Below are 57671 nucleotides of genomic sequence, written 5' to 3' on the forward strand. Positions count from 1 at the left end.
CCGCCTGCGTACGCTTTACGCCCAGTAATTCCGATTAACGCTCGCACCCTCCGTATTACCGCGGCTGCTGGCACGGAGTTAGCCGGTGCTTCTTCTGTCAGTAACGTCACAGCTAGCAGGTATTAACTACTAACCTTTCCTCCTGACTGAAAGTGCTTTACAACCCGAAGGCCTTCTTCACACACGCGGCATGGCTGCATCAGGCTTGCGCCCATTGTGCAATATTCCCCACTGCTGCCTCCCGTAGGAGTCTGGGCCGTGTCTCAGTCCCAGTGTGGCTGATCATCCTCTCAAACCAGCTAGGGATCGTCGCCTTGGTGAGCCATTACCTCACCAACTAGCTAATCCCACTTGGGCCAATCTAAAGGCGAGAGCCGAAGCCCCCTTTGGTCCGTAGACATTATGCGGTATTAGCAGTCGTTTCCAACTGTTGTCCCCCACCTCAAGGCATGTTCCCAAGCATTACTCACCCGTCCGCCGCTCGTCAGCAAAGTAGCAAGCTACTCTCTGTTACCGCTCGACTTGCATGTGTTAGGCCTGCCGCCAGCGTTCAATCTGAGCCATGATCAAACTCTTCAATTAAAAAGTTTTATGTCTTTCGACAGCTCAATGAATTCTGAATTTTTTAATATCTTTCGATATTGAATTGACTGTGCCGAATAATTACCGAAATAACTATTCTGTTGGTCACTCAGTTTTCAATTGAGACTCTAATTTGTTTGCCTCACTAGTTACTCATAAAGAGTAAGTAGTTTGGCTGTTAGAACTCAATCTGTACGAGTGCCCACACAGATGATTGCTTTATATTTTTAAAGAACGTTGCGATTATAAAGTTGAACTTTACCTCGCTAGGGCTGCGCATATTACGCTTTCCTATTTTTTTGTCAACACTTAAATTTAAACTTTCTAAGAAGATTCAATCTAAGTTTCACTTAACACCCTGAGTTGTTTGTGCCTCGCTATGCGTTGCTGTTTCCCGTCTCAGTGGGGTCGCATTATAGGGAGCGGCGGATTTTACGCAAGCGTTATTTGCATAAAATAGTAATTAAAATTAAGCCCCAAGCAAGCGCACACGATAAACACAAGTTACCCACAAAACCCTGTTGATAACTCTGTTTTTGAACTTTAAAACTAAACACTTTTATCCTGATGTGATAAGTTGCGGTCACTTTTTTTAACTCATGTATTTAGGCAGTATCCATGACAGACATAATAAATAGTATAAGTGCCCTTCTATGGGGGCAAGTTCTCGTCTACTTATTAATAGCAGCGGGCCTCTTCTTTACTTTTCGACTAGGCTTTATTCAATTTGTGCAATTCCCACATATGTTCAAAGTTATGTTTGGTTCTCGTAAATGTGCCGATAACGAAATTTCATCCTTTCAGGCTTTTTGTACTTCATTAGCAGCTCGTGTCGGTACTGGTAATATGGCAGGTGTTGCTGTTGCCTTATACCTAGGTGGCCCAGGTGCTATTTTCTGGATGTGGCTTATTGCATTAATAGGTATGGCTACAAGTTTTGCCGAGAGTACTTTAGCTCAGGCTTATAAAACAAAAGATGCAGATGGTAATTTTAGAGGTGGCCCTGCTTATTATATGCAAAACGGTTTAGGCAAACGTTGGATGGGAACTTTATTCTCGTTATGTTTAATTTTAGCCTTTGGTTTAGTATTTAACGCAGTACAGTCAAACTCTATTGCTGCAGCATTTGAAGTAGCGTTTGATGTACCTAAGTATATAGTAGGCATTTGCTTGGTTATTGGCTCTGGCATCATTATTTTTGGTGGCCTAAAAACAATTTCTCGCTTTGCTGAAATGGTTGTGCCATTTATGGCATTAGCTTACCTGCTGGTTGCACTTTATGTATGCGCCATTAACTTTACTGCACTACCTGATGTGCTAGTGCTTATTATAAAAAGTGCTTTTGGTATTGAACAAGCTGGTGCTGGTGCTATTGGATACGGTGTCACACAAGCGATGATCCAAGGCATAAAGCGTGGTTTATTCTCAAACGAAGCCGGTATGGGTAGTGCAGCTAACGCCGCAGCTACTGCAACGCCTTACCCTCCTCACCCAGCATCACAAGGTTATGTGCAAATGTTAGGCGTATTTATTGATACTATTGTTATTTGTACAGCGACTGCTTCTCTTATTTTACTATCGCAGCAATTAGTACCTGAATCTGGTGTTATGGGGATTGAACTTACACAAGCAGCATTACAAGAACATGTCGGTGACTGGGGTACTTACTTTATTGCCATTGCTATATTGTTTTTTGCTTTTACTTCTATTGTGGCTAATTACTCTTACGCTGAAACAAATTTAATGTTTTTAGAACACAACTCTAATAAAGGGATGTTTATCTTTAGACTTGTTGTTTTAGGCATGGTGATGTTTGGTGCTGTTGGTGAGCTTGGTTTAATTTGGACGCTGGCAGATATATCAATGGGTCTAATGGCCATTGTAAACGTTATAGCGCTATTTATGCTTTCAGGTGTTGTTGTATGGCTCTCTAAAGATTACAACGAACAACGCAAAAAGGGCTTAATACCCACCTTTGACAAAAGTAAGCATCCTAAACTTGCTAAAGAGGTTGACCCAGCGGCCTGGGAATAGAAAATAATCAGCGAGCTACGGCTCGCTTTTTTAGTTCTAAAAATAACAAATACTACGCTTAATCATCTCATTGCTTATAAATAAAAAGTTATATTAATTTTAAAACTATTTTATATTTAATTACGTAGGACATATGAATTAAGTTATCTATAAAAAGGAGAGCCGATGGATGACATGACAAAAAAATACAGTATAGACACTACTGATTACCAAGTTGGGCAAGATAATGTACAAAAGTGGGGATTTGATATCCATAATCCAGTATTTGGTATAAGCGCCTTCTTAGTTGTTTTATTTGTAATACTTACCCTAGTTTTTGACCCTACCGTTACCCGTGATGCACTAACCTCGACTAAAGACGCAATAATTAATCAATTTGATAGTTACTTTATGTTACTAGCCAATGCCTTTGTGATATTTTGCGTTATTTTAGCATTTTCTCCTTTAGGTAAAATTCGGTTGGGTGGCGTAAAAGCTCGTCCAGAACATGGTTACATGTCATGGCTTTCAATGCTCTTTGCAGCTGGAATGGGGATTGGCTTACTGTTTTGGGGAGTTGCTGAGCCAACTGCATATTATACTGGTTGGTATCATGTGCCTATGGGCGTTGAGCCAAATTCACCGCAAGCACACTCATTAGCTTTGGGTGCAACCATGTACCACTGGGGTTTACATGGATGGGCGATCTACGCAGTTGTTGGGTTAAGCTTGGCTTTTTTTGCATTTAATAAAGGCCTTCCTTTATCTATACGTTCGGTTTTTTATCCATTATTTGGTGATCGCGCCTGGGGATGGCTTGGTCATATCATAGATATACTCGCTGTACTGTCTACTTTATTTGGTTTAGCTACATCGCTAGGCCTTGGCGCTCAACAAGCTACCAGCGGGATAAATTATCTGTTAGGCACTGATTACGGGACTGCTTTTCAAATATCTGTTATAGGTTTAGTAACGTGTATTGCAATTTTCTCAGTTATTAGAGGTATTGAGGGCGGTGTTAAAGTACTGAGCAATGTTAATTTAATTTGTGCATTTATTTTATTATTAGCTGTTATTGCCCTTACTTTCTCAGATGCAATTACTGCTGTTTGGTTTACCCTTGGGGCGTACGTAGAGCACTTTGTACCTTTGAGCAATCCATTCAATAGACCCGATGAAGATTGGATGCACTCTTGGACTGTGTTTTATTGGGCATGGTGGATATCATGGTCGCCGTTTGTTGGGATGTTTATTGCTCGAGTTTCAAAGGGACGAACTGTACGCGAGTTTTTACTCGTCGTCATTGGCCTACCAACGCTTCTTAGTTTGGTTTGGATGGGCGTGTTCGGAAATATGGCAATTACACAAGTTATAGATAAAGTTGGCCCACTTGGACAAAATGGTTTAACTGATATCTCAGTGACTTTATTTCAAGTATACGAGCAGTTACCTCTTTCTAGTTTTATTTCTATTATTTCTATAGCACTCGTTTTGGTGTTTTTTATAACGTCGTCTGATTCAGGATCGCTAGTAATAGATGGTATAACTGCGGGCGGTAAAATAGATGCACCAGTGCCACAACGTATATTTTGGGCTACAGTCGAAGGCGTGATTGCAGCAGTATTACTCTGGGTTGGTGGCTCGCAAGCATTGCAAGCGCTTCAGTCGGGCGTAGTTACTACAGCTTTACCGTTTTCAATAGTACTTATTTTAATGTGTGTTGCGCTTATCCAAGGCTTGTTGAGCGAGTATCCAATTTACAAAGCTCAGAGTAAACTGCAATAACAATTTATCCTTTATAAGCGATCCTCAAGGGTCGCTTATAAAATCTTCGCAATTGGTATAACTAAGTGCTTAACGCATTCCCTATACTCCCACCTTAAATTTATTTTAGACACCGCACTTCTATTACATTCATTAATGCCACCCCTCGTTAAAACTTAGGTACAGGAGTAATTGCCAAGAAAATGAAATAACCAGCGTTCTGATTTTTTGCTTTGTTATAAACAGGTGCTCTTATACCAATTCGCTTAATTAAGTGATCTATTTTGAGGATGGTGAAACTCTAAGATATTAAAAAGAAATAGATTTTAAAGGTAAGTAGGTATTAAAAATAAGATTAGAGTATTTAAGTAAGAATAATTTTTGAATGTTTTAAAATTAGAAGCAATTTAGAATTTAAGTTAATTTTATCTGAGGATTTTAGTAAAGATGGTGCCCGAGGCCGGACTTGAACCGGCACGACTTGTTAGTCGAGGGATTTTAAATCCCTTGTGTCTACCAATTCCACCACTCGGGCATCGAGTTTGCTAATTAAAGCGTGTGGAGTAAATTATATGGAGGCGGAACCCGGAGTCGAACCGGGGTAAACGGATTTGCAATCCGGTGCATGGCCACTCTGCCATTCCGCCTAAATATTTCCAAATAATTTGGAGCGGTACACGAGGCTCGAACTCGTGACCTCGACCTTGGCAAGGTCGCGCTCTACCAACTGAGCTAGTACCGCAAAATACTATTTTATCAACTTTAAATTATCTTGGTTAAATAATTTAAAGTGGTGCCCGAGGCCGGACTTGAACCGGCACGACTTGTTAGTCGAGGGATTTTAAATCCCTTGTGTCTACCAATTCCACCACTCGGGCATCGAGTTTGCTATTTAAAGCAAGTGGATAAAACTAATATGGAGCGGTACACGAGGCTCGAACTCGTGACCTCGACCTTGGCAAGGTCGCGCTCTACCAACTGAGCTAGTACCGCATCATATTAATTCTAAATTAACCATTTTATAAATTACACTTGGTAATGCAATTAAACCACAAAGTGGTGCCCGAGGCCGGACTTGAACCGGCACGACTTGTTAGTCGAGGGATTTTAAATCCCTTGTGTCTACCAATTCCACCACTCGGGCATCGAGTTTGCTAATTAAAGCGTGTGGAGTGTTGAAATGGAGGCGGAACCCGGAGTCGAACCGAGGTAGACGGATTTGCAATCCGGTGCATGGCCACTCTGCCATTCCGCCCCAGTACGGGGTATTAACCTTAAGATAAACTTGGAGCGGTACACGAGGCTCGAACTCGTGACCTCGACCTTGGCAAGGTCGCGCTCTACCAACTGAGCTAGTACCGCATTTTATTTATCAGTTATTTGAATTAGCACATGATGATTTATGTGAACATTCAGGTAACTGATTAATTACCGTTTCGTTTATCTCGGGGGCTATGCCCTCTCAACACGGACGCATTCTACAGAGATTATTAAACGCGTCAATACAAAAAATGCTAGTTTTGAACTGTTTGCTTGTTTTTTATCTAAAACGGTGCGTTATTATACATTTAGAGTTAATTTTTAGTCAATTCACCCCATGCTGCACGTAAATATTGCATCATAGAACTCAAGGTTAAAAAGGTCGCAATGTACAGTAGTCCAAAACTTAAATAGTTCATCCATGTATCATATTGCCAAATCAAACCGATAATGGCTAACATTTGTGCAGCCGTCTTAATTTTACCCATGTTTGATACAGCGACATTACCACGCTTACCCTGCTCTGCCATCCATTCACGAAGTGCAGATATTATAATTTCACGGCTTATTATAATAAGAGCAGGTATAGTCATGTACATTGACTGGTACTGATCAGATAACGCTACAAGTGCCGCACATACCATTACTTTATCAGCAACAGGATCTAAAAAAGCACCAAAAGGGGTTGATTGCTCAAGCTTTCTTGCTAAATAACCGTCTAGTATATCGGTGATTGATGCAAGCCAAAAAATAAAGGCGGCAGCAAAAAAAGCCCAGCTATAAGGCAAATAAAATATCACCAAAAAAACGGGGATAAGAAAAAGTCTAAATGTTGTGAGTGTGTTTGGAATATTCCACATAACTACTTGGATATGTCTTTTTTGCTATATTCGCATGTAGGGCTAGCCCTTGTCATGCAAATGGTTAAATATCTTCTCAGCCATGTCAGGGCTGATCCCAGGAACTTTCTTTAACTGTTCTATATTAGCAGCTTTTACTCCCTGCATGCCCCCTAAATATTTTAATAATGTTTGCCGACGCTTAGAACCGACTCCATTTATTTCTTCTAGTAGTGATTGCGTACGTTGTTTTTGGCGTTTATTACGATGCCCTGCAATTGCAAAACGATGAGATTCATCACGTATATGCTGTATTAAATGTAGCGCTGGTGCATCTGAATCCATAGGAATGGTTTTTCGACCACCGTCAATTAATAGTGTTTCAAGGCCAGGCTTACGGCTAGTACCTTTAGCGACACCTACTAATAAAGGCATTTTTGTATGTGGCCAGTTAGAAAAGTACTGCTCCGCGCGCCCAAGTTGTCCCTTACCACCATCAATAAAGATAACGTCTGGAATTTTGTCTTCATCTACTAATTTGTTGTAACGCTTATTAAGTGCAAACTCCATTGCAGCATAATCATCACCACCGGTTATACCCGTTACATTATAGCGCCTATACTCTTTTGTATTTGGGCCTTGTGAGTCAAATACAACACAACTTGCAACAGTGTTCTCACCCATGGTGTGGCTTATATCAAAACACTCCATTCGGGTAATATCATCAAGTCGCAGTGTTGCTTTTAATTGTGCATAACGTTTATTAATAGAGTCTTGGGTACTTTGCTTAACTGCAATACTGTTTAATGCATTTTTATTGGCCAGTTGTAAGTATTGAGCACGCTCACCACGGGTAACTACTTTGAGTGTTACTTTGCGCTCACTTATTTGTGTGAGTGCTTCACCGAGTGCCCCGCTCTCTTCTATTTCAAAAGGTAATATGATTTCTTTTGCAATACGCCCTGTTGCTCCTGGCGCTAAATAGTACTGTCCTAAAAATGAGGTCAATATTTCTTGCTCACTCGAATCTTTAGGTACTTTTGGAAAATACGTTTTACTACCCAATACTTTGTGATCGCGGATCATTAATAAATGAATACCATTTAAACCATTTAAATGGGCAAAACCAACTACGTCCATTTCAGCAAAATTACCTGATATAGACTGTTGCTCCTGCATTTTACGAAGTAGCATTATTTGGTCGCGAACTTTTGCGGCCAGTTCAAAATTTAATTGTAGGCTGGCTGCTTCCATTTTTTTTATTAAATCAGCAATAACTTCGTGAGATTTACCCGTTAAAAACTTACGGACATAGTCAACTTGCTCGCTGTAATCATCATCCGTAACTTTATTCACACACGGAGCTGAGCAACGCTTAAGCTGATATTGCAGACACGGGCGACTTCTTGCGCGGTAATAAGCATCTTCACATTGACGAACAGGAAATATTTTTTGCATTAATCGCAAGCTTTCTGAGACAGCTCCAGCACTTGGAAATGGCCCAAAGTACTCACCTTTAATTTTACGGCTGCCACGATGAAACGCTAAACGAGGGTGTTTATGGCTAGTTAATAAAATATAGGGATACGACTTATCGTCGCGTAATAATATGTTGTAGCGAGGCTGGTATTTTTTTATTAGATTATTTTCAAGCAGCAGCGCTTCTGTTTCAGTATTAGTGAGTGTGACTTCGATGTCACAAATATTACTCACTAAAACGCGTGTTTTGCTATCGGTAATGTTACTTCTAAAGTAACTGCTCACACGCTTTTTTAAATGCTTAGCTTTACCAACATAAATAACTTGGTTGTCACTATCAAGCATGCGGTATACACCCGGCTCACTTGATAGCGTTTTGAGAAAATGTACGTGATCAAATTCAGACATAAATTATAGTTAGTACGAAACGTCTATATCAATCATTTTATGACGGATTGCTAAATGGGTAAGCTCAACATCACCACCTACATTTAGCTTTTCAAACATACGGTAGCGATAGCTATTTACTGTTTTTGAACTTAGGTTTAAACGCTCAGCTATATTTTGTGCTTTTTCACCTTTAGTGATCATAAGCATAATTTGCAGTTCGCGTTCAGATAAGCTCTGAAAAGGATTTTCGTCTGTACGACCTGTCACTTGCGCAAGTGCTATTTGCTGTGCAATTTCAGGGGCAATATAACGCTGACCGGCATGAACACAACGAATGGCACGCACCATTTCGTCAGAACCTGCACCTTTAGTTAAAAAGCCATGTGCACCAATTTGCATTACTTTACTCGGAAACGGGTCTTCACAGTTAACGGTAAGCACAATAATTTTTACATCAGGGCAGTAACGACAAATCTTTTTAGTCGCTTCTAATCCGCCCATGCCTGGCATATTCATATCCATTAATACTATGTTTGGCGCATGCTGACGACAAAACTGTACAGCCTCTTCGCCAGTTTTAGCTTCACCAATTACTTTAAACCCTCGTACATCATCAAGAATACGCTTTATTCCTGTTCGTACAAGTTCATGGTCATCAACTAAAAGTACATTAATCAATGGAACATCCTCACTTACCTAACAACATGCAATTTAATTAAATTAATTTGCCACAGTAACATACATAAAGCGAAACAATAACTAATATTATTGCCTCGCCCTAATAGTTTAAGATGACGATTTTTCGCTAAATCTGTCAACCCATAACGCAATGATACCATCACCCGTTACATTACACGCAGTACCAAAGCTATCTTGTGCCAAATAAAGTGCAATCATTAATGCAACCGCGCCTTCATTAAACCCAAGCATGCTTGTTAATAGACCAAGCGCCGACATAACTGCGCCACCTGGAGCACCTGGTGCTGCAATCATTACTACACCTAACATCATAATAAACGGTAGCATACCCATTAATGAAGGGACTTCCATGCTTGGCGATAAAAACATAACAGCCATTGCACAGGTTACTATAGTGATAGTTGAGCCAGATAAATGGATGGTTGCACACAGTGGTACGGTAAAGTTTGCTACATCTTCTTTAACGTTATTTGCTTTACTTGATTGAAGCGATACTGGAATCGTTGCTGCACTTGACATAGTACCTAACGCTGTAAAGTAAGCTGGTAGCATATTTTTAACTAATTCGATTGGATTACGTTTTAATAGTACACCTGTCGCTATATATAAAACGCTTAACCATAACCAGTGCATAACAAGCGCTGCAATTAGTACTACGCCAAATGTTTGCAGTGTATCTACCACAGTACCTGCTACCGTCATTTCGGCAAATACACCTGCAATGTAAAATGGTAAAGCAGGGATAATTACTTTTGATAATAATCCGTCAATCACATCACGGCCCTGATCAGACACCTTTTTAAGCGTATCCAGCTCTAATTGGCTCATGCCTATACCAAATACAAAAGCAGTTACTAATGCGGTCATTACCCCCATCAGAGGTGGAATTTCTAAATCAATAAAGCTGCCAATTTCTGTAGCAACTTCTGCCTCGAATGTAATACCACCGCTTAAAAAAGGGATAACAGCACTTACTAATAAAAATGCAAGCGTACCTGCAATAATTGTAGAGCTATAAGCAAACCCAACTGTTTTACCAAGTAAGTGACCAGACCCTTTTGGTAGGCCTGCAATACCTGATGCAATAAAAAATAATATAATAAGTGGAATGGTAAAGGAGATAATTTGACCAATCAGCTCTTTTACTGTGAATAAAAGTTCAACACCAGTTATAGGTACATATAGTCCAACTAGGATACCGGCCACAATACCGGCAATTAATTTTAAGATTAATTTCATTGTGATTGCTTAATTGAATTTAGATACGTGTTTTTATCATGTTTTAGACGCATTGTGTGATAAAACTATTCAAGTTACATTCATATGCACAAATATTGAACAAACACAGCTTAATTCAATACTCTTTTGAACATTTTTTGACTAAACGAAGTTTTACTCTTTAAATTTTAAATTAAGCCCGCACCTATAATAACTAAAGCACCGCTAATAATTGATTTTTATTTCGACTGGTTATAAGCCCAATAGATATATGTTATAGCCAAACTTTACTTTAGTTTTTTTAAACTCACAGTAAAGTGTGTTTATATAGTTAATAGCAAAGGCTATTAACACGTTGATCAGATTGCATCCAAAGGAACATTATGTCTACTATTTTTGAAGATAACTCACTAAGCATCGGTAATACACCGCTGGTAAAACTTAACCGTGTTACAGGTGGGAATGTATACGCTAAAGTTGAATCTCGTAATCCAAGCTTTAGTATCAAATGCCGCATTGGTGCATCGATGATTTGGGAAGCTGAAAAGTCAGGTCAGCTTGTTGAAGGTAAAGAACTTATTGAACCAACATCTGGGAACACCGGTATTGCACTTGCATTTGTTGCAGCAGCACGTGGTTACAAGTTAACGCTTACTATGCCAAACACCATGAGCCTAGAACGTCGCAAGCTATTAAAAGCATTAGGTGCAAATCTAGTACTTACCGACGGTGCAAAAGGTATGAATGGCGCAATTGAAAAAGCAAAAGAAATTCAAGCAACAGCACCTGATAAGTATATTTTATTACAACAATTCGAAAACCCTGCAAACCCAAAAATTCACTTTGAAACAACAGGCCCTGAAATTTACGATGCGCTTGATGGCAAAGTAGACTTTTTTGTAGCCGGTGTAGGTACTGGTGGTACTATTACAGGTGTTAGCCGTTACCTTAAAACAGAAAAAGGTCTAAACGTTAAGTCTATTGCTGTTGAGCCAACTAACTCTCCAGTTATTAGCCAAACGCTTGCCGGTGAAGAAATTAAACCAGGTCCTCATAAAATCCAAGGTATTGGTGCTGGCTTCATTCCTGGCAACTTAGATATGGACTTAATTGATGGCGCAGAGCTTGTATCTAACGAAGACGCAATTGCAATGGCGCATCAGTTAATGAAAAAAGAAGGTATTTTAGTAGGTATTTCGTCAGGTGCAGCGGTTGTTGCAGCTAAGCGAATTGCTGAAAAACCTGAAAACGCAGATAAAAATATTGTTGTTATTCTACCTAGTGCAACTGAGCGTTACTTATCAAGCCCAATGTTTGATGAAGAGTTTAGTGAACAAGAACTAGTACAATAAGTAATTTTAAGATTTTTAGAAGGATGCTCTAGGCATCCTTTTTTATTATTTATTATCCAATTTTCTATTTATTGCCTGCCATACCTTTACATCTGCATAGATAAACCACACACTTTAAAAAAACTAATTAATAATAATTAATATGAAAAAAATCACGAGTTTATTAAGTTTGGTCATCTGTTTATTTTTATCAGCCTGTGGTGACGATACCAAAACACTTGGCGACACTCCTGGCGATACAGCAACCGCTTATTTTGATGCGCTTTATAACCAGCAAGACCTTCAAAAAGCCAGCACCATGGCAACCCCCAACCTTACACGTATAATGAAATCCTACGGCACCGCTAAACAGTTTTCCCGTAACTTAGTAAATATGCAATACGATGAAGTCACCATTGAAGTTGATATGACCAATATGAGTGTCCGTGAACAATACGGCGATAACGCTAAAATAAACCTTATTTTTACCGGCTATTTAAATGGTGATAAAATTGACGAAATGCGCAGTGTAAAAATGCTTCGTAAAAAGGGAAAATGGTACATAGATAAAATTGTTGCCGACCCTTACGCTCGTTAAAAATAAATGAATTAAACATAAAAAGGCCTTACATTCGTAAGGCCTTTTTAGCTTTAGCTAGGGCGTGTTGATCTTTGTGGATTGAAGTTTGTTCAATCTAGGGGCGATTTAATCGCGGCGCGAGGTTTGTAACCTAGTGGGCTAAGTAAAAACCGAGCAACAAAGAGTTAATCGTCCCTAGAAAGAACCCAAAGGGCAGCGCATGTTTGGCATTTATGCTGCGTTATCGCCTATTTATGGGGAATAACCACACTACATAGGCTCTGCCTTGCCTAAAAACCAAACAGCCTGCTGCAAATCCAACCACGAAGGGTCATCACGCCCTAGTATTTAAAGTACTGCGCTACAGCTCACCAGGTTGAAAGTTATCAACTGCAATGGCTTTCTTACGTAGCTTATTAGCATGATGCATTGCATCAGCATCCGTTTGCTCTAACAACTTATTTTCAAGCGCATAATTTATAGCACCTTCAATATCAAGCGTTGCAGGCACACTGCCCTTACGCTGCCATTGTTTTAAGTCTTTAAACTGCGCTTGCATATCATGCATAGCTAAAAATGCGCTTTCCATGACCCCTGTACCTGCATTTTCATCTACATAACATAAATGCGTTAAGCGGTTTCTAAATACACCAGGTTGAGTCATACGCTCGCAAATACTTTGTGCTATTTCATCACTTGGTCTGTGGTAATGGTTTCCAAGCGGGAACACGATACGTTTAAGGATAAAATTAACAACCGGATTTGAAAAGTTTTTAAAGAAGCCATTAAACGCTTGGCCAATTTCAAATAATGAGTTCTCAATTGCATATTTTACAAATGGTAAATCAGCTTGTTGGCGCCCTTCATCTTCATAACGTTTTAAAACAGTTGATGCTAAGTACAAATGACTTAATACATCACCCAAACGCGCTGATATCATTTCTTTACGTTTAAGTTCACCGCCAAGCATTAACATTGCAACGTCTGTACAAATAGCTAAGCCTCGGCTCATTCTACTCAGTTGTTTATAATAAATAGCCGTTTCACCACCTACAGGCGCTTTAGCAAAATAACTACGTGTTAAGCCATGCACAAATGCCATACCTGCATTACTTGCTGCAAATATTATATGGTTCATTAATAAACCATCAAATTGTTCAAGTGCTGCGTCGTCATCTTCCATTGCAGCGGCTTCCATTTCTTTTAAAACAAATGGATGACAGCGTGTTGCACCTTGGCCAAATATCATTAAGTTACGCGTTAAAATATTCGCGCCTTCAACCGTAATTGATACTGGAATCCCCATATAGCCATGCGCCAAATAGTTATTAGGCCCTACTTGAATTCCTTTACCTGAATGAATATCCATTGCATCATTCATTACCGTACGACCCATTTCAGTCATATGGTATTTAGCAATCGCTGTTACAACCGACGGGCTTAATTTTAAATCAATCGCACCTGCGGTCATTAATCTGCACGACTCAAGTGTGTAAGTTAAACCACCAATACGTGCAAGTGCCTCTTGGACACCTTCAAACTGCCCTATAGATACACCAAACTGCTGGCGTACCATGGCGTATGCCGATGTCATTTTTGAAGCTAAATGTCCAGTTGCTGCACTTAATGCCGGTAGTGATATACCACGCCCTGCACTTAAACACTCAACAAGCATTCTCCAGCCACGCCCTGCACACTCTTGACCGCCAATGATCCAGTCCAGTGGTATAAATACATCTTTACCGTAAGTGGTACCATTCATAAAGGCCATATTAAGCGGATAGTGACGCTCACCCGTTTCAACACCCGGATGATCGGTTGGTATAAGCGCACACGTTATACCTAGCTCTTTTTTATCACCTAATAAAGCGTCTGGGTCATACATTTTAAATGCTAAGCCGAGTACAGTAGCCACTGGTGCAAGCGTAATGTAACGTTTTGACCAATTTAAACGCAGGCCCATTACTTGCTCGCCATTGTGCTCACCCATACACACAACGCCTGAATCAGGAATGCTGCCAGCATCAGAGCCCGCCTCTGGTCCCGTTAGTGCAAAACAAGGAACATCTGTACCATTAGCTAAACTTGGCAGCCAACGATCTTGCTGCTCTTTAGTACCATAGTGAAGAAGTAACTCGCCCGGACCTAAGCTATTAGGCACCATAACAGTGACTGCGGCTGTTAAGCTTTTAGTCGAAATTTTTGACACTATCGTCGAATTAGCAATTGCTGAGAACTCACGACCGCCAAATTTTTCAGGAATGATCAGCGCAAAAAAACCTTCTGTTTTTAGGTAATCCCACACTTCTTTTGGTAAGTCTTTGTCTTTTTGTACAATTTGATAATCATCAAGCATCGCCAATAAGGTTTCTACTTGGTTAGCCATAAATGCGTTTTCTTTATCGCTAAGCTCTGGTTTTGGAAAGTGGTGCAGTTTTTGCCAGTCTGGGTTACCACTAAATAACTCACCATCCCACCAAACATCACCTGCTTCCATCGCCTCTCGCTCTGTTTGCGATAATGGCGGAAGCACCTTTTTGAACATTTTAAACGTAGGACGACTAATCAAGTTTAGGCGAATATCTTTAACCGCAAAAATAACCACCACCACGACTAGCAATATTATAAATATTAACATGCGCACATTCCTTACACATTGAATGAAAATAGTAACTTAATTATGACCCATCTTAATTTAAATACAATCATTGCACGACGAGTCGTGAGCCTTAACGCATTCATTTTATTGTTTTAAACATCACTGCTATTATCAACGTTTTAATAACAATAAATTAAAGGAATAGCATGACCCCCTTTCGATTTAAACTAAGTATGAGCGCCTTAATGGTAGCAAGTACTCTTGCTTTAACAGCCTGCGATGCGCAAGTAACGATAGACACTACCAATTCAGCACACACTAAAAAAGCTGTAACAGCTAAAGATGCAAATACATTTATAACAAACACAGAAAAAGAACTAAGTGCACTTTATTTAGAATCGAGCCGTGCAGAATGGATTTACGCAAACTTTATTACTCATGATACGTCGGCTCTATCGGCTGAAGTTAACCGTAAAATGACCGAAACAGTCGTGCGTTTAGCAAATGAAGCTGCAAAATACGACGAACTAGAGCTTGATTACGATGCTCGCCGTAAGCTTGATAAACTAAAACTAGCACTTACACTTCCTGCCCCACAAGACGCTGATAAAACAGCGCAACTTTCACAAATTGTCGCAGAGCTTGGCGGGCTATATGGTAAAGGTAAATACTGTAAAGAAGATGGCAGCTGTTTGAGCCTTGGCGATATGACCTCAAAAATGGCCACCAGCCGAGATTACAACGAACTACTTGATTTATGGCAAGGCTGGCGTGAAATATCAAAACCCATGCGCCCACTTTACGAGCAACAAGTAGCACTTACCAACGAAGGTGCAAAGGAGCTTGGTTATGCCGATACGGGCGCTATGTGGCGCAGTAAATACGATATACCTGCTGATGACTTTACCACTGAGCTTGACCGTATTTGGGGCCAAGTTAAACCACTTTATAACTCGCTACATTGCCATGTTCGCGCAAAGTTAGGTGAAAAGTACGGCACCGACAAAGTACCTCAAGATCAGCCAATACCAGCGCACTTACTTGGTAATATGTGGGCGCAAGCATGGGGTAATATTTACGATGTAGTTGCACCAGAAAACGCCGATCCGGGTTACGACGTAACCGAGTTATTAGCTCAAAATAATTACGACGAACTTAAAATGGTAAAAGGGGCTGAAAACTTTTTTACCTCAATGGGTTTTGACGCACTACCAGAGACATTTTACGAGCGTTCACTGTTTGTAAAACCAAAAGACAGAGATGTGCAGTGTCATGCATCAGCATGGAATATCGATAGCAAAGACGATTTACGCATTAAAATGTGTATTCAGCGCACAGGCGAAGAGTTTTCAGTTATTCACCATGAATTAGGTCATAACTTTTATCAACGCGCTTATAATAAACAACCTTTATTTTATCAAGAAAGTGCAAACGATGGTTTTCATGAAGCCATTGGAGACACCATTGCCTTATCGGTTACACCGGATTACTTAAAAGAAATCGGCTTACTTGAACAAGTACCTGATGAATCTAAAGATATCGGTTTGTTGATGAAAATGGCACTTGATAAAGTAGCCTTTGTGCCGTTTAGCTTAATGGTTGATCAGTGGCGTTGGCAGGTATTTTCAGGTGAAGTAACCCCAGAAAATTACAATAAAGCTTGGTGGGAACTACGTGAAAAATACCAAGGAGTGCAAGCGCCTATCGCACGTAGCGAAAACGACTTTGATCCGGGTGCTAAGTACCACGTTCCGGGTAACACGCCTTATACACGTTACTTTTTAGCGCATATTTTACAATTTGAGTTTCATCGCAGCTTATGTGAAATTGCCGGTAACGATAAAGCCATTCATCGCTGCTCTATTTATAATTCAAAAGAAGCAGGGGATAGGCTAAACGCTATGCTTGAAATGGGTTCATCTCGCCCTTGGCAAGAAGCGCTTGAAACTGTAACAGGTAAGCCGCAGATGGATGCGACAGCAATGCTCGATTACTTTGCACCATTACAAACATATTTAGATAAACAAAACGAAGGCCGCAACTGCGGCTGGTAAATAGCGCTGAATAAAAAGCCCGCTCAAATGAGCGGGCTTTTTATTCATATTCTAATTTTAGTTAAATTAGAACTGTAAGCTTAAATTTGCAAAGTAAGCATCATAATCAGAATCATCCCAGTTATTGCCGTAACCTGCTTCTAAACCAACATTGTTGTTGAAAAAGTGTTGAGCACCAAGAGTGTAATCATCATTTTTATTAACTGTAACAAAAACCGATGTTGCTTTGCTGAAATAGTAGTTAGATGCTAATTCCCAGTTACTTGAACCGCCATCAACATCTTCAAATTTACCTTCAACAGTCAAATAGTTACCTTGCTGTAAATCAACAAAGTACTTAGCTGCTACTGCACGGTAGTCAAACTCATCATCTGCTGTTACTGTAAAGCCGATATAATCAGTGCTGTTTAGTTCGTGGTTATATGCTAGGTCAAACACAAACTGATTGTCAGCATCTTCAACATCTACAAACGTAGCTTTTAATACAAGGTTTGGGTTAAAGAAGTAACCAGCTGAAAGTTCAATTACATCCGTGCTTGAGCCAAAATCACTATCGAAATTATTGTACTGTGCACCTAATACAAAATCTTCTACAAAATACTCACCGCCAATGCTAGTAACATCTCCAAAATCATTATCACTGTATGCACCATAAACATTTGTTTGCTTATTGATGTATTCAAATTGATCGTAAGGACCTAAAGTCGCTTTTGGAGAAAAATAATAAGTTGAGTCAACAGTTACTGTGTCATCACCATCTACATCCACGTATCCTACATGGCTGATTGATTGGTAAGTATCTGCAGCTATTGCAGTGGTTGCAGCGCTTGATAATAAAATGCTCGAAATGATAACGGCTAATTTTTTCATTTTAAATTCCCTATAAATATTACTTTTTATGCCTCAGCTGTCTAGCCAAAGTCGGGGCGCATCCTAACAGCAAAAAATGAACAAAAACTGAACTGAAGGCCAAACTAAAAGCAAAAATAATCACTTAAATTGTTAATTACTACGCTCAAATGTAAACATTAAGAAAGCTTTAAATATACAGAATAATAATATGTCATTATATAAACTTAAAAAGTAACAAATAAGGTACAAACTGTCGTTAAATTGGTACAACTAAACTATTCGATAAACCTCACCAATGTGGTTTCCTTCAATTATATTTTTCTCATTTTTCAAAAATTTTTTACTTTTTAATTTTAAGAAAGCTACTTAGATGAGCAGAACAAAGACCGTAATCGCGGCTGGTAAAACTTTTACCACGGTTAATTTAAGTTAAAAACAACAAAGCCCGCTAAATTTAGCGGGCTTTTGATATTACTTTTGTATTAACTAAGTACGGGACTTAATTAAAACTGAAAACGCATGTTAGCAAAGTACGCATCGTTGTCAGAATCATCAGCGTTGTTTTCGTAACCCACCTTTACACCAATATTTTTATTGATAAAGTGTTGAGCACCAAAGCTGTAAGTGTCTTGCTTGTTGTAGTTAGCAAATACAGATGTTGCTTTTGAGAAGTAGTAGTTAGTTTCTGCTACCCATTGGTTTTCTGCGTCATCAATGCTTTCGTATTTACCTTCAAAAGTTAGGTAGTTACCTTGCTGTAAATCAATAAAGTATTTAGCAGCAACTGCACGGTAATCAAAATCGTCGTCTGATGTAAGTGTAACACCTACGTAATCTGTGCTGTTTAGCATGTAGTTGTAAGCTAAATCAAATAATGCGTAATCGTCGCCGTCTTTGTTTTCAACTAGTGTTACTTTTGCAAGTAAATCAGGGTTGAAAAAGTAACCACCCGTCAGTTTATAAAGCTCACTGTTAGAACCTGAATCTGGGTCTAGGTTTTCGTAAGATGCGCCAACAACAAATTCATTAATGAAGTATTCACCACCAACCGATGTTAAATCGCCAAAGTCGTCATCAGCGTAGCCACCATATACGTTAGTTTGTTTATTGATGTATTCAAACTGATCGTACGGACCTAAAGTTTTTTTAGGAGATAAGTAGTAAATAGAATCTACAGCAACGGTGTCGTTGTTATCGCTATTTTTGTAGCTTAGGTTACTAATTGAATTATAGCTGTCTGCAGCAGCCGCAGTGCTAGATAATAAAATGCTCGAAATAATAACTGCTAATTTTTTCATTGTAAGACTTCCCTATGTACATTGCTTTTTATGCTCTAGCTGTATTGCTAAAGTCGAGGCACATGCTAACGTTAGGAAACTGAATGAAAACTTAACTAACCAGTTGTATTTATTAAGTTAATTGTAAGGAAGTGTTGTAAACTGTAAAATTAAAGTAGTTGCAACATCTAGTCAACAACTACTTAAAACATGTACCGTATTAAAGTGCGTGTTGGCTAATAATTCGGTAAACATCGTTAATATTATCGCCAGACTTAAACTCTTTACTAATTGGTGTTGGATCTGAGCCAACCCATATTTTTAGCTCGGCATCTAAGTCAAAGTGGCCTGCACTTTCTTTACTAAACTTGGTAATTTTAGAGTAAGCAATACTCACCATTTCCATTTTAGAACCGGTCATACCTTGCTTATCAATTAAGATTAAGCGCTTATTAGTAAAAATAAACATATCACGTACTACTTTATATGCTTTTTCTACTTGCTCGCCGTCAATTAATGTATTGGCAAGGATTTTTTCTAAATCAGAATCGTCAACTTCGCTTGCATTACCCATAAGTCCGCTAAGTAAACCCATTATACTTTCTCCTGTTTAAATATTTGGTTCTCTAATGTATGACCATTAACTAACTGCCGGTACTGCCAGTGTTGTTGATGACAAAAGCTCAGTAGTGCAATATCAAGTGGATCGCTCGTTGGCTGATACTCAACTACATATTCTTTATGTTGGCTCATATACACACGACTCACACCTGCAATTGCTTGAAGCTGTTGCTCAACATTTTGATAAGCCTCGCTTAGCATTAATGTATAAAAGTGTTTATCGGTATTATTAGTTTTTGTTTGATGCTCGCTTAGTACGCCTTTATCTAAATGAAGTACCTGTGAGCATAGTCGCTCAAGCTCAGTTAAGTCGTGAGAGCTTAAAATAAATGTAGCCTGTTCACTTAATTCTGATACCAGCTCACGTACTTCTCTGGCATGAATCGGATCAAGGCCTGCGGTTGCCTCATCAAGCATTACAATTTGTGGTGCGCCAATAAGTGCTTGCGCTATCGTAACGCGCTTGCGCATACCGTGCGATAAGTCCCCTGCACGCTGCTTTGCAATTTCTTTTAAGCCAACTAAATCAAGTACACGTAGCGCCTCAGTTTGGCTTTGCTTTGCCCCCATACCTTGTAGCTTTGCATAAAAGGCGAGTTGCTTATCTATATTAAAACGGGGGTCAAGTTGTGCATCTTGCGGTAATGCACTTACTTTATTAAATAAAGCAGCGCTACCAGGTTTGTGCCCTAATATTTCAAGGCTGCCTTTACTTGGCGCAATATAGCCGCACAACAAACTAAATAAGGTAGTTTTACCCGCACCATTTGGCCCAACAAGTGCCACTGGCGCGCCTTTGTTAATTTCAAAGTCCACATTATTAAGCGCAAGTTTTGCACCATACGATTTACTCAAACCGCTAGCTGTAATTAATGGTCTCATAGTGAGCTCCTTGCAAAAATACGTTGAGCAACGCTTAGTAATACCGCAGTTTGCACAAGGGGAATAGCCACAGCGCTCAATAATGGTAAATTTTGCCCCGCTAATAGCTCTATTTGCACACCCGGAAATAAATAATCAAGCAAGCCTAATGCAGGTATTTGCCATTGCAATATACCAACTACAATACCGCCTGCTGCAAAATATAAAATTGCCAATACAATAGATAAACGCGATGAGCGAGCAAAGGTATTAATTAACGTCATTAGTGCTACAAATGGGCTCAGAGTAATCACTAATATTAAAAATATAGAAAGCGCACGGGCAAAACCACCAGCCAGTAAACTTGGCTCTCTAAAACCCAATACAGCGAGTGTAGCCACAAGCGTTATACCCACTAAGCAGGCTAATACTCCTAGCTGCCCTAAAAAACGGCCAAACAGTATTTCAAAGCGAGTGGAGCGCAGTGATAAAAACCTTAGTGTGCCGCGCTCTCTGTCGCCTACCGTTTGGTCGCTACAAATAAATAAACCAAAAACGGGAAAGCTATAAAGGGCTATTAACCAGTACATAGCAAATTCGGCCTCAGGCCAATCCAATAATTTACTTAAACCAATAGAACCTGATATATCACGGGCTATTTGCTCAAAATCGGGGGCACTTACAATGCCTACTGCCTGCCCTATTGGGTAGCGCAGTATTATTAGCCACACCAATGCAAAGGCAGCTAATGCAATAAGTCCACGTTTAGTTAAAAACATACGTACAAGCTCAAATCCCGCTATTTGCGTTAATCGCCCTACGTTTATCGGTAATGATGTTGCCATTGACTATCCTTAATGACTTTTTATTTTCTGTGTATTTATCCACACTAAGTGTAAACACCTTGAATTACCAGCAAAAAAAAGCTCACCTGTGGTGAGCTTTGTAACAATACATTTAAATGTAACAGCATAAATTGCGATATAAATTATAAATGCCGCTTATAAACCTCAAGTGCTTGGCTTAAATCGCTAATTAAATCTTCTACATCTTCAAGACCTATGTGCAAGCGAATAACCGGCCCTAAATCCCAACCTGTATTTGAGCGCAACCCTTTCATGGTTAAATTAGCCGTTACCAAACTTTCAAAACCGCCCCACGAAAAGCCCATTTTAATATGCTCAAGGCTATCTAAGAATGCATCAATCGCTTTTTGATTGCCGGTTTTCATAACAAATGAAAACAACCCATTACTGCCATCAAAATCACGTTTAAAAAACTCATGCCCTGGGCAGCTTTCAAATGCAGGGTGTCGAATATGATCAACAAGCTCATGTTGTTCAAGCCATTTAGCTACTTCTATTGCTGCTTTTTCATGTTGATTTAAACGCACACCCATTGTACGCAGGCCTCTAAGTGCTAAATACGCATCATCGGCACTGGTACATTGCCCTAGTAAGTATGAGTTTTCGCGCAAGGTTGGCCAATACTTTTTATTAGCAACAGCCACCCCCATCATCACGTCTGAATGGCCAACAATATACTTTGTTGCAGCTTGAATACTAATATCAACACCGTGCTCTAACGGGCGATAATGCAGACCGTTACCGTAGGTATTATCAAGCATGGTCATTACGTTGTGCTCATTGGCTACTTTTACCATAGCGGGCACATCTTGCACTTCCATCGTAATAGAACCTGGAGATTCTAAAAACAACACTTTAGTATTTGGCTGAATGTAATCTTTAATACCTGCGCCAATGGTTGGCGGGTAATAGGTTGTTGTAATGCCCAGCCCCACTAGAATTTTATCGCAAAAATCGCGAGTTGGTTCGTACACGTTATCAACCATTAAAATATGATCACCGGTTTTTAAAAACGATAAAAATACTTGGCTGATCGCCGCAGCGCCACAAGGGTACAATGCACACCCTTCGCCGCCTTCAAGTTCTGTAATCGCTTCTTGTAGCGCAAAGTGTGTTGTTGTTCCTCGGCGCCCATAAAATAACGTTTTATCGCCACGGGTTTTAGCTGCTTCTTTTAAATCGGCTACAGTATCAAATACAATGGTAGATGCACGCTGTACAACGGGATTTACTACGCCATGTGTATAGGCTTTTTTTCGCCCTGATGATACCAGCTGAGTGTTTTTATTACTTTTACTCGACATTGTTAATCCTTAAGGGTTTGTGCGCCAATGCTCAATTAAATAACGAGAGATAGAATCGGTTCTAGGCAGCTTTAAATGCTCGCCTTCTTCGTGCCAATTACCAAATTGCTCTAAGTCTTCACGACTAAACCATTTTGCATCGTCTAGCTCTTCTTTATCTACGTTAATTTGCTCAGATGTCGCCTGTGCAAAAAAGCCAAGCATAATTGACGATGGGAACGGCCATGGCTGAGATGCAACATAACGTACGTTATCAACTTCTATGCCTGCCTCTTCTTTAACTTCACGCGCAACAGCTTGTTCTAGTGTCTCCCCTGGGTCTACAAATCCAGCAAGCGATGAATACATACCAGTGGGCCACGCAGCTTGGCGACCTAATAAACAGCGTTCTACTCCGTCAGCAAAGACTTTAGTAACGACCATAATTACCGCAGGATCGGTGCGCGGGAATGTAGGATGCTTACAGTTTTCGTTTTCACATACACGAGAATGCCCGGCTTCCACTGAACGGTTTTTACTACCGCAGCGCCCACAAAAACGGTGCGTGGCATGCCAATAACATAGCCCTCTCGCAAGGGCGGCTATTGAGGCATATTTAATGGTTACTTGAGGCCCATATTGGCGAATATCAAAAAACTGAGCGCCCTCTATTAAAGGCGAAAGTACGCTTTCATCCAGATCAGAAACATCCAATGCAAACACACCATGTTTAGCATTGTTTAAACCAACAAAAATAGCACTCGTTAAATCTAAATGTGCCACTTGTTGATACGTTAAATAGCTTACTTTAGGGGTATCTTTAATAAATAGGGTTTGATTATTTTTAACTAAAACCCATTTACTTTGCGCCGACATTTGCGCTTTAAGCCACGATGGGTCTTTACGAAAATTTGAGCCTCTATCTAGTGGCATGTTGCTGTAATGAAGCATGTAAGTCCTTGGTAACTCGTTATGCTTTAAAATTACCATAATCATTTAGCAAACCCAATTGATTACAGTAATAAAAAAAGCCTATATAAGGCTTAATTCATCTATTACGGCTTTGTATTAAAATCTCTCATGTTGCAGGCACTTAGCTTGCACTTTTTTAACTATTTTTTACTGTTAAAGTAGCAAAGTATTATCAATTAAATGAAATTGCTCTGCGCTTTGTTTTAATACCTCAGCAGTTAACCTGTCAGCACCGTATACATCGCACGGTACATTATATTGATTTTTTAAATGCCCAAGTAACAAAGCAAAGTCACCATCGCCAGAAAGCAAAATAACTTTATCAAGATTTTTACCCTGCTCTAACATGTCTATTGTTATGCCTACATCCCAATCGCCTTTAGCACTTCCATCACGGCGTTGAATAAATGGCTTTAGCTTTACCTCAAAACCAATCGCACGCAAAATATTTTGAAACTGATTTTGCTTTTCATCTCCTCGATAAATAGCATACGCAAAAGCACATTCAATATTGTATTGCGCCTGCATTACCCGCCAAAACGCATTGTAGTCAAAGTTTTTTCCGTAACTCTCGCGGCACGTGTAATAAATATTTTGCACATCAACAAAAATACCTACGCGTGGTTTCGTGCTTTGCTGCTCGTTTTGTAAAGTCATTTAGTGTCCTAGTGAGGATTAATAGCAATAAAAGTAACGTTATAAAATAAGTGTACCTTGCAATTTATATTTAAGTAACCTAAATTAGTTACATACCCTTATGTAACCAATATTGGTTACATATTAAAAAGTAACCATTTTGAGATTTTTATGATTGGTGTGATCAGCGGCGATATTATTAAATCGCAAACAATCCCTAAGCAGCAATACGATGCCATGCTTTATCAACTAGAGCAAAGTTTGCGAAACATTTCGGGGGAGCAAACACTTTGGAATATATACCGAGGCGATGCCTTTCAGTTACAAGTTAATAATCCTCAGCTCCTTTTTAAAAATGCCTTACTTGTATATTTACACCTTAAATCGTCAGGTTATGAACTACGACAAAGCTTGGCACTTGGGCAAATAGATAACCCACGCAGCGATATAAAAACAGCAACCGGTTCTGCTTTTACTCTTTCGGGGCAAGGCCTTGATAAAATAGGCAATCAACGCTTTGTTTTTAATATTAACGAGCAGCAGCTCGATGAAAGCTTAAATCTTAATTTAGCCTTTGCCGACGTATTGCTCACTAAAATCACACAAAAACAAGCAAATGCCCTGTATGTCTATTTAACATCACCAGACAACAGCCACGCGGCACTGGCTAAAGAGCTTAAAACAAGTCGCGAAAACGTAACCAAACTACTAAATTTAGCGCACTACCAACTTATAGAGCGCTTTATTAAGCACACACAACACGTTATAAAAAATATAATTAAAGGAGGTGAATAATGGCGTTTTCACTTTTACTGGTCGCGCTTATTATTGGCCACTTACTCGCTGATTTTTACTGGCAACCTATGAGTTGGGTAAACGACAGAAATACCCGTCACTTTAAAGCCAGTAAGCTTTATTTTCATGTACTAGTGCATGGTGTAACAAGTGCACTCATTATTACCGTGTGGGAATACACATTCGGGTGGCAGCAACTAAGCAGTGTTTTAATTGCCACGGCGAGCATTATGCTGAGCCATTACTTTATTGATATAGCTAAATCGTATTCTAATAAAGGCGTGGTGCCTTTTTTACTAGATCAAATAGCGCACATACTCGTTATTATTGCGCTCAGTATTTGGCTAACTGATAACAATAGCTTTATGGCTGCAATTAATAATATGCTCACTGATCCCAACATACTGTGGGTGGTATGCGGTTATTTAATTATTTTAAGTCCTAGCGCCGTATTTATAAGAATGATGTTAGAGCGTTTAACAAGTAACTTTTCAAGTACTGGTAGCTTACCGCTTGCAGGGCAAAGCATTGGTATGCTTGAGCGCGTACTTATGCTGAGCTTTATATTGCTTGACCAATTTGCAGGGCTTGGTTTTTTACTTGCGGCAAAGTCAGTATTTAGGTTTGGCGATTTAAGTGCAAGCAAAGATAAAAAACTTACCGAGTACGTCATGCTCGGCACACTACTTAGCGTAAGTGTGACTTTATTTGTCGGCTTGGGTATTAACTATTTAATCAGCTAATGACAAATTACAGGCAATAAAAAACGCGCTACTTCTATTTATTCAAAAGAAGTAGCGCGTTTTTTGTATCAGCATTTAACTAAATTCTAAATTAATTAAACGCTAGTGCAATCACTAATAATGATTAATCGTTATTTGTGCGACGACGGCGTTGGCCATTACCGCCAACAGATTCACGCTTTGCCCATGGGTTTTGCGCGCTGTCATCTGTTTTAGCTGCTGGCTTTTTAGAACCACCACGACGAGGGCCGGTACCATTACCACCATTGTTCGGCTTTTTGCTGTTAGGCTTGCTGCTATCAGATTTAGGCTTATTAAAAGGCTGCTTTTTCTTAGGCTTTTTTGCCGGCAGTGGGCGAGCATCTAATGCGCGTTCAGCTACTGGGTTAATAGGCTCAAAACCGTCTTCCTCAGCACGCGGAATAAGCTCACCAATAAAGCGTTCAATACCGTATAAATCAACAGCATCATCAACCGTTACAAACGAAATCGCATGACCCGACGCACCAGCACGGCCTGTACGGCCAATACGATGAACATAATCTTCATATACGTTTGGTAAGTCGTAGTTAACAACATGCGGTAATTCAACAATGTCTAAACCACGTGCAACAATGTCTGTTGCTACTAATACGCGTACTTCACCACTTTTAAAACCATCAAGTGCTTTAACACGTGCGCCTTGTGATTTATTACCATGGATAGCCGCGCCTACAATGTCATCGCGTTCAAGTTGTTTAACTAAGCGGTTAGCACCGTGCTTTGTACGGCTAAACACTAATACTTGTTGCCAATCGTTAGTGCGAATCAAGTGGCTTAGCAATGCTGTTTTACGTGTTTTATCTACCGCATAAACACACTGAGTAACACTTTTTGCAGTAGTATTTTTTGCAGCAACTGAAATTTCAACAGGGTCATTAATTAACCCTTTTGCTAATGCACGAATTTCGTCAGAAAATGTAGCCGAAAACATCAAGTTTTGACGTTTAGCAGGCATTTTAGCAATTAAGCGTTTAATGTCATGAATAAAGCCCATGTCTAACATGCGGTCAGCTTCATCGAGTACAAGCACTTCAACGCTATCAAATTTAACTGCATTTTGATTATGTAAGTCGATTAAACGACCCGGCGTTGCTACTAAAATATCAACACCTTTACGAAGACGCTGCATTTGTGGGTTAATTTTAACGCCACCGTAAACTACAAATGAGCTCACATCAGAATGCTTAGCGTACTCTTCAACGTTTTCGCTTACTTGCAAAGCAAGTTCACGTGTAGGCGTTAAAATAAGCGCACGTACGTGATTGCTTTTAGCTTTAGGACCCGACGACAAGCGCTCAATAAGTGGTAATGTAAAACCCGCTGTTTTACCTGTACCTGTTTGCGCTGCTGCCATAACGTCACGGCGTTCAATAATTGCAGGAATTGCTTGAGCCTGAATCGGCGTTGGCGTTTCATAGCCCTTTTCTAAAACCGCATTAACCAAAGACTGTGATAAACCTAAACCTTCAAAACTCATATAAACTCTCTTTTAAATAAGGCTACATTAGCCAGTTGCGCGCATTATACCTGTAGTAGCTAAGAATGCATGCCATTATTTACGTTGCAGGCAATTGAGCATAGTTTATTAAAATTAAACCTGTGATCAAGTTGCTTAAAAATGCAAAAAACGGCCATAGGCCGTTTTTTGTTTATACTTAATTACTCTAAGTATTAGAGTTACTTAACACCTAACTCACGCAAACGTTCTTGCAAGTAGCTATCTGCCGTGTAGCGCTCTGAAAGCACAACATCTGGATGCGGGTGTAAAAATAACGGTAATGAAATACGCGATTTAGTAGATGCTTTACCCGTTGGGTTAATTACACGGTGAATTGTCGATGGGAAATACCCGCCCGACGCTTCTTGTAGCATGTCGCCGATATTAATAATTAAGCTGCCAAAATCACATGGCACGTCTAACCAACCACCATCTGTTTTTTGAACTTGTAAACCAGGCTCATTAGAAGCTGGTAATACAGTCAATAAATTAATATCGCCATGGGCTGCTGCGCGAATAGCACCAGGCTCTTCATCACCCGTCATTGGTGGATAATGTAGGATACGTAACAATGTTTGCTCAGAATCGACAATCATGTCTTTTAAATCAATTGAAAACTTAGCACGTACATCAGCTGGTGCTTCAGCCTGAACCCAGCTTAACAATGTGCCAGCAAATTCACTTGCTAAACGGTAGTATTCACGTACATCAGCTTCAAGCTGGGCAGGAACGCGACCTTTAGGGTACACATGAAAGTACTCTTTAATGTCTTTTATTGTAAAGCCTTTAGCTACTTCTGATACTGAAGGCGGAAAGTAACCGTCTTGAGTTTCTTTAGAGAATAAAAAGTCGTGCTTTTGCTCTGAGTTAAAAAAGTCTTGCCAATTTTTGTAAATAGACTCAACTAAAGACTGTGGGATTGGGTGGTTTTTTAAAACGCCAAATCCAGTATTTCTTAACGATTCAACAAATTGTGCAGCCGCATCGGGAGCTTTATAATCAACAGTAGGTAATTGCATTGTACGTTCCAGTGAATAGGTTGTGTGAAGTGAGTTGCTTTTAATAGTGCTAAATTACTTATATAAAGTAGCAAAGCCTTCATTATAGCGCTGTGTGAGGATAGACAAATGACCTCAAAAACATAAGGACATATGTCCTCAAGACATGGTCACCGTCACTTTGCTTGATCAAGATCAACTTATAAAAAAACGTTGAATTTGCAAGGTTTAGTAACTATCTCTGGTCTACTATTAGAATATATTTTATTTGTGTAAATAAGGCTCCCCATGCGACAAAAAGTATCTTTTAAAAGCGGCGATTTAGAACTTGCCGGCCAACTTGAACTTCCCTCTGGTGACGTTAAGTTTTACGCGCTATTTGCACACTGCTTTACATGCGGTAAAGACATTGCAGCAGCTACACGGATTAGCCGTGCACTCACACAACAAGGTATCGCCGTACTGCGTTTCGACTTTACCGGTTTAGGTAATAGTGATGGTGATTTTGCTAACAGTAACTTTTCATCAAACATTCAAGATTTAGTCTCTGCGGCAAATCATTTACGTGAACATTTTGCTCCGCCGCAACTACTCATTGGCCACAGTTTAGGCGGGGCAGCCGTTCTTGCTGCTGCTGAGCATATTCCTGAAGTATCGGCTATTACAACCATTGGCGCACCGTCAGATGCGCAGCACGTAGCGCATAACTTTGAAGCACACCTTGATGAAATTAACGCAGCAGGGGAAGCTAAAGTTAACTTAGCTGGTCGTGAATTTACCATTAAAAAGCAATTTATTGACGATATAGCCAAGTACGATAAAAGCCACATAAGTAAACTTAAGCGCGCATTATTAGTAATGCACTCCCCTATTGATGCGACTGTAAATATTAGTGAAGCTGAAAAAATTTATGCATCAGCTAAGCATCCTAAAAGCTTTATTAGCCTAGATAACGCCGATCACCTTTTAACAAATAAAAACGATGCCGACTACGCAGCACAAATAATTGCAACCTGGGCAAACCGTTATGTTAAGTACGACAAAACTAAATACACGGCAAGTTTAACGGGTGGCAATGTACTTGTTGAAGAAAAAGACCATGTATTTACTCAGCACGTAAGTACAAAAGATCATACTTGGCTTGCAGATGAGCCAATAAAAGTAGGCGGTAAAAACTTAGGCCCAGATCCGTATCATCATTTATTAGCGGGGCTTGGTGCCTGTACGGCAATGACACTACGCATGTACGCTACACGTAAAAACTTACCACTGGAGCATGTTAAAGTAGAGCTTGATCACACTCGCGATTACAACAAAGATTGCGACGATTGTGAGCAAACCGGTAACCTTGAAGCCATTACTCGTAAAATCACTTTACGTGGCGACTTAACTGAGCCAGAGCGTCAGCGTTTACTCGAAATAGCCGACAAATGCCCAGTGCATAAAACACTACATAATAACCCGGTTATTGTAAGTGAACTGGTAGAATAACTGCCGTGAAATTAATATAGCGCAGGTAACACTGCGCTGTGATTTAACTTTTATAAACCTAATTTTTACTATCTAAAAATCCCTCTACTTCTTTACTCATTCTATCCACCAGCCATTTTGGCCCGCCATCGTACATATCGTTATGATGCGATTTTTCTATCATTATTTGCGTAACAGGAAACTTATTCAGCTCTGAATCGTTTAACAGCACATTCGCATCAGCTGGGTAATCACTACCGCGTAGAGTAAGTACGCGAATGTTTTTATTGCGCGGGATCAACATACGACGATGATCGAGCGTAATAATAGTGCTAACTTCGTTTGGGTAAATAGAACCGTATAATACCGAAATATCACCGCCATTAGAATGTCCAAATAGGGTTAGTTTTGTAAAGTCGTACGCTAGGTATTTACTCGATAGCTCATTAACTAAAAACTTAAGCGTTACTACGCCACGATGCCAGTTTTCCATGCGAGTTGTTAAGTAAGGCTGCTCACGATTAAGGTCAGGGTCACTTTTTAGCTCATGTGCAACGGCTATTGTTAAATATCCACGCTGATTAAACGCATTACTGGCAAACGTATACCCGTTATGGCTAATCCCGTAACCTGCGTTAATAAACGCTACAGAGCATTTTGCTTGCGCTGTACACTTAGCATTGTTACTTGGCAATGTAATATTAATAGCAATAGTGCGATTGCGGCTTTCATCAGTTATAACGCCATCGTTTGCATAGCTTGTCGCGCTTATTGCTGATGTGCTTATAACTGATGCACTTAGAGCTAGTGCGCTTAACATAAAAAGCTTTTTAGGTGTTTTTTGCATATTTAAACTTATATAAATTATTGTTTTTAATTAAAAATAATTTTTACTTTATAGGTTTGCATTCTCTATTGTCAAACTATGCGATAATGGCCGCCATTGTTTAAATATATTTAGTAAAAGATCCAATAAATGAAATCATACAATAGCATTCAAGAACGTATAGAAATTTTAGAAGACAAACTAACGGCAATACATGACGAAATCGAAACACTAAAAACCCCTGCTAAAAACAACAATGAACGTATTATTTTTAAGTTTATTGAAACAGGCAGCACAGGTAAAACGAAGGATTTTGTTCGTGAGTTAGGTATTAAATCACCACGTGACGGTTTGTTTTCGTCAGGTGACGTTACAAAACTAATTAAAGATGGCGCTGAAGATATTTCACCTGCGTTATTAGAAATCGCAAGACAGCTTGCCAGTGCACGTAATAAAAATGGCCCTAGCCGTTAATTACATAGTCACGCAGTATCTAGAAGCCCAGCCAAGCTGCCGCTTCTAGATATGTAATCATATTAAACTAAATTAATCACATAGTTCTATATTAAGGCTGGTAAGCAAGTTTAGTGCTTCGAAGCGATCAAACTTAGCATTCGCTAAAATATTATTATTCAAATCTATATTAAATGCTGTCGCACCTACAAAATCACATTTTGTTAAGTTAGTTTGAAAAAACTCACTATCGCGAAAATCTGTTCCTGTAAATTCACTACCGCTTAAATCAGCGTGTCTAAAATCAACATTTTTGGCAAAACAGTGTGTTAATTTGAGGGCTTTGAGGGTTAATTCAAAAAAAGAACTATTACTAAGCTCGCAATAATTAAAACTCACCGGTGCGTTAATACTAAGCGCTGGCCAATCCACGTCAGTCCATTGCAGACTATTTAATTTACAGTGGCTAAAAGTTACATTTTCAAGTGAACTGTAGTTCCATTTAAGTGACGATAAATTACAGTTTTTAAAACTGCATTCTATAAACCGGCAATTTTTAAACTGCCCGCCTGAAAAATCGCAATCGGTAAATGTGCACTCTTCAAACTCAGAATTTTCAGTTAGTTGCTCTTCGTGCTGCAAAGCATTAAATTGCTCGTCGAAGTAGTGATTATTATTTGAAATTGACACTATTAACCTAGTTTTTAATGGGCATAGACGCTATTTTTAGGTAAATCTTTTTTAAGCGCAAGCACTGCAATAAAAATCAAAGCAAATAGTGGAAATAGCGCTAAACAGCCACCCACAAAAGCTAAAACCCCCGGCATAGTACTTTTACGCTTACCTATTTTGTAGCTAATTACAGCAAAAATAGGAATACTCAGCACAATAAAAAAAACTAAGAACTCACCAAATAAGGTTGCATTGATCGACATAATAATTCCTTTTTCGTCTGTTCGGTTAAAATACACTCTGCTGTAAATTTAACCACAAAAAAACCCTTAAGCATATAACTTAAGGGTTTTTAAATTTAGCTCAATAAGCTAAATAAAAATTACTCTTCGCTAGGTATCGCTTTTTCAACAACACTAATTGCAAGCTCAGCTAACGAATCCATATTAGGCTTACTAGGCGCGTTAGTTAATAAACACGACGCTTGTGTTGTTTTAGGGAAAGCAATAACGTCACGAATGTTATCGGTACCACATAAAAGCATTGCTAAACGGTCAAGACCAAATGCTAAACCAGCATGTGGTGGTGTACCGTATTTAAGTGCGTCAAGTAAAAAGCCAAACTTGTCTTGTTGCTCTTGCTCGTTAATACCTAAAATTCTAAATGCAGTTTCTTGCATATCTGCATTATGAATACGTACCGAACCGCCACCCACTTCGTAGCCGTTTAATACCATATCGTAGGCATCTGAAATAGCCGCAGCAGGGTTTGCTTCAAGCTCACTTGCAGTAATATCTTTTGGTGCAGTGAATGGATGATGCACAGCATGTAATGTGCCCTCGTCATCTTCTTCAAACATTGGGAAGTCTACAACCCAAAGTGGTGCCCAGCTATCAAGGTTAGTGATTTCTAAGTCAACACCAATCTTAACGCGCAGTGCGCCCATTGCTTCATTTACTGTGTTGCGCTTATCGGCACCAAATAAAATGATATCGCCAGACTGAGCATTAGTACGCTCAAGTAATTTAGTAATTACGTCTTCGCTTAAAAACTTAGCCACTGGTGATTGAACGCCTTCAGCGCCTGCAGTGTGGTCGTTTACTTTCATCCACGCCATGCCTTTAGCGCCGTAAATACCAATAAACTTAGTGTAATCGTCAAGCTGTTTACGAGAAAGCTTAGCGCCACCCGGTACAGTTAATACAGCAACACGACCTTTTTCGTCGTTAGCTGGACCTGAGAAAACATTAAACTCTACGTCTTTAACTAAATCTGCAACATCAACTAATTTCATTGGGTTACGTAAATCTGGCTTATCAGAACCGTAAAGACTCATTGCCTCGCTGTAAGGCATGATTGGAAAGTCGCCTAAATCAACGTTTAACAAAGTTTGCCACATCTCGCGGATCATTTTTTCAGTCATACCACGTACTTGATCAGAGCTCATGAACGAGGTTTCTATATCTATTTGGGTAAATTCTGGTTGACGATCGGCACGTAAATCTTCATCACGGAAACATTTAACAATTTGGTAGTAACGGTCAAAACCCGACATCATCAACAATTGCTTAAATAACTGTGGAGACTGTGGTAAAGCGTAAAAACTACCTTTATGAACGCGGCTTGGCACTAAGTAATCGCGTGCGCCTTCTGGCGTTGCTTTAGTAAGTACAGGTGTTTCGATGTCTAAAAAGCCGTTTTCATCTAAAAAGCGACGAACAAAGCTGCTTGCTTTAGCACGTAATTTAATACGGTCACTCATTTCTAGACGACGTAGGTCTAAGTAGCGGTATTTTAAACGACGCTCTTCTGAGTTTACTTGGTTAAAATCAAGTGGAAGCGGTTCAGAGCGGTTAATAATTGTAAGCTCAGTACCTAAAACTTCAATTTCACCTGTTGCCATATCTTTATTTACTTGGCTATCAGGGCGTGCACGTACAGTACCTTTTAGCTGAACACAAAATTCTTGGCGAAGTGTGTTAGCTGAACTCATTAACTCTTCAATGTCAGAGTCGAATACAACTTGTACTAAACCTTCTCTATCGCGTAAATCGACAAAGATAAGTCCACCAAGGTCACGTCGTTTGTTGATCCAGCCACATAGTTCAACTTCTTGATCTACGTGAGTTTTATTTAGCTGTCCGCAATATATAGAGCGCATAGTTTTCCTGTCAGATAAAAGGCTTAAACGGTTATATTTATTTGTTTTAAGGCGTGTGATTTAAAAAACAGGTCACCACAATACAAATAAAGCCGCTAGCAATCTAAAAATAATCAAATTAAGCCCTGCATTATACCCAAGTAGTATCAAGATGCTAGGGCGTGTGCCGCTTTTGCCCCTGAATTTACAGCAGCTCGTTTTGTTATTTGCTACACTATCGCCACTTTATAATAAGGCGCTAGTTTGTATGTTATATATTGGATGCCCGCAGTGGTCGAGTAATGCATGGAAAGGCAATTTATTTTCAAGCCAATGTAAAAACGCCGATATGCTTAGCCAATACGCACAACACTTTAATTCTGTTGAAGGCAATACCAGCTTTTACGCTGATCCTTCGCCAAGCACCGTATTGCGCTGGGCAAACAGCGTACCCGACGATTTTAAATTTACGTTTAAGTTTAATCGTCGCTTTAGCCACGAGCTGCATCTAACTAATGTTCAAACCGAGCTTACTGATTGGCTTAACTTGTTCTCCCCTATTTTAGAAAAAACTGGGCAAATCATGCTGCAATTACCTAAAGCATTTGGTCCTGGTGACTTACCCAAACTCGCACAATTTATTAGCCTATTACCAAAAGAGGTTAATTACGGTGTAGAGGTACGTCATACTGCGTTTTTTCAAAAGGGCGAAGCCGAAATAGCGCTTAATCAGTTATTAATGGCAAATAACATAAATCGCATATCGATGGATACTCGCGCCCTATTTGCGGTAAAACCAACAACCGAAGCACTAATAGATGCACAGCAAAAAAAGCCCCATTTACCGGTACATGCAATAGCTACTGGTTCAGAGCCCATGGCGCGCTTTGTTATCGCCGATTTACAAAACGACTATAAACCCTTTTATAAACCGTGGCTGAGTAAAGTAAAACAATGGCTTGATGAAGGAAAAACGCCCTATGTGTTTTTTCATACGGCAGATAACCGAGAAGCGCCATTATTAGCAAGGCAGTTTTGTAAAGACCTTGGTTATGATCACAAAGCATTAAACCCATTTACTGGCGAAAAAGAAGCCCACCAGCCAGCACTTTTTTAAAAGTAAAACGACAGAGAAGCAATAATGAGTGAATACGCACGTTACTTTACCGGCTACCCAGCTAACATTGTTGAGCAAGTATTAAGCCTTATAAATAACAAAAAGGTATGTGACTACTTACTTAAAAAGTATCCGCAAGCACACACTATTACCAGCGATAAACTACTTTATAGCTATGCAACCGAGCTTAAAAAACAATATTTAAAAAATGCGCCACCATTTGGTCGTGCGGCGTTTAAAAAGCAAGGCGATATGGTCACCAATGCACTCGGTACACATACGTATCGAATGCAAGGTAAAACCCGTAAACACGATTTAGCGATAAACAGCGACTTGCTCCGCGCTCCCGAGCCGTTATTAAAAGCGTTAGTGGTACATGAGCTCGCCCACTTTAAAGAAAAAGACCACAACAAAGGTTTTTATCAACTTTGCTGCCATATGGAGCCGAGTTACCACCAGCTAGAGTTAGATTTAAGAATTTTTTGTGTGGTAGTCGCAATGGGAGAAAATCCTTATTTAAAATAAGGATTTTAGCGTTATTTAAATGAGTGAAAATAACGCCATACTTAAGTTAATATTTCCTTTCATAACCAAGCCCCCATATCCAATCTCTTCTCTTATCCAAGTAAGCAGTTCACAACTTAACGCCAGCCCTTAATAAAAAAAGTTTAATACTACATAATTGCCCTACATTTGAGAACTACACTCTTAAAAGTTAATTTAATCTTTGGAGTTTTTAAATGATGAAAAATACCCATGCCATTTTACTCAGTGCACTGTGCTGCTTAACCTTGAGTGCCTGCAACGAGCAAAACAGCCAATCACTTGAACAATCAAACCTCAATGATTTTACTCTAACCAGCTCAAAAGTAAGTGATGGCGGTAATTTGCCTATTACTTATACATGCGATGGGCAAAGCATTAGCCCGCCACTTAACTGGAGTGGAGCACCTAAGGCAACCAAATATTATGCATTAATTATGGATCATAAAGCGCCAGAGGGAATGCATTGGTATTGGACCATGTACAATATTGCCGCCGATAAAACACAAATTAAAGCGGGCGAAACTCTCGGTGAAGTAGGCTCTAATAGCGTAAACGATTTAAACCAATATGCGCCGCCTTGCTCTAAAGGTCCAGGTGAAAAAAGCTATACTTATACTGTGTACGCGTTATCTGCACCGATTACCTTTAATAGCGATACAAAGGTAGATCGCTCAGCATTACTCGCTGCTGTAAAAGATATTACACTCGATACTGCAAGTATGACGGTTAAATACTCGCGAAGCGCCAGTAGCGCCGAGCACCAACCTAATACAAGACCAAAACCAAATGAGCAACCAAAGCCTGATAAATCATATTTAACCGCTAACGTAAAATCACCTCGTTGCGATGCTATTACACAATCAGTGAGTAATGCAGGGTTTGATAAAAGCGTATCTGTTACGTGCGATGAACAATATGCTTATATTGCCTCATCTACTTACCCTGATCATGACGTAATGACTGGTATTACAGGTACTAACGAGCAAATACCCGTTCCAGCTAAAGACTACGTAGCACCTATAAAGCTAAACCCGAAAAAAGCAAAAACAATAACAACAATTGATGCAGCCGTAGGTGTTGCCGTTAATGGCGTACCAATATACGACTATTCTTCGCAAGGTGAACTGGACGTAAATAGCTACGATGAAAAACACGACACGTTAGCACTTGGACAGTTAGATATATGTGGCGGACACGCAGGACGAGGTGATGACTACCATTATCATGTATCGCCAACGTGTATGATTGACACAATGAAAAACCAATCAAGCGATGCCATTATTGGTTGGGCTTACGATGGTTACCCGCTGTATGGCAGTAAAAACCCAGACGGCAGTGCAATTGCCAAAGGTGACCTTGATATATGTAACGGACAAACCGACGACACATTTGGCTATCGCTACCAAACATCAGCTACACCGCCGTATATTATTCAGTGCTTAGTAGGTGAAGTAGATACCGCAAAATTACCAAGAGTGTCACCACTGAGTGGCGATACTCAAGGTATAAGAGCCGACTTGCGCCCGCCACAAGGAGGCGTTGAAAACTTAACGCACACAATCTCTGAAAACGGCAGCCGTACAATGAGCTACTCATACAAAGGTGAAAACTACTTTACTACCTACAGCCCTGCATCACAGGGAAAAGACTGCTATAGCTTTAAACAAAAAACCATCAGTAATGGTGGCAAAGTTCAAACAGGTACATTTTGTAGAGGTCCGCAACCAAATCACCTTACTCCAACAGTCACTAAGCAAAATACAAATCCTGCCATTACGGGCAAGCATAACTTAAAGCTAGAAGCATGGGCTGATAACTGGTTTACAGCCTACATAGGCGAGCAGTTACTTGTTGAAGATTCTGTGCCTATAACCACAGAGCGTTCATTTAATGCCGAAAGTATTACGTTTTCTGCAAACTACCCTATTGAGCTTAATTTAATAATTAAAGACTTTAAGCAAAACGACACTGGGCTTGAATACATCGGCGCTAAAAATCAGCAAATGGGTGATGGCGGTTTTATTATGCAGCTTACCGACACCGATATAAATAAAGTAGTTGCCGTAAGCGATAAAAGCTTTAAATGCGAAATACTTCACAAAGCGCCGCTCAACAAATTATGCGAAAGCGAATCAAACCCAGTTGCGGGCGAAGGCGTTTGTACGTTTATGTCAAAAGAAGCACCAACTAACTGGCTGCAAAGTAACTTTGACGATACTAATTGGGCTAATGCAGTAGAGCACAACTTTGCCGATGTAGGACCAAAAGACGGTTACGACGACATTAACTGGGATGAAAACGCAAAATTCATATGGGGCGAAGACTTAGAAACCGACAACACCCTTATTTGTAAAGCAATTATTGAGCAACCTCAATAATAGGTAGTAATTATGTATTTTTTAAAAAAATTAAAATGGCTAATGCTCGCGTGTATTTTAACAAGTATGAGCGCTCAAGTGAGCGCCCATGTATTAAAAAACACAACAGCCCAAGTGATTTTAAGAGACGGGCAAGTTGAGGTTAAAGTATTAACTAATGCTGAGCATTTAATTTCAGCGCTGCAAAGCGAGCAAGCATGGCTTATGGGCGATATTGATAAGCTTATGCCTACAAACTTAAGTGCAGAGCAACAGGAAGAGTTTGCAAAAAATGCACTTAAACAAAAAACGAGCTTACGTGTAAATCAGCAAGTTATCGTGTTTGAACGCGTCGCTTTTACCACCAGCAACAACAACGAAGCGCACGACCTAGAAATTGTTTTTCAAGCGAAGCACACATTTACAACAGTAGATGAGCTTGCCATATCGTTCCCTAAAAGTTTAGGTGCAGTACACGCAAGCTTTGTAAAACCACAATATAAGTTACTGGGTGCTGGCGATACCGCAAAAATAAAGTTCTAGCCCAAATATCAACATACCTAAAAAGCTTACTTAAAAAGGATTTTAGTAAGCAACTCCCTAAATACGCTAATTGTAGGCACATAATCAATATGCAATACTGCTTGGTACGTTAACATATGATTTTTACTATTTGCCAATCAGTGAAATTAATACATAAATTCTTTTTAGCTTTTTTTATCACTAATATCGCCCTTGTTGGACTTATGTTTGTGTTTATATACATGACCTTTTCGTCAGGGTTTAACGACTTTGTTGAACAAGAAGAAACAAAGCATGTCGCAATGGTTAAGCAGCAACTTATTGAGCTTTATAGCGAATTAGGCAGTTGGCAACCCATTACGCAAAACACGCAATTATGGCGCTCTATTGTAGAGCCACAAAAAAAACCAGGCGAACCTAAAACTAATAAACACACAAGCACCCCACCCAAACCAAATAGCAGTAAAGCAACGCCCTCTTTATTGTGGGTACACTTACCTGCAGGTTCCCTTAAAACAGGGCAACGTATAAGTTTATATGATCAAAATAAAAAAGTTGTTGTTGGTAGAGCGAATTTAAACGACAACCCACATATAGAGCCTATTTTATTAAACAATAACGTTATAGGTTGGATAGGTTTAGTACCTTCAAAACTTGTACAAAGTAGCCCAGCTAAAGCGTTTTTAGCAGCGCAATTTCATAACTATTTTATGATCACGTTACTCGTTATTGCGCTCGCATTTATTATGGCTATTGTGTTATCTCGCCATTTAATAAAACCAATAAAGCAAATAGTGACTGGCACAGATGAGTTAACAAAAGGAAACTTTGCCAGCAGAATAACCTCCTCTAGTAAAGATGAGCTAGGTACCCTATCCAACAACTTTAATGCCTTAGCCCACACGCTTGAGCAAAACCAACAAATGCGGTTTCAATGGGTGTCAGACACATCCCACGAATTAAGAACCCCACTTACCGTACTACGATCGCACTTGTTAGCTGTGCAAGATGGTGTATTTACAGCCGACACAAAGCGCATTAATTTACTCATAAACCAAGTAGATAACTTAAGTCACATTGTTGACGACCTAGCCCAACTAGCACAAACAGATAGTGTTAATTTAACCTATAACAATGCGCGCACTGATTTAATAAGCATTTTTGAGCAATCAATTGAAAACTACACCGCTCGCTTTAAAGAGCATGAATTAAATGTAGACAGCAAAAGCTTAGCCAAAGCCGGTAAATGTATAATAAATGGCGATAAAGAACGCCTTGTGCAACTATTTTCAAACCTGTTAGAAAATACCTGCAGATACACGCATAAAGGTGGGCAAGTAATAATACTTGCCAACAAAAGACCCAATAACATTGAGCTTATTTTACAAGACTCAGCCCCAAGTGTTTTACCAAACGACTTACAAAAATTGTTTGAGCGTTTTTATCGCGTTGAAAAATCTCGAAGCCGAGAGCACGGCGGCTCGGGCTTAGGACTTGCACTTTGCAAACAAATAGTAGAGGCACATGGCGGTCAAATATCGTTGCACAACTCACCACTCGGTGGGCTAGAGGTAAAAATAACGCTGACACTTTTAGGTTAAAATAATGGCATCACAAAAAATACTTATCGTTGAAGACGAAGAAAACATTGCCGAGGTACTTATTGCCTACGCTAAGCAACAAAATTACGAAACTGAGCACTTTAATAGTGGCAAAGGTGTAGTTAGTTTTGTAAAACAAAACGCAGTAGATTTAATACTTCTTGATTTAATGCTGCCAGATGTTGATGGCATAGAGCTATGTAAGCAAATAAGAGCCTTTTCAAGTCTGCCTATTATTATGCTTACCGCAAAAAGTGAAGAAATAGACCGCTTGCAGGGTTTAGAGATCGGCGCCGATGACTACATATGCAAACCCTTCAGCCCCAAAGAAGTTATAGCACGCATAAAAGCCGTACTAAGAAGGACCAGCCAGCCTAAAACCAACATCATCAATCATAATAATTTTCAATTACATAAAGACGATTACGAAGCACGCCTAAACGGCAAAAGCATTGGCTTTACCGCCGTCGAGTTTAAAATATTTTTATTATTTATAAGCCACGTAGGGCGTGTTTTTACCCGCGAAGATATTATTAATAACGTATACAGCGATACAACCGACATATCCGATCGCAACATAGATACACATATTAAAAATATACGAAAAAAGATTAACGACATTCAAGCAGGGCTAAACCCAATAGCAGCGGTTTATAGTGTGGGCTATAAGTTTAAAGAGTAGGTTTAGCAACTTAAAAAACAGCATTAGAAAAGAGGAAAGTATGGTTCCCAACGCATTAATTTGTCGAGAAAAAATGATTTGTTTCGGCGCACCTGAGCTATAACTAAAAACGTTAGTAGTACATGAGCTCGCCCACTTTAAAGAAAAAGACCACAACAAAGGCTTTTATAAACGTTGCTGCCATAAGGGACCGCAGTATCACCAATTGGAATTTGATTTAAGGATATTTTGTGTGGTAGTGGCGATGGCAGAGAATCCTTATTTAGCTTATTAAATAAACTTGAAATTATCGATAAAAGTTTAAGTAACTAATTAAATTATGAAAAACATTAATCATGTTATGTTCACTCCATGCAATACAATTATTATAATTAAAAGATTCATATGAATATGCCTAACAAAATAACTATTGAAAATATTCAAGCTGCTTATGAATTAGCGAAGCTGGTTTATAATAAAAAATTGAAACTTGATTATGCTGTGACGATCTTAGTCACTGAGGAGGGTTTCAATGATAATTCAGCAAAAGATTATATAAATGACTATAAGTGTATAATTGAAGGCAATGTATTTAAACGAGCTTTGAGTGCTACAGGTATTGATTACTATCTATCAAGTATAAAAAAAGATGGAACTAAAATTGACTTCGATAATGCAATAAAATCAGTTAGAAAACATATAACTTATTACGAAGCTATTCGTAATACCAATGTAATCAAACTAAGACAGGTAGTTTCTAAGCATAATACCATCGAGCAATATGAGAACCTGATCGATTACTCTCTCCATACTATAGCCTTTGAGGAACAAGTAAAAAAGTCAGCACTATTGTCTGAGCAATGTAGAAATGAAATATTAGCTTCATCTGTTAAAGTAGAAAAAAAGATCGCCATAATTGAAATTTTTAACCGCAATCCTCATGTAGTTGCGGCTGTATTACTTAGAGCAAAGGGACATTGCGAATACTGCGGTAAAGCAGCTCCGTTTCGACGTAAAAAAGATATGACTCCCTACCTTGAGGTGCACCATATAATACAACTTGCGGATGGTGGTGAAGATACGGTTAAAAATGCCCAGGCTCTCTGTCCGAATTGCCATAGAGAAAAGCACTTTGGGCTAAATAAGTAAAAATGAAAGGATAATAAACGCGATATCAAATCACGTTTATTATTTAAGTTACTTGTTGTCTACAGACCGTTGGTAGATAAAAATTGATAACTAAGCAGTCGTTGGGTTTCGTTTCACTCAGCCCAACCTACGTAAATAGACTTAAAGCCCTAGGCCTGCCATAAAATCATCATCGCCATCATCTTGTTCTACTGCTTTAGATGATTTTTCTTTGTCCGCTTTTTTTCGTGCTTCGTTTTCAATTATGTCATCTGGGTCTAGTGCTTCTGCAATATCAAAGTCGTGTAATTTAATAAACTCTGTTTTATCCATCGCTAATTCCAAGTAAAAAATATTTTGCTTACTTGTGGTGAATGTTACGCGTCGGGCTTGCGGGCGATCCATTGTGGTATCTACCGATATTTGCACTTGCTTATTTATTGCCATCATTTTTGGCTGGTTTTGCGTAATAGACGTATGTAATTGCTCACGCACTTTAGACGTAAAGTCGCCAACAATTTGATTCATCAACTCGCCTAGTACGTTTGATACGTCGTCTGATAAATGGCTATGCGCTATTTCATCTTCTGGCATCCCCATGTTGCGCATGTAATCGCCATAAATTTCCATCGCCGCTTGCGAAGTAAAGTTGGTAATTACAAGCCCTGTAAAACCGCCGTCAAATAAAACAAAGCAGCCAATATCTGGTCGCATACATGTACGTGTTATTTTTTGCACCATGGCTGAGTAGCTAATACCATTGCCGCTGGCTGATGTGAGTACACCTGTCACTGAATGACAAAGGGTTGCTAATATATCGTCTGTGCTGATGACCTTACTTTTGCTCATTTAATCTTCTCTTTTGTACTTATTATTCATAATTCTAGTCAAGCTACTGAATTTATCACTGACTATCCAGTATAAAATGTTAAAATAGCGCCATTATTTACAAAGAGACTGCCTTCGTGACCATAAAAGACAGTATTTATGCCTCTGAGCAACAAGTAAAAGATTTTAGCTTTGACCAAAATGTAGTCGAAGTTTTTCCAGATATGATCCAGCGCTCTGTGCCTGGGTATGCCACCATTGTAAGCACTATGGGTAAACTTGCGGGTGAATACGCACAAAGTAACTCAAATCTTTATGATTTAGGCTGCTCTCTTGGCGCAGTCACGCTTAGCATGCGCCGTAATATTCGCACCGATAACTGCCATATAATAGCGGTAGATAACTCTCAAGCTATGGTTGAGCGTTGTAAGGTACATTTACAAGGTTTTAAATCAGATGTGCCGGTTACTGTTACTTTGGGCGATATTAACGAGCTTGAGATTCAAAACGCCTCAGTAGTAGCAATGAACTTTACACTGCAATTTATTCCACACGCACAGCGCCAAGCCGTACTTGAGAAAATATACGCTAATTTAAAACCTGGTGGTGTATTGCTGCTAAGCGAAAAAATTAAAGCCGAAAACGAGCAATGCGACAATTTATTGATTGATTTGCACCACGACTTTAAACGTCACAATGGCTACTCTGAGCTTGAAATAAGCCAAAAACGTACCGCCATCGAAAACGTTATGCGCCCAGATACACTAAGCGCTCACTTTACTCGCTTACAGGATATTGGTTTTAGCCAAACTCAAGTGTGGTATCAATGTTTTAATTTTTGCTCAATGGTAGCAATTAAATAAAGAGAGTCATCCATGTCTCAATGGTTTAACCAATTTTACGCAGCTATCGCACAAAGCCCACTTAGTCACTGGCTAGAAACCCTCCCTGCTCAATTAAAACATTGGCAAAACGAGGCTAGCCATGGTGATTTGCCTAAATGGCAAAAAGTACTTAAAAACTTGCCTGAGGTGGCAACTTCCCATGTTGATATTTCTACAAAGGTAGAAATTGGCGCGCCAGGAGAGATGAGTGATGGCGAGCAAAAGCAAGCCATGCATTTATTAAAACGCATGATGCCATGGCGCAAAGGCCCATTTAGTGTGCACGGTATTGAAATAGATACAGAGTGGCGCAGTGATTGGAAGTGGGACCGCCTGCTTCCTCATATTGAGCCATTAAAAGGTCGCACTGTTTTAGATATTGGTTGCGGCTCAGGGTATCATTTATGGCGTATGCGCGGTGAAGGCGCAGAGTTTGTCGTGGGTATTGATCCATCTGATTTATTTTTATGTCAGTTTCAGGCAATTAAACACTACAACCCAGACGAAAACGTACATTTACTGCCACTAGGCGTAGAAGCATTACCCGAGCTTAAAGCGTTTGATACTGTTTTTTCGATGGGTGTACTTTATCATCGTCGCTCACCTATCGACTTTTTAGCGCAGTTAAAAGCGCAGCTTCGCCCAGGCGGCGAACTCGTACTTGAAACCCTAGTAATTGAAGGCGACGAAAACACGGTATTAGTTCCTACCGACCGCTACGCTAAAATGCGCAACGTTTGGTTTATTCCAAGTACTGCAGCATTAAAACTATGGATGGAACGCGTTGGCTTTAAAGATGTGCAAATAAAAGATTGCGCTATTACCACGCTTGAAGAGCAACGCAAAACCGACTGGATGGAAAACGAATCGTTAATCGACTTTTTAGATCCAAACGATACAAGTAAAACAATTGAAGGCTACCCCGCTCCACTTCGAGCCATATTAACCGCAAAAGCATAGCTGTTAATTTAACGCCTTTAATACTAAAAAAGCGCCTACGGGCGTTTTTTTGTTTATTTAAACAACAAACAGCGGACAAGTGTCCTTGTTAATTATTTCAAAATTACATTTACGCTAGCCGCGACCTTGCAATTGTTGTAAAATACGCGCGTTTCTAAGCAACCCAAAACAACTATTTTGAGGAAAACCTGTGAGCGAACAAAAACAGTCTCTAAGCTATAAAGACGCGGGCGTAGATATCGACGCTGGTAATGCACTTGTTGAGCGTATTAAAGGCGTAGTTAAAAAAACTCGTCGTCCTGAAGTAATGGGCGGAATTGGTGGTTTTGGCGCACTTTGCGAAATTCCTGAAGGCTACAAGCAACCAGTATTAGTTGCAGGCACAGATGGCGTTGGTACTAAACTACGTTTAGCAATCGACTTAAAAAAACACGATACGGTTGGTATTGATTTAGTTGCAATGTGTGTAAACGACTTAATTGTTCAAGGTGCTGAACCCCTGTTTTTTCTAGATTACTATGCAACTGGTAAACTAGATGTAGACACAGCAGCTGACGTAGTTACAGGTATTGGCAAAGGTTGTGAAATTTCAGGTTGTGCCCTAATTGGTGGCGAAACAGCTGAAATGCCAGGTATGTATGATGGTGAAGACTACGACATGGCAGGCTTTTGTACAGGCGTTGTAGAAAAATCAAAAATTATTGATGGCACAAAAGTAGCAGCAGGCGATCAGCTTATTGCACTTGCATCAAGCGGCCCTCATTCAAATGGCTTCTCTTTAATTCGTAAAGTACTTGAAGTGTCAAAAGCTGATACCAGCGCTGACTTTGAAGGTAAAACTTTAGGCGAAACTTTACTTGAGCCTACTCGTATTTACGTAAAACCTTTACTTGAGTTATTCAAAAACGTTGACGTACATGCGCTTTCGCATATTACTGGCGGCGGTTTTTGGGAAAACATTCCACGTGTATTACCCGCTTCAGCAAAAGCTGTAGTTAAAGGTGATAGCTGGCAGTGGCCACCAATTTTTAATTGGTTACAAGAAAACGGCAATATTACTACACACGAAATGTACCGTACATTTAACTGTGGTGTAGGCATGGTTTTAGTAGTCCCTGCAGACAAACTTGAGCAAAGCTTAACAATGCTAAAAGACTTGGGCGAAAATGCATGGCACCTTGGTGAAATTCAAGATGCAGCAGCTGGCGAAGAGCAAGTTGAAATTGTAGGTGGTGCTAAGTAATGGCACCGACTCGTCTGGTAGTTTTAATCTCAGGTAGTGGCTCTAATTTACAAGCCATCATAGATGCCTGCGAACGTGGCGAGATAAACGGGCATATAGCGGCTGTTATTAGTAATAAAGCAGACGCTTATGGCCTAGAGCGTGCAAAACAAGCAGGTATTGCTACAAAAGTGCTCAGTCATAAAGATTTTGACTCGCGCGAAGCGTACGATGCGCAATTAATGAACGTTATCGACTCTTTTATGCCAAATCTAGTTGTATTAGCTGGGTTTATGCGTATTCTTACTCCTGGCTTAGTGCAAAAATATGTTGGAAAAATGTTGAACATTCATCCATCTTTGTTGCCTAAGTATCAGGGGCTGAATACCCACCAAAGAGCAATTGATGCAAAAGACGATGTTCATGGCGTAAGTGTTCACTTTGTTACTGAAGAGTTAGACGGCGGTCCCGTTATTCTTCAAGCGCAAATACCTGTACTCAAGGATGATACAGCAGAAACATTAGCAAAACGCGTGCATGAGCAAGAGCATATAATTTATCCTTTGGTGGTCAAGTGGTTCAGTGAACACAGACTTACTATGGAAGCAGATTATGCAGTTCTTGACAAAAAACAACTTCCTGCACACGGCGCGCACTACCCACAATAAAAAAATAAGTGCCCTGTTGTTATGTGCGGGCGCTTTACTTCCAACTAGCCTAATTGCAGGCGAATTGACCCAGTATCAAGCTAATTACGATATTTTACGCAAAGGTAAAAATCATGGTGAGGCTGTTCGTGAGCTCAAAAAAACGGGCGACGATACTTATGAACTTACATACCACAGCAATATTGAGTGGATGATTTTCTCTGACTCTCGTGAAGAAACATCAAAGTTTACCTTTAAAGATGGCAAGGTTACCCCGCATCATTACAACATGATTCGTACAGGGACAGGCCCAGATAAAGATTACAAAATTGATTTTGATACAACAAACAAAGTAGTGACTAGCAGCGCTAGTGAATACCCACTTAAATGCGAATGGACTGATGAATTTCAGGATGCTATTTCGTACCAAGTGCAAGTGCGCGAAGGATTGAAAAAAGGCGAAACAAGCTTTTCATTCCCGCTCATAGACAAAAAAGGTAACCGCCGCGACTACAACTTTGAAGTTGTTGAAAAAGAGATGATCTCCCTACCTATCGGTAATGTAGAAGCCATTAAAGTGAAGCGTTTATACGATAACGATAAACGCCAAGCAATTGCATGGTTTGCGCCAGAAATGGATTACATGCTAGTACGTATGTGGAAAGGTGAAAAAGGTATGGAGCAGTTTGAAGTTCAAATGAATTCATTTACTGTTACTGCACCTACAGCTGTTGCGCCTGCAACAGCAGAGCAACCTCAAGAAGCTAACTAAATTTAATTAAACCAAAGTTAAGTTAAGTTAAACTAATATTTAAAATAGGTGGGCTAAATTAGCTCACCCATTTTAAACAATGCAAATTCCCCAGGCTCCATTTTTTGCCAGCGCTCATCATTCGTCAAAGGCCTTGTAGCTATAACTGTTACTACATCGTTTGGTGTGGTCTCTTGTTGAAAATCAACCACCATGTCGGCATCAATCAACGTTGCTTTACCAAAAGGCGCACGGCGCGTTATGTAGTGTAAGTTATTAGTGCAATACGCTAAAACAAACACCCCATCGGTCAATAACATATTAAACACCCCTTTTTCACGCAGAGTTTGCGAAAGCTTAGCCGCGTATCTAAAAACCGACGCCATATTAGTTGGACGCTTTGGGTATTTTTCGCGAATTTTATCAAGCAACCAACAAAAAGCGAGTTCGCTATCGGTGTTACCCACTGGGCGATAGTACTGCGGTTTTAAATCATGATAATTAGATAGCTGCCCGTTATGAGCGTAAGTAATTTCACGCCCCCATAACTCTCGCGTAAAAGGATGAGTATTTTCAAGGCATACTCGCCCGCGATTACCTTGGCGAATATGGCTAATAACCGAGACACTTTTAATGGGGTATGCTTTAACGAGCTTTGCAATTTCAGATTGATAACTCGGCTCAGGATCTTTAAAGGTTCTACAGCCTTTACCTTCGTAAAATGTAATACCCCAACCATCTTTATGAGGACCTGTATTACCACCACGCTCTAAAAGGCCTGAAAAACTAAAACAAATATCGGTAGGCACATTGGCTGACATGCCAAGTAATTCACACATTAATAAAATAACCCTTAAAAACCATACATTAAAATAAATAGCGTTATATTTGTGTATTAAGCGTACACTAATTTGCAGCCCGCTATAACGGCTATACTTACTTAAAAATTGTCATTTTGCTATTAGATTTATTTATTTTTACGTTAACACTACTTACGGTTAATGCTTTGACTATACGATAGTTATTGAGTGTTCCTCTGTCGGGTAATCAAATATCGTATTTAAGTTACTTTCTACTACAATTTAACATCGTTATGTACTTGAAAATTACTGTTACTAGCGCTACTCTAAGTGAGGTGGTCTGACCTCTATTAAGGAATAAAAATGACACTCATATTTACACTGGTTCTAATCGCGTTGCTTTGCACTGCGGTTTACCACAGAGCAAGTTGGAACACAGCACTTGGTGTTTCGGCTATAACTTTATTAATTGGTACCTTTGCGGGTGCATTTGGTTTAATTAGCTGGTTGATCTTTTTGATCATCGCGGTTCCTCTTTCTGTTACTGGCCTTCGTCAGCAATATATCATCAAGCCTATTTTTGCTACGTTTAAAAAAGTAACGCCAAGCATGTCTGATACTGAAAAATCAGCTATTGATGCCGGTACGACGTGGTGGGAAGCTGACTTATTTTGCGGTAACCCAGATTGGAAAAAACTTCACCAATACCCAGTTCCTAAACTTACTATTGAAGAGCAAGCCTTTGTTGATGGCCCTGTTGAAGTAGTATGTAGCATGTTGGACGATTGGGAAGCAACGCACGAACTAACCGACCTTCCTCAAGATGTATGGCAATATCTAAAAGATAATAAATTCTTTGCCATGATCATCAAAAAAGAATACGGCGGTTTAGAGTTTTCTGCATTTGCACAGTCTTGTGTACTTCAAAAACTAACAAGTAAATCAACATTACTTTCGTCAATTGTTGGTGTACCAAACTCTTTAGGCCCAGGTGAATTATTACAACACTATGGTACAAAAGAGCAAAAAGATCATTACTTACCGCGCCTAGCGAGCGGTCAAGAAATTCCATGTTTTGCATTAACTTCGCCAGAAGCGGGTTCTGATGCAAGCTCAATTCCAGACTACGGTGTGGTATGTAAAGGGCAATGGAATGGTGAGGAAGTTGTGGGTGTTAGTTTAACGTGGAATAAGCGTTACATTACACTTGCCCCAGTGGCTACAGTACTTGGTCTTGCGTTTAAGTTACAAGATCCAGATGGCCTAATTGGCGACAATAAAGAGCCAGGCATCACCTGTGCACTTATTCCAACGGACACTCCTGGAGTTGAAATTGGTCGTCGACATTTCCCGCTAAACGTACCATTTCAAAATGGTCCTACTCGCGGTAAAGATATTTTCGTACCACTTGATTATATTATTGGTGGTCCAGATATGGCTGGTCAAGGCTGGCGCATGCTGGTTGAGTGTTTATCGGTTGGTCGTGCAATTACATTGCCGTCAAATTCTGCCGGTGGCATTAAAATGATCGCCGTTGCAACGGGTGCGTATAGCCGTATTCGTCGTCAGTTCCGTTTACCTATTGGTAAAATGGAAGGTGTTGAAGAGTCACTAGCAAAACTTGCTGGTTACGCTTACAGCTCTGATGCTGCGGTTAGTATGTCTACGGGTGCGGTTGATTTAGGCGAAAAGCCATCGGTAGTTTCTGCCATTATTAAATACCACCTTACAGAGCAAATGCGTGATGCAACTATTCATGCAATGGATGTACTTGGCGGTAAGGGCATCATGCTTGGGCCAAATAACTATTTAGGTCGTGGCTATCAAGGTGCACCTATTGCCATTACCGTTGAAGGTGCAAACATCTTGACCCGTAATATGATTATTTATGGTCAAGGTGCAATTCGCTGTCATCCATTTGTACTTACCGAGCTAGGTGCGTGCGAAATTGAAGACCGCGAAGAAGCGCTTAACGTATTTGATAAAGCGCTAATGGGTCACATTGGTTTTACTATGTCGAACCTTGTACGTACTAAATGGCTTGCACTTACCGGCGCTCGTTTTACAAGTGTGCCGTACAACGACGAAACTGCTGAATTTTACCGTATAGCGTCACGCTTTAGTGCATCACTTGCTCTTATGTCTGACATTAGCATGGCAGTATTTGGTGGTTCACTAAAACGTAAAGAACGTATTTCAGCACGTTTAGGTGACTTACTTAGTTACTTATATTTAGTGTCTGCAACGCTTAAGCGTTACAACGACGAAGGCCGTAAAAAAGAAGATTTTGCTCTAGTAAAATGGAGTTGCCAAGATCACCTTTACCATTGCCAACGTGCACTTGCTGATTTAATTAATAACATGCCTTCGGCTCCACTACGTGCCGTGTTAAAAGTATTGTTATTCCCGTTTGGTCGCCCTGTTCGTAAACCAACTGACCAACTTGAGCATAAACTTGCGCAACTACTACAAGTACCTAGTGAAACGCGTAACCGTTTAGCAAGCTACGTATACTTAAAAAATGAGCCGCTTAACCTTGTAGGTCGTCAAGAGCAAACGCTTAAAGACATCCTAGACGTTGAGCCATTATTTGAAAGAGTATGTAAAGAGAAAGGCCTTAAACTGCCATTCTTCCAGCTTGATAAGGTAGCGCAAATGGGGCTTGAAGCAGGCATATTAAGCCAAGCAGAGGCTGATAAACTAGCTGCTGTTGAGCAATCTCGTTTAGATGTTATTAACGTTGATGACTTCGACCCTGCTGACTTACTTGCAGGCAAAGCCGCACGTAATAGCGTTAAAAAAGAAGCTGATGCTGCTTAACTAAGCTAAGCATTTACAGACCAAAAGCCAGCATATAACGTGCTGGCTTTTTTGTGCACAATAAAAAGTTTTAACAACGTGATGGAGTAGTTTAATTCGTTAGATTGTTTAAATAATTATACAGCTTGGTATAACAGGCGGCTCTGACATCTAACCAACCCTAAAAGCTCTGTATTGATTAAATACCCTTAATTCATCACTATACTCCTGTAAAAACTTAAACCCTCTCAAGAGCTCTACAAGTACAACACTATAAAGTTAATGACTATACCAATTAGCAATAATACTTAGAGCCTGCCTAGCAGTGTTAAAAGTCTCTGATATACGACTGCATGAATGCAGGAGATAGAGCAATGCAGGATCATTTGCCGAAAACAACTAAATAACGAATTATTCCTTATTATCGACATGCTTTTCTTACATCAAAATAGATTACTTAATTAAGCGAATTGGGGTTAAACCTGGCGTTAAGTTAACTGCGGTAAAAGTTTCAAAGTTACGAAAGAAGGGATACAGCGCAATGCACAAGCACTTAACCAGAGCATCGGTAGATTGATATAGGTATTGATACAATAAGGAATATAAGCAGGTTCGTGCAAGGAATGTATTTGATAGCTGATAGCTGATAGCTGATAGCTGATAGCTGATAGCTGATAGCTGATAGCTGATAGCCAAAGAATGTTTTACTAAATTATTTAATCAATGATTTTATAAGCTTGTTATTGAGGAAATAACAAGTGGCGGAGTGGACGGGACTCGAACCCGCGACCCCCGGCGTGACAGGCCGGTATTCTAACCAACTGAACTACCACTCCGCAGTGGTATGTGCATGGGGTAATGCACTTACTAATTTTAATCATGATATCAAATGGCGGAGTGGACGGGACTCGAACCCGCGACCCCCGGCGTGACAGGCCGGTATTCTAACCAACTGAACTACCACTCCGCAGAGATATCATTATACTTGTTATTACTTAATTTGTTGGCGGAGTGGACGGGACTCGAACCCGCGACCCCCGGCGTGACAGGCCGGTATTCTAACCAACTGAACTACCACTCCAGCATACAAATTTTGTAATATAACGTTGTTTAAATAGTTGGCGGAGTGGACGGGACTCGAACCCGCGACCCCCGGCGTGACAGGCCGGTATTCTAACCAACTGAACTACCACTCCAGCGCATATTTAAACTGTTATTTTTTCTTATTGGCGGAGTGGACGGGACTCGAACCCGCGACCCCCGGCGTGACAGGCCGGTATTCTAACCAACTGAACTACCACTCCATAATAAGAATATGTTTTACAACCATACGTTGTGTAAGTGTTGGCGGAGTGGACGGGACTCGAACCCGCGACCCCCGGCGTGACAGGCCGGTATTCTAACCAACTGAACTACCACTCCAGCTTTTACTTACAAGTTTTATGAAAATGGCGGAGTGGACGGGACTCGAACCCGCGACCCCCGGCGTGACAGGCCGGTATTCTAACCAACTGAACTACCACTCCATATTTTCGTTGCTGTTTAGGTCTCCCTGACAGCGGCGTGAATAATACGAACCAACCCCTATTTCGTCAAGGGCTTTTTTGTTTTTTTATAGGTTTTTTAGTCATCTGTCATCGAAAGGTTTAAAATTTCACCTGATCTGTCATTTTTTGAGCCATTTTTACCGACTTGATTTTTTTCAGTGTCGGCAACACCACCTTCACTTGTTTTCTTTTTCTTTAAAAAAGGCAGCTTAACTTTAAATTTAATCGGTTTTTTCTGAACAAATATACGAATTAACAACCATCCGAGTAATAAAATGAGCGTATTGCAGCCTACAATTAAACTAATAATTGTTGATGTGGCCATTTTTTCTTCAGCAGGTTCACTCTCAATCATTTTATCTGGTGTAATAATCGTTGCCGGATCAATTTCGGGCACCGCTTCTATGGGTCGTTCTATCTCAAATTTATACGTTGGCAGCGTTGCCATGAATTCACGACCATTAATATTAGTGCCAAAAACAGACAGTTCAACACTATATCTACCCCAATCATAATTTTTAACACTAAGCTGACGTGAGTCTTTAGCAGCGGCATCTATGGTAAACATTTGCTCTTCGTTATTGGGATAGTAGATTTTTCCCTGGATGATGACTGTTTCTGGCTTAACGATACTTGGGTCTATATTTATAGTTAACAGATGCTCGTCTGTGTCTTGCTCTGCTAACGCGACTTCGGTTACAAAAGGTGGCTCGTGCACTTCTATTGTATTTTGCACAATGCGACGCTGCAGCAGAGGTGTTGCCACGTAAAGCTCTGGTGTCCATTCACCCGCAGGAAAATCTAAAGTAAACTCGCCGGTAAACACACCATCTTTAGGGCGCTCATCAAATCCACGTCCATCGTCTTTAAATTCCGCTACTTCTTGAATGCCTGCACCAAAGTTAGCAAAGTTTTCATTGTTGGTACTTACAAAGTCAACATTAAGGCTCACAACATCCCTAAATAGGTTTGTGTTAATTGGCTCACCGTCGTTTAGTATTTTCCCGGTGATTTTTATTGTCTCCCCCCTAAACAACATTGAAGGAAGAGGCTCTGCCTCAAGAGATATTTCGCCTAATACAACTATTCTGCTATCGGGCAAAACACTGCCTATTACTTGCCAAGGACCCGCCATAGGTTTTTTTATGGTAACTAAATCGTAGCTGAGTTCGTCAAACCAATCTAAGTTAGGGTTTTTAACTGAGTCAGTAGCAAAGTACTTACTTCCATCGGGCCGCACTAAAATAACAGCAGGTGCACCTGATTTTCTAAAAAACAGCAGTGTTATTTCATCTATTTTGCTATCTATGCGAAAACGATTATCAAGTAAAGGGATCTCATTTTGATGCCCATCGCGCTTGAGCACTTCTACTTGTTTTACGCCATATGCATTGCCAGTAAATAAACTAGCGGCACATAACGCTGTTACAAAATACATCGTTTTCATTAAATCGCCTTATTCAGCGCGCCATATACATTGGCCGCCTTCTTTATTTACAAGATCTAATCGTGCTTCGTGTGCGCTTTGCTCAGCGTCGCTTGCTCGCAATACAACTAATGGGGCTCTATCGCTATTTAAACGCTTTATACCGCCTTTCTGTTGCTCGCTGCCGTCATCTTTGTTTTGATTCAAATTCAGCTTTGTTTGACCACCCGTCATGGCAAGGTAAACATCGGCTAAAATTTCAGAATCCAGTAGCGCACCGTGAAGTGTTCGCTTTGCGTTATCTACATCGTAACGACGACATAATGCATCAAGATTGTTCTTTTGACCTGGATGCAAGTCACGCGCCATTTTAAGCGTGTCGAGAACTTGACAAAAAGTCTCTGTTTTAGGATAGCCCTGATTAAGTAGTGCAAATTCATTATCCATATGACCAACATCGAACGGTGCGTTATGAATAACTAACTCTGCCCCTTCAATATAGTCGAAAAACTCTTGGGCAATTTGATGAAATAACGGTTTATCACGTAAAAATTCGTTAGTGATACCGTGAACGTCGATTGCTTCTTCTTCACTTGGCCGTTGTGGGTTTATATAAACGTGAAAATTATTGCCTGTTAAACGGCGATTTACTAACTCCACACACCCAATTTCTATAATACGGTGCCCTTGTTTAGGGTCGATGCCGGTGGTTTCTGTATCTAAAACTATTTGTCTACGTGCCATATCGAATTTAGCCTGATTCTGGTATCTTTCTATAATCACTTTATTGTACATAAGATCAAGGTAAAACAGTGCAAAAAACCGTAGAGATTTACACCGATGGCTCATGTTTAGGTAATCCAGGCCCCGGCGGTTATGGTATTTTTATGATTTATAACGGCCACGAAAAAGAAATGAGCCAAGGTTATAAACTCACAACAAATAACCGAATGGAAATGCTCGCGGCTATTGTAGCCCTAGAATCACTCACTCGAGAATGCGAAGTAAACCTAACAACCGATAGCCAATATGTTAAGCAAGGCATTGAATCGTGGATCACTAACTGGAAAAAACGTGGCTGGTTAACATCAGCTAAAAAGCCAGTTAAAAACGTCGATTTATGGAAACGCCTAGATAAAGCCTGTAGCGAGCACAATGTAACTTGGAAGTGGGTTAAAGGGCATAGCGGCAATAAATACAACGAAATAGTTGACGATTTAGCCCGCGATGCCGCTGGCAGTAAAGATTTACTAGAAGATGTAGGCTACCAGCCTTAAATTTATTCTAAGCTAGTTATTATACCAATTTTATTAAAAACATGTTCATTCTATCGCATTAAATAACTCACTAACTGCGTTAAAAATTATTCATATAGAACAACTATATGTCACAATTTTCGCCTTGTTAATGTGCTATTTTCTTAGCGCTATAATAGCTCACTTATTTAATGCAATTGGTATTATTTTTTTGCTCGCACGATTTAAAGTGTTGCTTTGATGTTTGTCTAAGCCCTGCCCCTTTTACTGGTGCAAATTGCGGCCTAGCATGCCACTTAGGTTTTATTGGCGTAAGTGGCGCAACTCTTTTTCGTGCCACCAGCATATAAACACTGCCCATTGGTTTTAAATACTGTTTTGCAAAAGTCCGCCAAAACTCAAATCTTGATAACCTGTTACCTCTTGCCAGTGATGAATAAATAAAACGTTCGTCACTTACAATTTCAAAACCCAATAAATTTAGCCAATCTTTAACCCTCGCAGGGGTAAAAAAGCGCCCCGTCCATGGTAATTTCTGACCACTAAAAGGCAGCATTTGTGCAAGCCCACACAAACTAAACGGGTTAAAACCAGTCACTAGTATATAACCGCCCGGAATAAGCGTGCGATGTGCTTCTCGTAAAATGTGATGTGGGTCTGAATGATACTCTAAGCAGTGGCTTAGTATACAAGCATCAATACTGTGCTCGTAAAATGGCAATTCATCTATGTCAGCGACTACCCCGGTGTAAGGCCCAGGCTCTGCAACACACACCTGGTGTTTAATCGTACTTATACTTGTGTTTAATTCGCCACTTAAATTACCCAACTTAAGCATATGATAGCCAAACATACGCGGAAGCCATTGCTCCATTTTACGTTCAATATCTGTGCGTAAATAATCCCCATGAGGAAACTGCTGCCACGACAGTGGTTTGGGTCCTTCTTGAAAACTAAGGGCTGGTTTCATTTTTTGAGCTCGTTATACTATGCGATAAGTGTCACTTTATAGAGCAATTTACCATGGTGCAAGTCAAAGCAATTAAAGCCTTTTCTGATAATTACATTTGGTGTTTAACTACCGATAACAGTAACCAAGCATGGGTAGTCGATCCAGGTCAAGCACATCCCGTACTAACGTACTTAGCTGAGCACAAACTAACGCTTGGTGGCATTTTAATTACGCATCATCACTACGACCACACTGATGGCGTAGCTGAATTAGTTGACGCCTATCCAGATATATCGGTTTATGGCCCTGCAAATAGTCCATTTAAAGGCGTCACTCACGCACTCACTGATGGACAAAGCATCAGTGTGCTTAATATTAACTTTACTATTTTTGCAACCCCTGGGCACACGCTTGATCATATTTGTTACACAAATGATGAACTTGCTTTTACAGGCGATACATTATTTAGCGGCGGATGTGGGCGCTTATTTGAAGGCACGCCAGAGCAAATGTGGAAATCTTTTAATAAACTAAGAGAGCTGCCTGCAAGCTGTGTTGTGTATTGCACACACGAATACACGCAAGCTAATCTTGCCTTTGCCAAAGCAGTTGAACCACGCAATCCAGAACTCCTTGCGTACAGTAAAAAAGTAGATGAATTACGCAGTAATGATCAAATTTCTCTACCTACCTCTATTGGACAGGAGCTAAAAATAAATCCATTTATGCGTAGCGATTTGCCAACCATTATAGAGTTAGTGCCCGAGAAATTTATCTCGGTTACAAAAAACAATGAACCTTGGGGAAACTTTGCGAGTCTGAGACAGTTCAAAGACAATTTTTAATGCACAAACTAATACTTTAATATTTATTTTATTAGAATCATTAACTTAAGATATAGTGATGATTCTATTTCTGCGTTTTAAAATGTCATTAAGTGGCAATGTTAACTCATAACAGGTAGTATTCGCCGAGTTTTTTACCCGATGTATTGGTATTTATGAATAAATCTCCCCTATTAGTAGCCTTGGCGTTAGCGCTAAGTGGTTGTCAAACACTGACAACTCTAGACTCAGACTCTCAAGTCGCCACGCAAGCAAACCAACAACTCGAAGGCGCAAGTCCTAACGACATTAACAATGCATTGATGGTAAACGCACAATATCAGCAAGTTGACTCTGATGAGCAAGAAGCGCCCGTGTTTGATGATGTGTGGGAGCGAATTCGCTACCAACTTTCTATCGAAATACCGCAAAATCGCCCTGTTGTTACTGAGCGTAATTATTACGCTCGCCACCAAGCCTATTTAGATCGTATTTCTAAACGTGCAGAACCTTACTTACACTTTATTGTTGAAGAAGTAGAAAAGCGCGAAATGCCAATCGAAATTGCACTACTGCCTATTGTAGAAAGCGCATTTGACCCGTTTGGTTATTCTAATCGCAGCGCATCGGGCATTTGGCAGTTTATGCCTGCAACAGGTGAGCGATTCGATTTGAAACAAAACTGGTGGTACGACGGTCGTCGCGACATAGTGCAGTCGACTCGCGCAGCACTTGACTACTTATCGTATTTACATAAAACACTTGAAGGCGATTGGCTTAACGCGATTGCTGCTTATAATTCAGGTGAAGGGCGCTTGATGCGCGCGATTAAAAAGAATCGTAAAAAGCATTTACCTACCGATTTTTGGTCTCTTGATTTACCAAGCGAAACAACAGCCTACGTACCAAAGTTATTAGCACTTGCCGATTTATTAAAACGCTCAGATGATTTTAACGTTACATGGCAACCAGTAATTAATGCACAAGTGGTTGAAGTGGTTGATGTTGGCTCGCAAATAGATTTAGCACT

The 57671-nt window shown here is 39.9% G+C and carries 49 protein-coding genes, 15 tRNA genes, 1 rRNA gene and 1 pseudogene (1 of these 66 running past the window's edge); 26 read left to right on the forward strand and 40 right to left on the reverse strand.

The window, feature by feature from the left end; translation table 11 throughout:
* Nucleotides 1-582: ribosomal RNA gene (locus tag QT16_RS11710) — 16S ribosomal RNA — on the reverse strand; the annotation flags it as partial.
* A 618-nt stretch (nt 583-1200) separates the two neighbouring features.
* On the opposite strand from QT16_RS11710, the gene QT16_RS11715 reads away from it, so the two are divergent.
* Both QT16_RS11715 and QT16_RS11720 read left to right on the forward strand, forming a co-directional pair.
* Complete coding sequence (locus QT16_RS11715; RefSeq protein WP_039488519.1) at nt 1201-2616, forward strand: alanine/glycine:cation symporter family protein; 1416 nt, start codon at nt 1201-1203, stop codon at nt 2614-2616.
* A 165-nt stretch (nt 2617-2781) separates the two neighbouring features.
* On the forward strand, nt 2782-4380 hold the full coding sequence (locus tag QT16_RS11720) for a BCCT family transporter (RefSeq protein WP_039488520.1): 1599 nt from the start codon (nt 2782-2784) through the stop codon (nt 4378-4380).
* Between the two features lie 427 nt (nt 4381-4807).
* Here the strand turns inward: QT16_RS11720 and QT16_RS11725 are convergent.
* The 12 genes from QT16_RS11725 to QT16_RS11780 all read right to left on the reverse strand — a co-directional run bounded on the left by QT16_RS11725 (nt 4808) and on the right by QT16_RS11780 (nt 10265).
* Nucleotides 4808-4894 (reverse strand) — tRNA-Leu (locus QT16_RS11725).
* 38 nt (nt 4895-4932) lie between these two features.
* Nucleotides 4933-5006: transfer RNA gene (locus tag QT16_RS11730), tRNA-Cys, on the reverse strand.
* A 19-nt stretch (nt 5007-5025) separates the two neighbouring features.
* Nucleotides 5026-5101, reverse strand: a tRNA-Gly gene (locus tag QT16_RS11735).
* A 49-nt stretch (nt 5102-5150) separates the two neighbouring features.
* Nucleotides 5151-5237 (reverse strand) — tRNA-Leu (locus QT16_RS11740).
* A gap of 39 nt (nt 5238-5276) precedes the next feature.
* Nucleotides 5277-5352, reverse strand: a tRNA-Gly gene (locus tag QT16_RS11745).
* A 64-nt stretch (nt 5353-5416) separates the two neighbouring features.
* Nucleotides 5417-5503: transfer RNA gene (locus tag QT16_RS11750), tRNA-Leu, on the reverse strand.
* A 37-nt stretch (nt 5504-5540) separates the two neighbouring features.
* Nucleotides 5541-5614, reverse strand: a tRNA-Cys gene (locus tag QT16_RS11755).
* A 31-nt stretch (nt 5615-5645) separates the two neighbouring features.
* Nucleotides 5646-5721, reverse strand: a tRNA-Gly gene (locus tag QT16_RS11760).
* 212 nt (nt 5722-5933) lie between these two features.
* Nucleotides 5934-6479: a CDP-diacylglycerol--glycerol-3-phosphate 3-phosphatidyltransferase gene (gene pgsA / locus QT16_RS11765; RefSeq protein ID WP_032827134.1), complete on the reverse strand. Its 546-nt coding sequence runs from the start codon at nt 6477-6479 to the stop codon at nt 5934-5936.
* Nucleotides 6480-6521: 42 nt separating this feature from the next.
* Nucleotides 6522-8345, reverse strand: coding sequence for an excinuclease ABC subunit UvrC (gene uvrC / locus QT16_RS11770; protein WP_039488521.1), 1824 nt, complete (start codon nt 8343-8345; stop codon nt 6522-6524).
* Between the two features lie 9 nt (nt 8346-8354).
* Nucleotides 8355-9005: a UvrY/SirA/GacA family response regulator transcription factor gene (uvrY, locus tag QT16_RS11775; protein WP_002963136.1), complete on the reverse strand. Its 651-nt coding sequence runs from the start codon at nt 9003-9005 to the stop codon at nt 8355-8357.
* 108 nt (nt 9006-9113) lie between these two features.
* Nucleotides 9114-10265 (reverse strand): dicarboxylate/amino acid:cation symporter, encoded by a 1152-nt coding sequence (locus QT16_RS11780; protein ID WP_002963137.1) that lies wholly within the window; start codon nt 10263-10265, stop codon nt 9114-9116.
* 362 nt (nt 10266-10627) lie between these two features.
* Here QT16_RS11780 and cysK point away from each other — a divergent pair, with 362 nt between their 5' ends.
* Both cysK and QT16_RS11790 read left to right on the forward strand, forming a co-directional pair.
* Nucleotides 10628-11596: a cysteine synthase A gene (cysK, locus tag QT16_RS11785; protein ID WP_002963138.1), complete on the forward strand. Its 969-nt coding sequence runs from the start codon at nt 10628-10630 to the stop codon at nt 11594-11596.
* 142 nt (nt 11597-11738) lie between these two features.
* Entirely contained in the window at nt 11739-12173 is a 435-nt protein-coding gene (locus QT16_RS11790) for a hypothetical protein (RefSeq protein WP_002963139.1), read from the forward strand.
* A gap of 343 nt (nt 12174-12516) precedes the next feature.
* On the opposite strand, the gene QT16_RS11795 is transcribed toward QT16_RS11790, so the two are convergent.
* Nucleotides 12517-14793, reverse strand: a complete 2277-nt coding sequence (locus QT16_RS11795; protein ID WP_033022056.1) for an acyl-CoA dehydrogenase — start codon at nt 14791-14793, stop codon at nt 12517-12519.
* Between the two features lie 167 nt (nt 14794-14960).
* On the opposite strand from QT16_RS11795, the gene QT16_RS11800 reads away from it, so the two are divergent.
* Entirely contained in the window at nt 14961-16808 is a 1848-nt protein-coding gene (locus QT16_RS11800) for a M2 family metallopeptidase (RefSeq protein ID WP_039488522.1), read from the forward strand.
* 66 nt (nt 16809-16874) lie between these two features.
* On the opposite strand, the gene QT16_RS11805 is transcribed toward QT16_RS11800, so the two are convergent.
* The 8 genes from QT16_RS11805 to QT16_RS11840 form a co-directional block, all read right to left on the reverse strand.
* Entirely contained in the window at nt 16875-17678 is an 804-nt protein-coding gene (locus QT16_RS11805; protein ID WP_002962831.1) for a putative porin, read from the reverse strand.
* A gap of 485 nt (nt 17679-18163) precedes the next feature.
* Nucleotides 18164-18958 carry a putative porin gene (locus QT16_RS11810; RefSeq protein ID WP_002962833.1) on the reverse strand — a complete coding sequence of 265 codons (795 nt, stop codon included), beginning with the start codon at nt 18956-18958 and terminating at the stop codon, nt 18164-18166.
* Between the two features lie 199 nt (nt 18959-19157).
* Entirely contained in the window at nt 19158-19532 is a 375-nt protein-coding gene (locus tag QT16_RS11815; RefSeq protein ID WP_007377979.1) for a PH domain-containing protein, read from the reverse strand.
* Nucleotides 19532-20440 (reverse strand): ABC transporter ATP-binding protein, encoded by a 909-nt coding sequence (locus tag QT16_RS11820; RefSeq protein WP_039488523.1) that lies wholly within the window; start codon nt 20438-20440, stop codon nt 19532-19534. Before QT16_RS11820 ends, QT16_RS11815 begins: the two co-directional genes overlap by 1 nt.
* Nucleotides 20437-21264, reverse strand: coding sequence for an ABC transporter permease (locus QT16_RS11825; RefSeq protein ID WP_039488524.1), 828 nt, complete (start codon nt 21262-21264; stop codon nt 20437-20439). Before QT16_RS11825 ends, QT16_RS11820 begins: the two co-directional genes overlap by 4 nt.
* Nucleotides 21265-21407: 143 nt before the next feature.
* The gene (locus QT16_RS11830) at nt 21408-22589 is read right to left on the reverse strand and encodes a cystathionine beta-lyase (protein WP_024591304.1); all 1182 of its coding nucleotides are present in this window, start codon (nt 22587-22589) and stop codon (nt 21408-21410) included.
* Nucleotides 22590-22598: 9 nt separating this feature from the next.
* A complete protein-coding gene (gene nudC, locus QT16_RS11835) occupies nt 22599-23519 on the reverse strand; it encodes an NAD(+) diphosphatase (RefSeq protein ID WP_002962842.1) in 921 nt (306 codons plus the stop codon).
* A gap of 174 nt (nt 23520-23693) precedes the next feature.
* Nucleotides 23694-24197: a LabA-like NYN domain-containing protein gene (locus QT16_RS11840; protein WP_010555312.1), complete on the reverse strand. Its 504-nt coding sequence runs from the start codon at nt 24195-24197 to the stop codon at nt 23694-23696.
* Between the two features lie 150 nt (nt 24198-24347).
* Here QT16_RS11840 and QT16_RS11845 point away from each other — a divergent pair, with 150 nt between their 5' ends.
* Together QT16_RS11845 and QT16_RS11850 are read left to right on the forward strand one after the other, a co-directional pair.
* On the forward strand, nt 24348-24971 hold the full coding sequence (locus QT16_RS11845) for a hypothetical protein (protein ID WP_002962846.1): 624 nt from the start codon (nt 24348-24350) through the stop codon (nt 24969-24971).
* Nucleotides 24971-25714: a DUF3307 domain-containing protein gene (locus QT16_RS11850; protein WP_039488526.1), complete on the forward strand. Its 744-nt coding sequence runs from the start codon at nt 24971-24973 to the stop codon at nt 25712-25714. The genes QT16_RS11845 and QT16_RS11850 overlap by 1 nt, the downstream gene beginning before the upstream one ends.
* Before the next feature lie 124 nt (nt 25715-25838).
* On the opposite strand, the gene QT16_RS11855 is transcribed toward QT16_RS11850, so the two are convergent.
* Together QT16_RS11855 and QT16_RS11860 are read right to left on the reverse strand one after the other, a co-directional pair.
* A complete protein-coding gene (locus tag QT16_RS11855; protein WP_024595752.1) occupies nt 25839-27233 on the reverse strand; it encodes a DEAD/DEAH box helicase in 1395 nt (464 codons plus the stop codon).
* Nucleotides 27234-27433: 200 nt separating this feature from the next.
* Nucleotides 27434-28273 (reverse strand): isopenicillin N synthase family dioxygenase, encoded by an 840-nt coding sequence (locus QT16_RS11860; RefSeq protein WP_039488528.1) that lies wholly within the window; start codon nt 28271-28273, stop codon nt 27434-27436.
* 267 nt (nt 28274-28540) lie between these two features.
* Here QT16_RS11860 and QT16_RS11865 point away from each other — a divergent pair, with 267 nt between their 5' ends.
* Nucleotides 28541-29743, forward strand: coding sequence for a bifunctional alpha/beta hydrolase/OsmC family protein (locus QT16_RS11865; protein WP_033040721.1), 1203 nt, complete (start codon nt 28541-28543; stop codon nt 29741-29743).
* A gap of 58 nt (nt 29744-29801) precedes the next feature.
* Here the strand turns inward: QT16_RS11865 and QT16_RS11870 are convergent, their stop codons facing one another.
* On the reverse strand, nt 29802-30569 hold the full coding sequence (locus QT16_RS11870; protein ID WP_039488529.1) for an alpha/beta hydrolase: 768 nt from the start codon (nt 30567-30569) through the stop codon (nt 29802-29804).
* A gap of 129 nt (nt 30570-30698) precedes the next feature.
* Between QT16_RS11870 and QT16_RS11875 the strand changes: the two genes are divergently transcribed.
* Nucleotides 30699-31022, forward strand: coding sequence for a hypothetical protein (locus QT16_RS11875; RefSeq protein WP_002959968.1), 324 nt, complete (start codon nt 30699-30701; stop codon nt 31020-31022).
* A 72-nt stretch (nt 31023-31094) separates the two neighbouring features.
* Here QT16_RS11875 and QT16_RS11880 read toward each other — a convergent pair whose 3' ends face one another.
* The 3 genes from QT16_RS11880 to aspS all read right to left on the reverse strand — a co-directional run bounded on the left by QT16_RS11880 (nt 31095) and on the right by aspS (nt 33834).
* Nucleotides 31095-31691 carry a pentapeptide repeat-containing protein gene (locus QT16_RS11880; protein WP_050482467.1) on the reverse strand — a complete coding sequence of 199 codons (597 nt, stop codon included), beginning with the start codon at nt 31689-31691 and terminating at the stop codon, nt 31095-31097.
* A 14-nt stretch (nt 31692-31705) separates the two neighbouring features.
* Nucleotides 31706-31936, reverse strand: a complete 231-nt coding sequence (locus tag QT16_RS11885) for a hypothetical protein (protein ID WP_002959972.1) — start codon at nt 31934-31936, stop codon at nt 31706-31708.
* Nucleotides 31937-32055: 119 nt separating this feature from the next.
* Nucleotides 32056-33834, reverse strand: coding sequence for an aspartate--tRNA ligase (gene aspS / locus QT16_RS11890; RefSeq protein WP_002959974.1), 1779 nt, complete (start codon nt 33832-33834; stop codon nt 32056-32058).
* Between the two features lie 247 nt (nt 33835-34081).
* Here aspS and QT16_RS11895 point away from each other — a divergent pair, with 247 nt between their 5' ends.
* From QT16_RS11895 to QT16_RS20450, 8 genes and pseudogenes are all read left to right on the forward strand, one after another.
* Nucleotides 34082-34930 carry a DUF72 domain-containing protein gene (locus tag QT16_RS11895; protein ID WP_039488545.1) on the forward strand — a complete coding sequence of 283 codons (849 nt, stop codon included), beginning with the start codon at nt 34082-34084 and terminating at the stop codon, nt 34928-34930.
* 24 nt (nt 34931-34954) lie between these two features.
* Nucleotides 34955-35455 (forward strand): M48 metallopeptidase family protein, encoded by a 501-nt coding sequence (locus tag QT16_RS11900; RefSeq protein ID WP_007586965.1) that lies wholly within the window; start codon nt 34955-34957, stop codon nt 35453-35455.
* Nucleotides 35456-35670: 215 nt separating this feature from the next.
* The gene (locus QT16_RS11905) at nt 35671-37854 is read left to right on the forward strand and encodes a YbhB/YbcL family Raf kinase inhibitor-like protein (protein ID WP_200886970.1); all 2184 of its coding nucleotides are present in this window, start codon (nt 35671-35673) and stop codon (nt 37852-37854) included.
* 12 nt (nt 37855-37866) lie between these two features.
* Nucleotides 37867-38376 (forward strand): hypothetical protein, encoded by a 510-nt coding sequence (locus QT16_RS11910; RefSeq protein WP_039488530.1) that lies wholly within the window; start codon nt 37867-37869, stop codon nt 38374-38376.
* 116 nt (nt 38377-38492) lie between these two features.
* Nucleotides 38493-39956, forward strand: coding sequence for an ATP-binding protein (locus QT16_RS11915; protein ID WP_039488531.1), 1464 nt, complete (start codon nt 38493-38495; stop codon nt 39954-39956).
* Nucleotides 39957-39960: 4 nt separating this feature from the next.
* A complete protein-coding gene (locus QT16_RS11920; protein ID WP_039488532.1) occupies nt 39961-40638 on the forward strand; it encodes a response regulator in 678 nt (225 codons plus the stop codon).
* A gap of 103 nt (nt 40639-40741) precedes the next feature.
* Nucleotides 40742-40912 (forward strand): annotated as a pseudogene (locus QT16_RS21020) (YgjP-like metallopeptidase domain-containing protein); the annotation flags it as partial.
* Nucleotides 40913-41022: 110 nt separating this feature from the next.
* Nucleotides 41023-41766 carry an HNH endonuclease gene (locus QT16_RS20450; RefSeq protein WP_052201219.1) on the forward strand — a complete coding sequence of 248 codons (744 nt, stop codon included), beginning with the start codon at nt 41023-41025 and terminating at the stop codon, nt 41764-41766.
* Between the two features lie 141 nt (nt 41767-41907).
* Here QT16_RS20450 and QT16_RS11930 read toward each other — a convergent pair whose 3' ends face one another.
* Entirely contained in the window at nt 41908-42594 is a 687-nt protein-coding gene (locus QT16_RS11930; RefSeq protein WP_002959987.1) for a DUF3334 family protein, read from the reverse strand.
* A gap of 116 nt (nt 42595-42710) precedes the next feature.
* On the opposite strand from QT16_RS11930, the gene cmoA reads away from it, so the two are divergent.
* From cmoA to QT16_RS11955, 5 genes are all read left to right on the forward strand, one after another.
* A complete protein-coding gene (gene cmoA, locus QT16_RS11935; RefSeq protein ID WP_007378000.1) occupies nt 42711-43436 on the forward strand; it encodes a carboxy-S-adenosyl-L-methionine synthase CmoA in 726 nt (241 codons plus the stop codon).
* A 12-nt stretch (nt 43437-43448) separates the two neighbouring features.
* Nucleotides 43449-44417 (forward strand): tRNA 5-methoxyuridine(34)/uridine 5-oxyacetic acid(34) synthase CmoB, encoded by a 969-nt coding sequence (gene cmoB, locus QT16_RS11940; RefSeq protein ID WP_039488533.1) that lies wholly within the window; start codon nt 43449-43451, stop codon nt 44415-44417.
* Nucleotides 44418-44607: 190 nt separating this feature from the next.
* Complete coding sequence (gene purM, locus QT16_RS11945) at nt 44608-45660, forward strand: phosphoribosylformylglycinamidine cyclo-ligase (RefSeq protein WP_002959993.1); 1053 nt, start codon at nt 44608-44610, stop codon at nt 45658-45660.
* Nucleotides 45660-46307, forward strand: coding sequence for a phosphoribosylglycinamide formyltransferase (gene purN / locus QT16_RS11950; protein WP_002959994.1), 648 nt, complete (start codon nt 45660-45662; stop codon nt 46305-46307). The genes purM and purN overlap by 1 nt, the downstream gene beginning before the upstream one ends.
* Nucleotides 46308-46323: 16 nt before the next feature.
* On the forward strand, nt 46324-47058 hold the full coding sequence (locus QT16_RS11955; RefSeq protein WP_039488534.1) for a DUF3108 domain-containing protein: 735 nt from the start codon (nt 46324-46326) through the stop codon (nt 47056-47058).
* Between the two features lie 53 nt (nt 47059-47111).
* Here the strand turns inward: QT16_RS11955 and QT16_RS11960 are convergent, their stop codons facing one another.
* Nucleotides 47112-47876: a class II glutamine amidotransferase gene (locus QT16_RS11960; RefSeq protein ID WP_039488535.1), complete on the reverse strand. Its 765-nt coding sequence runs from the start codon at nt 47874-47876 to the stop codon at nt 47112-47114.
* A gap of 324 nt (nt 47877-48200) precedes the next feature.
* Here QT16_RS11960 and fadE point away from each other — a divergent pair, with 324 nt between their 5' ends.
* Nucleotides 48201-50657 (forward strand): acyl-CoA dehydrogenase FadE, encoded by a 2457-nt coding sequence (gene fadE / locus QT16_RS11965; protein ID WP_002960075.1) that lies wholly within the window; start codon nt 48201-48203, stop codon nt 50655-50657.
* 738 nt (nt 50658-51395) lie between these two features.
* On the opposite strand, the gene QT16_RS11970 is transcribed toward fadE, so the two are convergent.
* From QT16_RS11970 to dnaQ, 9 genes are all read right to left on the reverse strand, one after another.
* Nucleotides 51396-51472: transfer RNA gene (locus tag QT16_RS11970), tRNA-Asp, on the reverse strand.
* A 54-nt stretch (nt 51473-51526) separates the two neighbouring features.
* Nucleotides 51527-51603: transfer RNA gene (locus QT16_RS11975), tRNA-Asp, on the reverse strand.
* 37 nt (nt 51604-51640) lie between these two features.
* Nucleotides 51641-51717: transfer RNA gene (locus QT16_RS11980), tRNA-Asp, on the reverse strand.
* A 38-nt stretch (nt 51718-51755) separates the two neighbouring features.
* Nucleotides 51756-51832: transfer RNA gene (locus QT16_RS11985), tRNA-Asp, on the reverse strand.
* A gap of 31 nt (nt 51833-51863) precedes the next feature.
* Nucleotides 51864-51940, reverse strand: a tRNA-Asp gene (locus tag QT16_RS11990).
* 41 nt (nt 51941-51981) lie between these two features.
* Nucleotides 51982-52058: transfer RNA gene (locus QT16_RS11995), tRNA-Asp, on the reverse strand.
* 27 nt (nt 52059-52085) lie between these two features.
* Nucleotides 52086-52162: transfer RNA gene (locus QT16_RS12000), tRNA-Asp, on the reverse strand.
* A gap of 97 nt (nt 52163-52259) precedes the next feature.
* Complete coding sequence (locus QT16_RS12005; protein ID WP_039488536.1) at nt 52260-53630, reverse strand: TIGR03503 family protein; 1371 nt, start codon at nt 53628-53630, stop codon at nt 52260-52262.
* Between the two features lie 9 nt (nt 53631-53639).
* Nucleotides 53640-54353 carry a DNA polymerase III subunit epsilon gene (dnaQ, locus tag QT16_RS12010; RefSeq protein ID WP_024606537.1) on the reverse strand — a complete coding sequence of 238 codons (714 nt, stop codon included), beginning with the start codon at nt 54351-54353 and terminating at the stop codon, nt 53640-53642.
* Nucleotides 54354-54421: 68 nt separating this feature from the next.
* Here dnaQ and rnhA point away from each other — a divergent pair, with 68 nt between their 5' ends.
* The gene (gene rnhA / locus QT16_RS12015; protein ID WP_024606536.1) at nt 54422-54886 is read left to right on the forward strand and encodes a ribonuclease HI; all 465 of its coding nucleotides are present in this window, start codon (nt 54422-54424) and stop codon (nt 54884-54886) included.
* A 163-nt stretch (nt 54887-55049) separates the two neighbouring features.
* Here rnhA and QT16_RS12020 read toward each other — a convergent pair whose 3' ends face one another.
* A complete protein-coding gene (locus QT16_RS12020) occupies nt 55050-55835 on the reverse strand; it encodes a class I SAM-dependent methyltransferase (RefSeq protein ID WP_002963022.1) in 786 nt (261 codons plus the stop codon).
* Between the two features lie 53 nt (nt 55836-55888).
* On the opposite strand from QT16_RS12020, the gene gloB reads away from it, so the two are divergent.
* A complete protein-coding gene (gloB, locus tag QT16_RS12025; protein WP_039488537.1) occupies nt 55889-56662 on the forward strand; it encodes a hydroxyacylglutathione hydrolase in 774 nt (257 codons plus the stop codon).
* A 155-nt stretch (nt 56663-56817) separates the two neighbouring features.
* Nucleotides 56818-57671 carry the 5' portion of a LysM peptidoglycan-binding domain-containing protein gene (locus QT16_RS12030; RefSeq protein ID WP_039488538.1) on the forward strand. 727 nt of this gene lie beyond the right edge of the window, so 854 of the gene's 1581 nt are visible here — the first part of the coding sequence; the start codon lies at nt 56818-56820; its stop codon lies beyond the right edge, outside the window.

The organism is Pseudoalteromonas distincta (assembly GCF_000814675.1).
In the GTDB taxonomy this organism is placed as follows: domain Bacteria; phylum Pseudomonadota; class Gammaproteobacteria; order Enterobacterales; family Alteromonadaceae; genus Pseudoalteromonas; species Pseudoalteromonas distincta.

Bases quoted from the DNA above. Each gene is read 5' to 3' on its own strand.
- QT16_RS11715 (WP_039488519.1), top strand. From the start codon at position 1,201: ATGACAGACATAATAAATAGTATAAGTGCCCTTCTATGGGGGCAAGTT.
- QT16_RS11720 (WP_039488520.1), top strand. From the start codon at position 2,782: ATGGATGACATGACAAAAAAATACAGTATAGACACTACTGATTACCAA.
- pgsA (WP_032827134.1), bottom strand. From the start codon at position 6,479: ATGTGGAATATTCCAAACACACTCACAACATTTAGACTTTTTCTTATC.
- uvrC (WP_039488521.1), bottom strand. From the start codon at position 8,345: ATGTCTGAATTTGATCACGTACATTTTCTCAAAACGCTATCAAGTGAG.
- QT16_RS11780 (WP_002963137.1), bottom strand. From the start codon at position 10,265: ATGAAATTAATCTTAAAATTAATTGCCGGTATTGTGGCCGGTATCCTA.
- cysK (WP_002963138.1), top strand. From the start codon at position 10,628: ATGTCTACTATTTTTGAAGATAACTCACTAAGCATCGGTAATACACCG.
- QT16_RS11790 (WP_002963139.1), top strand. From the start codon at position 11,739: ATGAAAAAAATCACGAGTTTATTAAGTTTGGTCATCTGTTTATTTTTA.
- QT16_RS11795 (WP_033022056.1), bottom strand. From the start codon at position 14,793: ATGTTAATATTTATAATATTGCTAGTCGTGGTGGTGGTTATTTTTGCG.
- QT16_RS11800 (WP_039488522.1), top strand. From the start codon at position 14,961: ATGACCCCCTTTCGATTTAAACTAAGTATGAGCGCCTTAATGGTAGCA.
- QT16_RS11805 (WP_002962831.1), bottom strand. From the start codon at position 17,678: ATGAAAAAATTAGCCGTTATCATTTCGAGCATTTTATTATCAAGCGCT.
- QT16_RS11810 (WP_002962833.1), bottom strand. From the start codon at position 18,958: ATGAAAAAATTAGCAGTTATTATTTCGAGCATTTTATTATCTAGCACT.
- QT16_RS11815 (WP_007377979.1), bottom strand. From the start codon at position 19,532: ATGGGTTTACTTAGCGGACTTATGGGTAATGCAAGCGAAGTTGACGAT.
- QT16_RS11820 (WP_039488523.1), bottom strand. From the start codon at position 20,440: ATGAGACCATTAATTACAGCTAGCGGTTTGAGTAAATCGTATGGTGCA.
- QT16_RS11825 (WP_039488524.1), bottom strand. From the start codon at position 21,264: ATGGCAACATCATTACCGATAAACGTAGGGCGATTAACGCAAATAGCG.
- QT16_RS11830 (WP_024591304.1), bottom strand. From the start codon at position 22,589: ATGTCGAGTAAAAGTAATAAAAACACTCAGCTGGTATCATCAGGGCGA.
- nudC (WP_002962842.1), bottom strand. From the start codon at position 23,519: ATGCTTCATTACAGCAACATGCCACTAGATAGAGGCTCAAATTTTCGT.
- QT16_RS11840 (WP_010555312.1), bottom strand. From the start codon at position 24,197: ATGACTTTACAAAACGAGCAGCAAAGCACGAAACCACGCGTAGGTATT.
- QT16_RS11845 (WP_002962846.1), top strand. From the start codon at position 24,348: ATGATTGGTGTGATCAGCGGCGATATTATTAAATCGCAAACAATCCCT.
- QT16_RS11850 (WP_039488526.1), top strand. From the start codon at position 24,971: ATGGCGTTTTCACTTTTACTGGTCGCGCTTATTATTGGCCACTTACTC.
- QT16_RS11855 (WP_024595752.1), bottom strand. From the start codon at position 27,233: ATGAGTTTTGAAGGTTTAGGTTTATCACAGTCTTTGGTTAATGCGGTT.
- QT16_RS11860 (WP_039488528.1), bottom strand. From the start codon at position 28,273: ATGCAATTACCTACTGTTGATTATAAAGCTCCCGATGCGGCTGCACAA.
- QT16_RS11865 (WP_033040721.1), top strand. From the start codon at position 28,541: ATGCGACAAAAAGTATCTTTTAAAAGCGGCGATTTAGAACTTGCCGGC.
- QT16_RS11870 (WP_039488529.1), bottom strand. From the start codon at position 30,569: ATGCAAAAAACACCTAAAAAGCTTTTTATGTTAAGCGCACTAGCTCTA.
- QT16_RS11875 (WP_002959968.1), top strand. From the start codon at position 30,699: ATGAAATCATACAATAGCATTCAAGAACGTATAGAAATTTTAGAAGAC.
- QT16_RS11885 (WP_002959972.1), bottom strand. From the start codon at position 31,936: ATGTCGATCAATGCAACCTTATTTGGTGAGTTCTTAGTTTTTTTTATT.
- aspS (WP_002959974.1), bottom strand. From the start codon at position 33,834: ATGCGCTCTATATATTGCGGACAGCTAAATAAAACTCACGTAGATCAA.
- QT16_RS11895 (WP_039488545.1), top strand. From the start codon at position 34,082: ATGTTATATATTGGATGCCCGCAGTGGTCGAGTAATGCATGGAAAGGC.
- QT16_RS11900 (WP_007586965.1), top strand. From the start codon at position 34,955: ATGAGTGAATACGCACGTTACTTTACCGGCTACCCAGCTAACATTGTT.
- QT16_RS11905 (WP_200886970.1), top strand. From the start codon at position 35,671: ATGATGAAAAATACCCATGCCATTTTACTCAGTGCACTGTGCTGCTTA.
- QT16_RS11910 (WP_039488530.1), top strand. From the start codon at position 37,867: ATGTATTTTTTAAAAAAATTAAAATGGCTAATGCTCGCGTGTATTTTA.
- QT16_RS11915 (WP_039488531.1), top strand. From the start codon at position 38,493: ATGATTTTTACTATTTGCCAATCAGTGAAATTAATACATAAATTCTTT.
- QT16_RS11920 (WP_039488532.1), top strand. From the start codon at position 39,961: ATGGCATCACAAAAAATACTTATCGTTGAAGACGAAGAAAACATTGCC.
- QT16_RS20450 (WP_052201219.1), top strand. From the start codon at position 41,023: ATGAATATGCCTAACAAAATAACTATTGAAAATATTCAAGCTGCTTAT.
- QT16_RS11930 (WP_002959987.1), bottom strand. From the start codon at position 42,594: ATGAGCAAAAGTAAGGTCATCAGCACAGACGATATATTAGCAACCCTT.
- cmoB (WP_039488533.1), top strand. From the start codon at position 43,449: ATGTCTCAATGGTTTAACCAATTTTACGCAGCTATCGCACAAAGCCCA.
- purN (WP_002959994.1), top strand. From the start codon at position 45,660: ATGGCACCGACTCGTCTGGTAGTTTTAATCTCAGGTAGTGGCTCTAAT.
- QT16_RS11960 (WP_039488535.1), bottom strand. From the start codon at position 47,876: ATGTGTGAATTACTTGGCATGTCAGCCAATGTGCCTACCGATATTTGT.
- fadE (WP_002960075.1), top strand. From the start codon at position 48,201: ATGACACTCATATTTACACTGGTTCTAATCGCGTTGCTTTGCACTGCG.
- QT16_RS12005 (WP_039488536.1), bottom strand. From the start codon at position 53,630: ATGAAAACGATGTATTTTGTAACAGCGTTATGTGCCGCTAGTTTATTT.
- dnaQ (WP_024606537.1), bottom strand. From the start codon at position 54,353: ATGGCACGTAGACAAATAGTTTTAGATACAGAAACCACCGGCATCGAC.
- QT16_RS12020 (WP_002963022.1), bottom strand. From the start codon at position 55,835: ATGAAACCAGCCCTTAGTTTTCAAGAAGGACCCAAACCACTGTCGTGG.
- gloB (WP_039488537.1), top strand. From the start codon at position 55,889: ATGGTGCAAGTCAAAGCAATTAAAGCCTTTTCTGATAATTACATTTGG.